We start from the raw sequence: 54290 nt of genomic DNA on the forward strand, positions 1-54290 counted from the left end.
GGACGTCCGGCTCGCCACCACCACGGACGAGCTGTTCGACCGCGCCGACGAACTGGACCTGATCGTCATCGCGTCCACGAACAGGACGCACGTCCCGCTCGCGACCACCGCCCTGAAGGCGGGCCTTCCGGTCGTGGTCGACAAGCCGATCGCGGGCGCGGCCGCCGAGGCCCGCGACCTCGCCGCGCTCGCCGAGGAGCGCGGCCTGCTGCTGTCGGTCTTCCAGAACCGCCGCTGGGACAACGACTTCCTGACCCTCCGCAAGCTGATCAGCCACGGCGAGCTGGGCGACGTATGGCGGTTCGAGTCCCGCTTCGAGCGGTGGCGGCCGCAGCCCAAGGGCGGCTGGCGCGAGTCCGGCGACCCCGCAGAGATCGGAGGTCTGCTGTACGACCTCGGCAGCCACGTCGTCGACCAGGCCCTGGTCCTCTTCGGCCCCGCCACCCAGGTGTACGCCGAGACCGACATCCGCCGCCCCGGCGCGGAGACCGATGACGACACCTTCATCGCCGTCACCCACGCGAGCGGCGTCCGCTCCCACCTCTACGTCTCCGCGACGACCGCCCAGCTCGGCCCCCGCTTCCGGGTGCTCGGTTCGCGCGCGGGCTATGTGAAGCACGGCCTGGACCCGCAGGAGGCCGCCCTGAAGGAGGGCCTGCGGCCCGGCCCGCAGTGGGGCGCGGAGCCCGAGTCCCTGTGGGGCCGCCTCGGCTCCGGCGAGTCCCCGCTGACCGGCGGCGGCGACCCCGTACCGACCCTGCCCGGCGACTACCCCGCCTACTACGCGGCCGTGGCCGAGGCCCTCACCGGCGCCGGCCCCAACCCGGTGACCGCGCTGGAGGCGGCCGCCGCCCTCGACGTACTGGAGGCGGCCCGTCGTTCCGCCCGCGACGGAGTGGCGGTGACGCTCTGATGCACCACCCGAAGATCACCCCGAAGTTCGCCCCCGAGATCACCCCGTCCGTCGAGGAGCTGGAGGCGCAGGAACGAAGCCTGACCTTCCGGCAGTTCACCCACGACGACGCCTGGGCACTCGGCTCCCTGCTCGTGGAACTGGCCAGGGAGCGCCAGGCCCCCGTGGCCATCGACATCCACCGTGCCGGCCAGCAGCTCTTCCACGCCGCGCTGCCCGGTTCCACCCCCGACAACGACGCCTGGATCGCCCGCAAGCGCCGCGTGGTGGAGCGCTACGGCGCCTCCTCCTACCTCGTCGGCGCCCGCTTCCGGGCCAAGGGCACGACATTCGAGGAAGCCGCCCGGCTCGACCCCGACGTGTACGCGGCCCACGGCGGGTCATTCCCCGTCAACGTGGAGAACGTGGGCATCATCGGTGCGGTCACCGTCTCCGGTCTGCCCCAACTCCAGGACCACCGCTTCGTGGTGGAGGCGCTGGAGCAGTTCCTGGGCCGGCAGCCGCAGTAGCCACCGGCGGGATTAACCCGAGGTTCCCTCCGGTTGGCTCTGTCAACACGCCCGACACCGGAGGGAACGGAAACCGATGAGCAGCGCCCTGAAGGAAACGGTCGGCCGGTACGGCATCTGGAGCGTCGGACTCCGCGCGGAGGACCCGGCCCGCCGTACCGAGATCGGCGAGGCCGCCGCCGAGCTGGAGGAACTCGGCTACGGCACAGCCTGGTTGGGCGGCAGCAGCGCCGCCCACCACGCCGTACCCCTCCTGGAGACCACCTCTCGACTCGCGGTCGGCACCAGCATCCAGAGCATCTGGCAGTACGAGGCCGACGCGAGCGCGGCCGCCTTCGCCGAGGTGGAGGCGGCCCACCCCGGCCGCTTCGTGCTCGGCCTCGGGGTGAGCCACGCCAAGCTCGCGGACCAGTACCGCCGCCCGTACTCGGCCCTGGTCGCCTACCTCGACGCCCTGGACGAGGCCGGGGTCCCCGCCGGGCGCCGGGTGCTGGCGGCCCTCGGCCCGAAGACCCTGGAGCTGTCCCGGGACCGGGCCGCGGGCGCCGTCCCCTACCTGGTGACCCCCGAGCACACCGCCCGGGCCCGCGAGATCCTCGGCGAAGCCCCGTTGCTGGCACCCGAGTTCAAGGTCGTCCTGGAGACCGACCCGGCCCGCGCCCGCGCGCTCGCCCGCGACAGCCTCGCCATGTACCTCGCCCTCCCCAACTACACCAACAGCTTCCTCCGCCTCGGCTTCACCGAGGACGACCTGGCCTCCGGCGGCAGCGACCGTCTGGTCGACGCGCTGTACGCGTGGGGTGACGAGGACGGGATCCGCGCCCGGATCGACACCTTCTTCGAAGCGGGCGCGGACCATGTGGCGATCCAGGTGGTGGACGGCGGGACACGGGACGCGCAGCCGCGGGAGGCGTGGCGCAGGCTGGCGACTCTGCTGGCGTGAGCGGAGACACCCAAGGGGCGGGGCTGTTTCGATTTGCGGCTCCGCCGCGTGGGCACGACCAGCCACACCGGACCCGCAGACGAAGAACCCCGCGCGCTTCCCCGGCCCTCCCAGCGGAGCGCCTACGCGTCCTTGAACTCCTGGCGCTGACGCCCGAGCCCCTCGATCTCCAGCTCGACGACATCCCCGGCCCTCAGGAACGGCTTCGGCTCCGGCCGCCCGAGCGCAACCCCGGCCGGCGTACCGGTGTTGATGACGTCCCCCGGGTACAGGGTCATGAACTGGCTCACGTACCGCACGATTTCGGCGACCGGGAAGATCTGCTCGGCGGTCGTCCCGTCCTGCTTCAGCTCCCCGTTGACCCACAGCTTCAGCGCGAGATCCTGCGGATCCAGCACCTCGTCGGCCGTCACCAGCCACGGCCCCAGCGGGTTGAACGTCTCGCAGTTCTTGCCCTTGTCCCAGGTCCCGCCCCGCTCGATCTGGAACTCCCGCTCGGAGACGTCGTGCGCCACCGCGTATCCGGCGACATGCGCGAGCGCCTCCTCCGCCGACTCCAGGTAGCGGGCCGTACGTCCGATGACGACGGCCAGCTCCACCTCCCAGTCGGTCTTGGCGGACCCGCGGGGCACGAGCACGGTGTCGTTCGGCCCGACGACCGTGTCCGCGGCCTTGAAGAAGATGATGGGCTCGGCGGGCGGCTCGGCCCCCGTCTCGCGGGCGTGGTCGTGGTAGTTGAGCCCGATGCACACGATCTTGCCGATCCGGCCCAGCGGCGGCCCGACCCGCAGCCCGGCCGCGTCCAGCGCGGGCAGCTCCCCGGTCTCGGCGGCGGCCCGGACCCGGCCGAGCGCGCCGGCGTCGGCGAGCAGCGCCCCGTCGATGTCGTCCACGACCCCCGACAGGTCCCGCAGGGTCCCCTCGGCGTCGAGCAGCGCGGGCCGCTCCGATCCCGCCGTACCGACTCGCAGCAGCTTCATGATCACAGTCTCCCTCGATCGCGGGCGCCCGGCGATGTGTGCAGCCATCGGAGGACTGGTCGATCCTCCAAGGTCGACGTCCAGTCCGCAAGACCCGGTTCACGTACTGGGCCGTAACCACCCGCCCGGTGCTCAGCGATAGAGCACGGCACGCTCCACCGCGCTCCAGGTCGTGCTGGTCACCACGTACAGCGCGGCGGCCAGCGGCACGAAGGCGACGGTGAGGAGGGTGAGGTACGGCATGAAGGGCATGACCTTGCCAGCCGCGGCGAGCCCGGGTACCTGCTCGCCCCCGTCCGCCACCGGCAGCAGGGTGTTGGTGGCCGTCATCCGCTTCGTACGGAGGTAGTTGAAGGTGGCGACGGCGGCGACGACGGCGAAGAGCCCGAGGTAGACGAGCCCGGCGCCCCCGAAGACCCCGCCGTCGCCGAGGGCGTCCGCCCACCGCCCGCCGAGCGGCGCGGCGAACAGCTCATGCGTCAGCAGCCCGTTGCGCTCGCCGCCGATCGTCGAGTTGGAGAACAGGTGGTAGAGGAGGAAGAAGGCGGGCATCTGAAGGAGGCTCGGCAGGCACCCGGACAGCGGCGAGACCTTCTCCTCTGCGTGCAGTTCCAGCACCGCCTTCTGGAGCTTCCCGGGATCCTTCCCGTGCTTCTTCCGCAGCTCGGCGACCTTGGGCTGGAGCGCGGCCCGCGCGCGCTGGCCTCGGGCGGCCGCCCGGGACAGCGGATGCACGAGGAGTCGTACGAGCGCGGTGAACAGGATGATCGCGGCGGCGGCCGCGGACGCGTGGAAGAGCGGCTGGAGCAGGTCGGCGAGCCGCTCGACAAGGTCGGCGAAAACGGACATGGGTGAGCCCTCCGTGGGTCTCGTCGTGCCGGAGTGATGCGTGATGGCGGCATGACGACCCGCGCGGGGTCACGTGTGTCTGTGGGTGATCGCCCTACGCGGTGGTCGCCGGGAGGGCGTGTCCGGGTGCCCTGGGGCGCTGCCGCCCCGAGGCGTCGGGATCGCGTTGCGGAAGGAAGGCCGTACGGCGGGCCCGGTCGCGTATGGCCGTACGCACCCGGGTGGGCGGCACGGAAGGTGCACAGCGGGCGGCGACGAGGGAGCAGGCGAGGAGCGCGGACCCGGCCGCGGCGGTCGCGGCGAGCGCGACGGTGGTGGAGAGAGTGCCGGTGTCGAGCAGCGCGACCTGGAGCAGCAGGATCAGGAGGACGGCGGCGGGGCGCATGGCGACCCAGCGGCTGATCATCGACCGCCCCTCCCCTCTTTCACCTATGTGTGCCCCACTGTTGGTTATACATGACCGGTCTCGAGAGGCTCCAAGAGCCGCTTGGGCTTGAGGAGCGCCCGGCTGACCGGATCGACCGGGTCCGGATCGGCTCCGGGGCCCGGCTCAGTGATGACGTCCTCGACCGGTACAACGGTTCCGCAGGCGCGGCATTCGCCGTACGAGCCGAGTTCGGCGCCGCACTCCGCGTGCCGGAAGTAGCGCAGCTGGGCCTCGTTGAAGTGTTCGCGTCCCCACAGGCCGAGCGCGCGCAGGGTCGGCCACAGAGCGATGCCGCGGTCGGTCACGACGTACTCGTCCCTCGGCGGCGACTCCTGGTACCGGCGCTTCTCCAGGATTCCCTCCTCGGTGAGCGTCTTCAGGCGGCCCGAGAGCACGGCACGCGGGATGCCGAGGTGGACGAGGAAGTCGTTGTAGCGACGGACGCCATAGAGGGCGTCACGGACGACGAGGAGCGTCCAGCGTTCGCCGACGATCTCCAGCGCGCGTGCGATCGAGCACTCCTGAGTCGCGTAGTCCTTGCCCAGTGCCATGGCAGCCACCTTAGCCATTTTTCGCTTAGCTGGTTCAATGAACGAACCTACGATGCTACGGTACACCCCATGACTAGGTTCAGTGAACGAACTTTGGACGAAGCGGCCGCACCGAGCGCCCCGCGCACGACACCCGACCCCCCGCAGGCGCCCCCGCACCCACGGCTCACACTCGCCCTGACCAGTGCGGCCACGGCGGTGGCCCTGATGACGTACACGGCCCCCGCGGTCACGCTGCCCGACACGGCGGCGGCCCTGCACACCCCCATCTCCGCCCAGGCCTGGCTCCTGAACGGCACGCCGCTCGGCCTGGCCGCCCTGCTCCTGGTGGCCGGCAGCCTCGCCGACGACTACGGCCGCCGCCGTATCTTCCTGTCCGGCACGGTGGCGCTGGGCCTCACCACCGCACTCGGCGGCCTGGCCACCTCGACCTGGGCCTTCACCCTGGCCCGCATCACCCAGGGCGCGGCGAGCGCGGCGATCCTGGCGAGCAGCCTGGGCCTCCTGGTGACGGCCTTCCCGACGCCACGCGGCCGGCTGCACGCGACGGGCGTGTGGGGCGCGTTCGTGAGCGGCGGCATCGCGGTAGGCCCGCTGGTCGCCGCGTCGCTGCCCGACTGGCGGATGGCGTACGTCGTCCTCGGCGCGGCGGCGCTGGTGGTGGCCGGGCTGGGCGTGGGCCGGCTGTCGGAGTCGCGGGCCCCGCGGGGCGGACGTCCTGATGTCGCCGGTGCTCTGACGTTCGGGCTGGCGCTGGTGGCGCTGGTCGCCGCGCTGACGCTGGGCCGGGACGGGTGGCTGCGGGCGCCGGTGGGTCTGTTGCTGGCGGCGTCGGTGGTACTGCTCGCGGCCTTCGCCGTGGTGGAGCGGCGCGTACGGACTCCGATGATCGACCTGAGCCTGCTGCGCAGCCGCCGCTTCCTGGCGTCCTCCGCCGGCGGCCTGTTCACCGGGCTGACCGTGATCGGCCTGTTCAGCTTCCTCCCGGCGCTGATGCAGCGGACGCTGGGACTGTCGGCGATCGAAACGGCCTGGCTGGTCCTGCTCTGGTCCGGCCTCTCCTTCGCCGTCGCCCTGCAGGCGAAGCGGCTGGCGGGCCGGGTGGCCCCGCGCTGGCAGCTGGCCGCGGGCTTCCTGCTGCACGCGGCGGGCGCCCTGACGATGCTGGGCGCGCTCGACGCGGGGTCGTGGGTCCGTCTGCTGCCGGGCTTCGTGCTCGGCGGCATCGGCAGCGGCCTGCTGAACGCGGCACTTCCGCTGCTGGCGGTGGAGTCGGTACCGGCCGAGCGAGCGGCGATGGGTTCGGGCGCCCAGCAGACGCTCCGCTACATCGGCTCCTGCGCGGGCGTGGCCCTGACGATCGCCCTCGCGACATCAGCCTCCGGCGGCCTGGCGCAGGGCACGGACGTGGCCATCGTGGTGTCGGCGGCGCTGGCTGTGGTGGGGGCGGTGAGTGTGGTGGCGTTGCGGGAGCGCAGCTGAACGACGACATCAGGAACGCCTTCCAGGACGGGCAAAGACGGCTACGACCGCGGTCGCATCGAAGTCAGCTCCCCCCACACCACCATCCGGTACTTGGACGTGAACTCCGGGGTGCAGGTGGTCAGGGTGATGTAGTAGCCGGGGTCGTCGTAGCCGTAGGCGGGCCTCACGACGGAGCGCGGTACGGGCCGTATCACGCCGGAGTCATGGGACGAGGTCCGCGGAAGGATCTTGTCGACGGTGTACGTGTACGTCGCCGACTCGGTCTCCACCTCGACGGTGTCCTTGGGGCGAAGCCGCGGCAGGTACCGAAAAGGCTCGCCGTGGGTGTTCCGGTGCCCCGCGACCGCGAAGTTGCCTGCCTGGCCCGGCTGTTGGGTGCCGGGATAGTGACCGACGTATCCCTTGTTGAGGACGTTCTGCTTGCTGACGCCCTCGGCGACCGGCACTCGCAGGTGGAGTCTGGGGATGGTCAGGATGGCGTACGCCTGGGAGCTTCGCGGTCGCGACGCGCCGACGGTGACGTACGACCGCTGCCGCCCGACTGCCCCCGTACCCGGCGACGAAGAGGAGGACGCCACGGAGGGCGCCTCCGCGCCGCCGGATGCCCCGCCGGACGCACCGGAGGAACCGCCTCCACCCCCCGTCCCCCACTCCCGCTCCAACGCCTCCACCTTCCGCTCGGCCCCCCGCCTGGCCTCCCGGTTGGTCCACCACAACTGATGCACAACGAGCAGCATGAGTACGACCCCGACGGTCACGAGGACCTCACCCCCGGCCCACACCACCCGCCGGCGCCGGGCACGCCTCCGTCGACTGCTGTGCTGCACCACACGAACGACGGAAGCCCGCATACGAACGCCTCCCTCACCGGCCCCGGGACGCCGCCCGCACGATAAGGCGCACGCCTCCAAGTCACCAGAGCCGCAGACCTTCCTGCCGGACACCGGCCGCACACCTGCTTCGTACACGGGTTTTAGAAAGGGATGTCACATCCCTCGACAACCTCACGCGTCACACCCGATGCTTCCTGTTGGCATGCGGGGGGACGAGTCAACGCCGGTCCAGGAACCGGCGTTTGAGCCGCACGGAGAGGCAGAGAAGAAGCCATGATCCGACGCAGAACACTCCTGGCCGCCGCGGGAGGCGGCCTGCTGGGCAGCGCCCTGGCCACGGGCACGGCCCGCGCCGACGCGACCATCGCCGTCAGCCCGTCCACCTCGTACGGCACCTGGGAGGGCTGGGGTACCTCCCTGGCCTGGTGGGGCAACGTCTTCGGCACCCGGGACGACTTCGCCGACATCTTCTTCACCACCAAGTCGACGACATACAACAGCACGTCGCTCCCCGGCCTCGGTCTGAACATCGCCCGCTACAACCTGGGCGCGTCCAGCTGGAACAGCGTGAACGGCGAGAGCATGGTCGCCTCGGCCAACATCCCCGCCTTCAAGCAGATCGAGGGCTACTGGCAGGACTGGAACAACGAGGACCCCACCTCCTCGGCCTGGGACTGGACGGCGGACGCGACACAGCGCGCGATGCTGGTGAAGGCGGTGAACCGAGGCGCGACCGCCGAGCTCTTCGCCAACTCCCCCATGTGGTGGATGTGTTACAACCACAACCCGTCCGGCGCCTCCGACGGCGGCAACAACCTCCAGTCCTGGAACTACCGTCAGCACGCCTCCCACCTGGCGTCCGTCGCGTTGTACGCCAAGAACAACTGGGGCGTGAACTTCGCGACGGTCGAGGCATTCAACGAGCCCTCGTCCTCCTGGTGGACGGCCACCGGCACCCAGGAGGGCTGCCACATCGACTCGACGGTCCAGGCGGCCGTACTCCCGTACCTCCGAAGCGAGTTGAACAGCCGTGGCCTGACCAGCACGAAGATCTCGGCGTCCGACGAGACGAGCTACGACCTGGCCCGCACGACGTGGAACTCCTTCTCGTCGACCGTGAAGGGCTACGTGGACCGCGTGAACGTACACGGCTACCAGGGCTCGGGCGGCCGCCGCGACCTGCTCTACACGGACGTCGTGACGACGGCCGGCAAGACCCTCTGGAACTCCGAGACCGGCGACAACGACGGCACCGGCTACACCATGGCCTTCAACCTCCTCTACGACTTCCGCTGGCTGCACCCCACCGCCTGGGTCTACTGGCAGGTCATGGACCCGTCCTCGAACTGGGCGATGATCGCGTACGACGCGGACACGCTGGCGGCGGGCGCGGTCACCACGAAGTACTACGTAATGGCACAGTTCAGCCGCCACATCCGCCCCGGCATGAAGATCCTCGACACCGGCGTGAGCTACGCGACGGCGGCCTATGACTCCTCGGCGAAGCGCCTGGTGATCGTGGCCCTCAACACCGCCACCTCCGCCCAGACCCTCACCTTCAACCTCTCGAACTTCACGACGGTGACGGGCGGCACGAACGGCCTGGTCCCGCGCTGGAGCACGGTGACGACGGGCGGGGACACGTACAAGTCGTACTCGGACACGTACCTGTCGGGAAAGACCGTGGCGGTCTCCTTCCCCGCGAAGTCCGTCCAGACGCTCCAGATCGACGGCGTGACGATCTGAGCCGGTCGTTCGACTGTCCGCGGGCGACCGTGCCTGGTACACGTTCGCCCCGATAGGTAATCGCCGCACGTCGGAACGGCCTTCGCCTGATCCCGTGTTCCGGATCAGGAAACACGCGGGACCAGTACGAAGGCCGTGGACATGAGTGTGCTGCAACCGGACGGCCGACGGGACGCTGTCGCCTGGGCATCACACTTCGGGACATCCCCTACAGCCCCGGCAGGTCACCACCGCAGCCGGAGTCGCCGAGGTCGATGTGCCACGGGTGCGCGACAAGCAGCCGCTGAGGGGGCTGAGGGCGCTGAACGGGATCTTCAGCTTCTTCAGCGGTACCTCAGCCGCCAGGCGCAAGGGTTGCCCCGTACTCGATCCCGGTGGGACCGGGGGCCGGAACAAGGCCGGATACCCCTGTGCCCCATCACGAAGGAGCCGATCCCATGAACATGCAGTGGCGCAGCGTCTCACGCCGACGGGGCATGGTGATGGCCGGCGCAGTAGCCGCACTCCTCGCCGCGGGCGGAGCCGCTTCGGCGGCGACCTCGGGCCACGCCACCACGGCCAAGCACGACGGCGTGACCCTCACTCCGGCGTCCGGGACGCACTCGCACCCGCACAAGGTCCCGCAGTCCCTGGAGGAGGTGCCCTGCGTGGAGCTCCCGTCCGTCGACAAGCTGCCGAAGGGCGAGGGCAAGGTGCTGCACTACCCCATCAAGATCACCGGCAAGAAGGGCAAGACGACGCTGCCCCCCGCCACGGACTGCCCGGTCCTCGAGGAGGTGCCCGGCGCGACGCCGCAGAACGTCAAGGACATGCCGGCGGGCAAGGCCAAGGAGCTGCACGTCCCGATCAAGGTCATCGGTGGAACGGGCAAGACGGAGCTGCGCCCGACGCGGTGACGTCTCCGGGGCACAGGCGGCCGTAGCAGGGGCGGACGCGCGGAGACCCACAGGGCTGCCGCGCGTGCGCCGAGCCGCTTCCGCGAAGCGCTCGGCCGGGAACTCCCGGCCGAGCGCTTCGCGGCGGGTGCGGCCAACTCCGGATCAGACAAAGGCCGTCTGACCGAGTCCCCTCTCATCCAGTCGCCCGGCGCCCCCCATATTGCGCCGGTCTCCCTTATCCTCCTCTCTCCTTATGTCACCAGCGGGCAGTACGGTGTCGTCCATGCGCCCCGACACGCCTGCCGAGAACGTCGACCACACCGCCGAAGCGGCACGCCTGGAGCGGTCCGCCGGCCTGTATCCCGAGGACGCCGAGGCCCTGCTGCTGCAGTCCGCGGCCCACCTGGAACTGGCCGGCGACCGCCCCGCGGCGACCGCGCTCTACGACCGTCTGATCTCCTCTCCCGACGGCCTGGAGAACCCCCACCTGGTTCGAGCCCTGAAGGCCTCGAACCTCTGGGAGTACGGCCATGAGGCCGAGGCCCGCGCGATCATCGACGGAGTCCGCGCCTCCGCCCCGCGGGACCCGGCCCCCTGGGTGATCGTGGCCGAGGCCCTGGAGTCCCACGACGAGCTGGAGGCGGCGCAGGAGACGTTCACCGAGGGGACGACCCTGCTCCTGACCGACGCGACGGAGCCCCCGTACTCGACCCACCCCCTGCTCTTCGGCCGCCACAGGGTCCGCCGCATGCTGGGCCTCCCCCACGACGAGTGGGACACCCTGGCGGACACCCTGCACTCCTCGTCCGTATCCCTGGACGAGCTGCACGACCCGAAGCGGGTGTGGTCCCTGGGCTCGGACAACCCGGCGGAGCTGGAGGCGGAGATCTCGCGACTGCGGGCGGAACTGGGGGCGTACCGCGAGGCGTTGTCCCGCCCGTTCCCGGTCGCCGTCCTCCACTGGGCGGAGGGCGAGCTGGAGGAACTGGTCGGGTCCTATCCGTCGCTGGCGACCGAATACCCCTCCCGCGAGGAGCACCTCACGACGATAGAGGCCTCGCTGCGGGAGCTGGCGTCTTCGGGCACGCCGAACCTGGGGATCGTGACGGGAACGGTGCCTTCTTATGAGGCGTTCGCCGCGTCGGAGGGGTCCTCACCGGGGGACGTGACACTGCTGCCGCAGTATGCGACGACGCTGGCGGCGCGGGGGCGGGCTGTGGCTTGGCCGCCTCAGCGGAGCTCGGATTGCTGGTGCGGCCAGGCACAGCCGTACGACGCGTGCCACGGGGCATGAAGGCGTAGCCCGAGGCAAAAGCCACCACGAGTTGTCAGTCCCTCCTGATAGAACCAACTCAGCGATCACATTGGTGAGAGGGACCTTGATGAACCCGGAGTTGGTTGGCAGCTCAACGCCTGTCGTCGGTCTGTACGAGACGCTGATCACCCGGCGGCTGCAGCAACGCCTGCAGGACTTGGAAGCGGCCGGGTGGAAGGCCATCGAAGGGGCGGTCAGCAAGGAGTCCGCGCCACATGTGCTGGCACGGCACGTTGCGGAGATCGTCCGGCGCGTCCTCCACGACCTGCCTATTGATGAGCAGGTCGTGGCCGCCAACAAAATCTTGGATTCTCTTGCCACAGTTGACGGCGCCCGTGAGTGGATCGATGCGGTGGTGGACGGCCCCCGACAGTTGCTCGCAATAGCTGAACAGGAAGCACCGGGCGTCTACGCCATCCGTCCTGCCACACCGCTCTCCGAGAGCTCACTCATCACCAACGCGCCTGAAGACCCCAACCTTGGCTTCGAACTGCGCGCGGAACTCGCCACCGCTGACCGCGTCGACCTGCTGTGCGCGTTCGTGAAGTGGTACGGCATTCGCGTTCTGGAGAGCTCCCTCCGCGAAGCCGCCCAGCGTGGCGTGCCCATTCGTGTCATCACCACAACGTACATGGGCGCCACTGACCGGCATGCCCTCGACCGTCTCGTCCGAGACTTCGGCGCTGAAGTGAAGGTCAACTATGAGACCCGCTCGACTCGCCTGCACGCCAAGGCCTGGTTGTTCCGCCGCAATAGCGGCTTCGACACCGCGTATGTAGGCAGCTCCAACCTCTCCAAGGCCGCACTTCTAGACGGCTTGGAGTGGAACGTCCGCCTGTCCTCTGTCGCAACGCCCGCCGTGCTAACCAAGTTCGAGGCTAGTTTCGAGTCGTACTGGAATGACATCGCCTTCGAGCCCTACGACCCGGATCGCGACGCCCAAAAATTGGACGAAGCACTGGGTGTGGCTGGTGGTTCGACATCCAGCCAGGACTCCAAGATCAGCCTCTCGGGCCTTGAGGTTCGGCCGTACCCGCACCAGGCCGACATGTTGGAACGGCTACGAGTCGAGCGTGAGGTCCGTGGTCACCACCACAACCTGCTGGTCGCCGCAACCGGGACAGGCAAGACCGTCATGGCTGCCCTTGACTACCGCAATCTGCGCAAGCAGTGGGGCGGCAGAGAGTATCCCCGGCTGCTCTTCGTCGCACACCGCAAAGAGATCCTGAAGCAGTCCCTGCGCAAGTACCGTGAAGTGCTCGATGACGCATCCTTCGGCGAGCAGCTTTTCAGCGGCGAGCTGCCACGCGACTGGCAGCACGTCTTCGCTAGCGTCCAGTCGCTTACCGACCAGCGACTTGAGCAGTTCGACCCGGAACATTTCGACATCATCGTCGTCGATGAGTTCCATCACGCCACAGCTACGACATATCGCCGCATCCTCAACCACTTCAAGCCGAAACAACTCCTCGGCCTGACTGCCACACCTGAGCGTGCCGACGGGCTGAACGTGCAGGATGAGTTCTTCGAAGGCAGGATCGCCGCCGAAATGCGGCTCTGGGAAGCACTCGACAACGACCTCCTCTGCCCGTTCCACTACTTCGGCGTGCCCGACGACACAGACCTCACCCGGCTCAACTGGCGTTCGGGGACTTACGACCAGAGTCAACTCGGCGACTTGTTCTCTGCCGACAATTTCCGGGCCCGCATCGTGATCAAGCAGGTGCGGGACAAGGTGTCCGACCCGATGAGCATGCGGGCGCTGGGCTTTTGCGTGACTAGGAAGCACGCTCACTTCATGGCGAAGTGCTTCCAGGACGCAGGGTTCAAGGCTGCGGCCTTGGACAGCGAGTCGAAGCCCGAAACGCGTGACCGGATCCTGTCCGAGCTCAAGGCCGGAGAGATCCAGGTCATCTTCTCCGTAGACCTATTCAACGAGGGCTTGGACATACCCGACGTCGATACGCTGCTGCTCCTACGTCCGACGAACAGTGCCACGGTTTTCCTTCAGCAGCTCGGCCGCGGTCTGCGCCGCACGCCGGACAAACCCGTTCTTACCGTGCTCGACTTCATCGGCCAGCATCGCGCCGAGTTCCGGTTTGAGGAGCAGTTCCGCGCAATGACGAACCTGTCGCGCAACCGACTCCTTGAGCACGCCGAGCACGACTTCCCTCTCCTGCCGTCTGGCTGCCAGATCATCCTTGAGGGCAAAGCCAAGGATCTCGTGTTGGCCAACATCCGCACGCAGATCAAGGCAACCGTCCAGACCCTGGCCAAGGAGGTCAAGGCCTTCAATACGCCACTCCTCGCCGACTTCCTCAGGGAGAGCCGCCGCGAAATCAAGGAGTTGTACAAGTCGAACAACTCGTGGACGTCCGTCCTGCGCCGCGCCGGCCTGGCCGATCTACCTGAGCAGTCAGGAGAGGAAGACCTGTTGAAGCGCGTGCACGCGTTCCTACACGTCGATGACCTCGAGCGCGCTGAGGCGTATACCCGCCTGTTGAGAGATGACACCCCAACATACGAGGATCTGAACCCGAGGGACAAAACGTACGCACGAATGCTCTTCTTTAACCTCTGGGACAAGGCTGGCAGTTTCAGCTCCTACGCACAGGGCCTTGAATCACTCCGCGAGCAGCGAGCCCTCCGTAGCGAACTGCGACAGGCGATCGACCATGTGATGGGCCAGGCCGACCACTTCCCCATCCCCCTGGAGGCCCCGCATGCGCATATCCCTCTGAAGATCCACAGCGCGTACAACCGTTCGGAGATTCTGGCCGCACTTGGCGTTGCTCGCCTCGGCGGGCAGATGCCAGGGTCCTTTGCGCAGGGCGTTCTATGGGACGAACCGAACCAGACGGACGCTCTGCTGATCACTCTCGAGAAGAACGAGAAGGATTTCTCCCCGACAGTCCGGTACAAGGACTATGCACTGAGCCCCACGCTCTTCCACTGGGAGTCCCAGAGCACGACCGCAGATACCTCGCCCACCGGTCTGCGTTATCAACAGCACACTCAACGCGGCAGTCATGTACTGCTGTTCATGCGGCGCTACAAGGACACGGACATCGGCAAGGCCCAACCATGGATGCTGCTCGGCCCTGCGACGTATTTCAGGCATGAGGGCAGCAAGCCCATGGCCATCACCTGGCAACTGCACCATGAACTGCCCGCGGACGTGTGGTCGTACTCGGCCATCGCCGTGGGTTAGCAGACTCGACGACCTTCACACGCTCCCGCCGATCTCAGCCTCAAAGTGAGTCTGGGCCCGGTCGAGTACGCCATCGGGGTCATGACCGTGCGCACGCAACCAGTGGAGCACGTCGGCCATGACCTTGATGGCGGCCTCCTCTGCCGCTGCTGCGCTTAGCAAGCTGGCACTTTCGGCCATGGCTCTACCGCGCGGGAGTGGCGCGCATCCGTACAACTCGAGGATCGCCTCGCCCCGCGTGACACGGGAACCGCTTGTCCGACTGCAGGCGGAGCCATCAACGGCAAACTCACACCACACCACCTTGGAGTCGCCGCGAAGGACCACACCCCACCGGTGGTCCGTTACGGCATCGACAAGTGCCATCCCCCGCCCCGATTCCAGGGCACTGCTGGCAGCGAGCAAGGTGGGCAACGCCCGTGGATCGGGATCCTCAACTTCGACACGTAGATACGGCTCGGTGAGCGCCATGCGCAGTGTCGCGGGTGTTCCCTCGCCGACATGCTGGATGACGTTGGTCACCAACTCCGAGACACAGATCTGCGCTGCGTCCACGTGGTCGGGCAGTCCCCACAGGATGAGCCGGACCTTCAACATCCTCCTCAACTGGGCGACTTCTTTTGGGCAGGCAGTGAACTCGTGCAGCCAGGGCTCCCGTCCGGCACGACCACTTACGTAGATCATCTCCACTCACCTTTCGCACGCACCGTTGCGCACTGACACTCGACGGTGACTCCCGGTGACAGATTCGCAGCGACTATCCCTTCCTGCAACATGCATGAAGGGATTCCCCCCTTAGGGTGATTGGCCTTTCGCAACCCTTCCGATGGGATGGACCTTCCGCTAACCCACGAGGAGTTGACATGGCCGGATCCCCCACCGCTCGCCGTCGCCGACTTGCGATCGAGCTCAAGCGACTACGCGACGAGAGCGGCCTCACCTGTAGCCAAGTAGGCAAGGAGCTGGACTGGAGCAGCTCCAAGGTCAGCCGCATGGAAACGGGACAGGGGCGCGTCCAAGCCTCAGACGTCGATGCCCTATGCCGGCTCTACGGGATTCCTGAAGAGCTACGCGATCTCCTGAAGTCGCTGGCCAAGGAGTCCAAGACGAAGGGATGGTGGCACGCACACAGCGATGCGATCCCTGCCTGGTTCTCTGTGTATGTCGGCCTCGAACAGGCAGTCTCCAACTTGCGCAGCTACCAAGCAGAGTTCATCCCCGGCCTGCTGCAAACCGATGAGTACGCAGCCGAGCAGTGTCGCGCTTGGGTCGACCACACCCCGGAGGGAATTCAGCGCATGGTCGACGTCCGGATGCGTCGCCAAGAGTTGCTCACCGGGGAGGGCGCACCGGACCTGTGGGTTGTTGTTCACCAGAGTGCGCTGCAGCACATGGTCGGCAGTCACCAGGTCATGACCCACCAACTCGAACGTATGCTGGAAATCGGCAAGTTGAAGAATGTGACCATTCAGATCTTGCCGTTCGACGCGGGCGCCTACCCCACCACGGGCTCGTACACGATCCTCGGCTTCCCAGAGCAGGAGGACCCGGACCTGGTCTACCGAGAGGGGCTGACCGATTCGGTCTACCTCGAAGAGCCCAAAGATGTGGCCCTCTACGCGAAGGCGTTCGACCACCTCAGGGCCTTGGCGCTGAGCCCCCAGCGCTCGACCTTGCTGATCACGAGACTCTTGGAGGAGCATTCACGATGATGCCATCGTCAAGCATGCAGTGGCGCAAGAGCAGCTACAGCAACGGCATGGGTGGCGAGTGCTTGGAAGTAGCAGCGCTCGCTGGAGCAATCGCCGTGCGCGACTCCAAGGTTGCCTCGGGGCCACAAGTCACGTTGAGCAGCGCTGCATGGCAGGGCTTCATAGGGGCCCTGGCCCCACACAACCAGGAACCCGCTAGCTGACTGGCTGCAGCGGATCACGGACGATCTCACCGGCTCGCTGAAGGAAGATGGCGTGCGCCTCCACCATCTCGTTTCTAACCCGACTAAGTATGGACCAATCCACGCCCGAGCCTGCTGAACGCACGTTCTCCGCATGCAGCAAGGAACGCATCGCCTCTACCGACTTTCTCGTGAGGGCATAGGCCAACGCATTTGCCTCATTTGGCCCCCATAGTGCCAATTGGCTGGTTTTTGCTTGAAGTTCGAGCGTACGCTCTCGCACCTCGCGCGCTGTCGATCCATCAAGCCCGCGCCCATTTAGCACCTCGGGCGTAATGCGGGCAAACACCTCATCCAGAGCCGCGTAAGCCGCAATGAGGGCAGCGAAGCACTGATGCCGCTGGCTACGCACCCACTGCCAGTGCTCGGCTGCCGCCTGGCCGTGCACCTGCGCTAGCGCTGCTTCAACTGCTTTACGTCCGCCGACTTCCGCTCCATGTTTGGCATACCTACCAGCGATCACAGCCCCGATGACGGCCGCCGCGAAAGCGACAAAACCCGATATGATGGCGCTCATTGCATCACTCATCGCACCATCCTCGCTTGGGCCCAGCGCTACCACAACGCACCTCCAGGCGACCTCTGCCACTCTCCGCACGCGATGAGCACTGAAACCACTAACCTCGACTCATGAAAACACCCGCCCCCAGGTTTCAGCCCGGCGACGTCCTCACACGTGACGAAATACATCCCGTACTCGGCGGTAGCAGCTACGCCGGAATCTGTCCGGCGGTCGAGAAACGGAACGTTCTTCTGTTCTCAGACAGCAAGATTGGCGAACGTTACGGATATCGCGACGGATGGCTCGCCGAGGATGACAGCTTAGGCCCCATATTCACCTACACCGGAGTCGGGAAGCAGGGCGATCAGACCCTCAGCGGCGGAAATGCCTCGATCCTGGACCACGCCAACAAGGGGCGCACCCTGCATCTTTTCATCGCTGTGGGCAAGGTCCCAGGAAGCGACACGCGAACGCATAGATATATAGGCAAATTCAAGGTTGACGAACGCAAGCCGTTTGAGATACGGGAGGCTAAAGATGAATTAGGCCAAGACCGCAATGTCATCGTCTTCCGACTGCGCCCCATCGGCCCTTATATCCGAGAGACCGCCGACACTCTTCAACCGGCACCTAATTCCAGGTTTCGATTCCATCGGACTGCAGGCCGCATCGCCCGGACATACCGACGCCAGAGGCGTCAAAACCAGCAGCCAACTGACGTCGACCAGGTAGGTGCGGCCCGCGACGATCTGGCAGACGCCTTCGAAGAGCGCAGAGTCGCAGTTGGAGAGAATCTGGTTCAACTCGAGTTGTCGATGCGAAACTCGACGTCTCAGCTTGTATTCGACCTTTACAACCAAACAAATAACACGCTGTACGAGCCAACGGGTAGCGTAGCTAGCGAGTCGATCACCGGGGCGCTTGCTCAACTCCTGCAAGCGCGGCGCTACTTGAGTAGCCTCATCCACGATCAGCCCCTCCACCTCATGGTGCTCACGCCGACGCTACCCGGCGAAGATCTCCGTGATCTGCTCGCTGAACACGGGATTGGCATCGTGTATCGAAACGACAGCGGCGGCTTCTCTGAGTTCGAGGGAAACTCCACTGCATCGAGCGGTGCTCCTCCCGGTGTCCGCTGCGTGGATTGCCCCGTGGCCGTCTAGCGGCAATCAGGTTCGGCGATCGAGTGAAGCGATCTGGCAAAGAGCGCGACGAGCGGGGTCAGCGCTTCCGGAAGCCATCCAACCAGCCTGCCGCAGTGCCAGGATGAGGACATGACGATGATCCACGGGGAAGTGGCCGACGGGTTCGAGGGTGTGCGGGAGGCGTTCCGCGCCAACTTTGAGCAGCGCGGGGATGTCGGGGGCGCCGTGTGCGTGTACCAGGACGGGCGGCCGGTGGTGGATCTGTGGGGAGGAGTCGCCGATCCCGACACCGGGCGGCCCTGGGAGCGGGACACCCTGCAGCTCGTGTACTCCGCGACCAAGGGAGCCACCGCCACCATGGCTCATCTACTCGCCCAGCGTGGGGAGTTGGACCTGGACGCCCCGGTGTCCGCCTACTGGCCCGAGTTCGGGGTGGAGGGGAAGGCGGAGATCCCGGTGCGGTGGCTGTTGTCGCATCGGGCGGGGCTGGTCACGGTCGAGCCGCCTGTGCCGTTGGGTGAGGCGTTGCGCTGGCAGCCGATGGTTGAGGCGCTGGCGGCGCAGCGGCCGGTGTGGGAGCCGGGGACCGCGCACGGGTATCACGGGCGAACCTTCGGGTGGTTGGTGGGGGAGGTCATTCGGCGGGTCTCCGGGCGTACGCCTGGGCGGTTCTTCGCCGAGGAGATCGCCGGGCCGCTGGGCCTCGACTTCTTCATCGGGCTGCCGACGTCCGAGCGTGGGCGGGTCAGCCGGATGGTGTATCCGAAACCGCCGTTCGACCTGACCACCGTGCCGCTGGATGTTGTGCCTCCTGAGGTTCGGGAGTTCGTCGCCACGCTCCAGGATCCGGACTCGTTGACCAACAGGGCCTTCGCCGTCACCGATCCCGCCGAGATCGACTTCAACTCGGCGGAGGTGCAGGCCGCGGAGGTGCCCGCCTCCAACGGGATCGGCACCGCGCGCGGTCTGGCGCGGATGTACGCCGCGTTGATCGGGGAAGTGGACGGGGTACGGCTGTTCAGTCCCGAGACCCTCGCGTCGGCGACCGAGGAGCAGGCCGACGGGGTGGACAGGGTCATCATGCTCCCGATCCGCTTCGCCTCCGGGTACATGCTGCCGGTCGGGACGAACCCCTTGACCGGTCCCCACGCCTTCGGCCACCCCGGCCGCGGCGGATCGCTTGGCTTCGCCGACCCCGAGCACGGCATCGCCTTCGGTTACGTCATGAACAGCATCGTCGAAGGTGCCGAGGACACGCGCGCGTCCACGCTCGTCGACGCGGTGCGGGAGGCGCTGGCCTAGACGCCATTCCGGAGGATCCCCGCGCCTGATCGCCGGCCCTAGCCGCCTGAGCTGCGGAACGCCTGGCGGTACGCCTGTGGGCTCGTGCCGACCATTCTTCGGAAGCGTTCCCGGAAGGCGGTCGGGGAGCCGAAGCCCGACTGGGTTGCGATGCGCTCGACGGGGTGGCCGGTGGTCTCCAGCAGGTGGTGCGCCCTGCGCACCCGCGCCCGGTGCAGCCACTGCACCGGCGTCGTACCGGTCCACGTCCGGGTCCGGTCCAGATCGGGGTCCGGGGTGCGGTCGTTCGCAGGGCTTCACCGCCGGTTTGTTCGGGGACGGTCCTGATCGGTCCTGACGAAGGATGCCATGGGGCGGCGACGGTTTTTCGGGTGGTCGGTGGTCTTGATGTGTGACGCAAGCGAGCGTCACCGACCATCCAGCGTCACCAGGGAGAACCTGATGTCCGAGAACTTCCAGACCGCCGTCGTCACCGGTGCCAGTCGCGGCTTCGGGCGGGCCATCGCCGCCGCGCTCGTCGCCGGGGGCACCCGCGTCGTCGGCATCGCCCGTGATGAGGGCGAGCTGCGTGCCGTGCGTGAGGCGCTCGGGGCGGGCTTTGTGCCGCTCGCCGGCGATGCCACCGATGAGGCGCTCGCGCGGGACGTTGTCCGTGAGTACCGGCCCGGGCTGCTCGTGCTCAACGCCGGGGCCACCCCGCACATGGCGCCCTTGCAGGAGCAGAGCTGGGAGACCTTCGGCCGGAACTGGGAAGTGGACGCACGACACGTGTTCGCCTGGAGCCGGGCGGCGCTGCTGGAGCCGCTGGCGCCGGGGAGTGTCGTCGTCTCGATGTCGAGCGGGGCCGCGCTGGCCGGGTCCCCGCTGAGTGGTGGATACGCCAGTGCCAAGCAGGCCATCCGGTATATGCGGGGGTATGCGGCGGAGGAGTCCGAGCGCGGCGGGCTCGGTATTCGGTTCGTCGCGCTGCTTCCGCAGTTGACCCCGGCCACCGGCCTCGGCTCGGTCGGGGTCGCCGGGTATGCCGCCCGGCAGGGTGTCGAGCCGGAAGCCTTCGTCGAAGGGCTGCAGCCGGTCCTCAGCCCGGAGCAGGTCGCCAAGGCCGTCCTCGAAGTCGCCGGGGATTCCGGCAGCGCTCCGGAGTACCCGGAGTACCGGGTCAGCGGCGCCGGACTGCGGCCGGTGAAGTGAGTCGGCCGACAATGGAAGTTGCCGCACCCCAGGGAGTAGCCGCCGCCATGCCGTCCGACGCCGAGTTCACCACCCTGGCCGAGCCCTACCGGCCCGAACTGCTCGCGCACTGCTATCGGATCCTCGGGTCGATCCATGACGCCGAGGATCTGGTGCAGGAGACCTACCTGCGGGCCTGGCGCGGGTACGGGCGGTTCGAGGGACGCTCCTCGGTGCGGCGGTGGCTGTACAAGATCGCGACGATGGCCTGTCTCACGGCTCTGGAAACACGCTCCCGGCGGCCGCTTCCGTCCGGTCTGGGCGCGCCCTCGGACGATCACCGGGTGGCCGTGGCCGACCGCGATCCGTCGGTGGCGTGGCTCCAGCCGGCGCCCGACTCGCTGTTCGGGGGCGCGGACCCGGCGGCGCTCGTGGCCGGCCGGACCGGAGTGCGGCTCGCCTTCGTCGCCGCGCTGCAGCTCCTGTCGGCACGGCAGCGGGCCGTGCTGACCCTGCGCGACGTGCTGGCGTTCCGGACGGCCGAGGTCGCCGAGATGCTCGACACGACGACCGCGGCCGTCGACAGCGCCCTGCGCCGGGCGCGGGCCCGCCTGGCCGAGGCCGGGCCGGTCGAGGACGATCTGGGCGAGCCTGATGAGGGGGCAATCCAGGAACTGCTCGACCGTTACGTCGAGGCGTTCACCCGGGCCGACGCCGACGCGCTCGTGGACCTGCTGCGGGCGGACGTCGAGATGGAGATGCCTCCCATCCCTACCTGGTTCACCGGGCGGCGGGCCGTCGTCGGGTTCCTGGCCGGGCGGGTGCTGCGCCGGGATCTGTGGCGGATGGTGCCCACCCGTGCCAACGGCCAGCCCGCCCTCGTCGTCCACCGGCACGCGGGCGGCGGCCTCTACGAGGCCTACGGCGTCCAGGTCCTGACTCCGATCGGGGCACGGATCGCCCGTATCACGGCCTTCAACGACCCAACTCTGGTGCCGTTGTTCGGTCTTGAGCCCACGCTCACTGTCTGAGGGACACGCCGGTCCTCGTGGGGCGATCCTTGTGCGCAGGGCCTCTGGGCGGTCCGTTAGCCTCGGCCTCGGAACGCAGACAAAAGGAGGCAGGCATGGCCAAGGTTCCCAGCTCGGTGATCGCCGCGGGCGGGCTCGTCGGCGGGTACGGCGTCGCCCGCTGGACCAAGAAGCGGCCGCTGGGCGGGGCCGTACTGGCCGTCGCGGGCGCGGCCGCCGCGCAGCAGTGGCGCAAGGAGGCCGGTGGGAAAGCCGCGGGGGCGCTGACCGCCGCCTACGTCGCCGCCTTCGCCGGGTCCCACCCGCTGGCCAAGAAGATCGGCGCCTGGCCGTCCGTCTTCGGGGTCGCTGGCGCCGTGGCCCTGGCCTCCTGGGCCGTCGCGGACCGGCGGGCCTAGGGCTGGCATAGGGCTGGAATGGGGCCGGCATAGGACCTGTCCGGTGCTGGACCGGCCTAGGCGCCGTTTGTGCTCTTGAACGCCCGCCGGTACGCCTGCGGGCTCGTCCCCACCACCCGTCGGAACCGTTCCCGGAACGCCGTCGGCGAGCCGAAGCCGACCTGTTCGGCGATCCGCTCCACCGGGTACGGCGTCGTCTCCAGCAGGTACTGCGCACGCCGTACCCGCGCCCGGTGCAGCCACTGGAGCGGGGTCGTGCCGGTCTGTTCGCGGAACCGGCGGTTCAGTGTGCGCGTGCTCATGCCCGCCCGCGCCGCGATCTCGTCCAGGGTGAGGTCCCGGGCGCAACTCTCCTCCAGCCAGTCCAGGAGCGGCTCCAGGGTCGCGCCGGCCGGGGCCGGGGGCTGGTCGTGGACGATGAACTGGGCCTGTCCGCCCTCCCGTTCGAGGGGCATGACGCAGTGGCGGGCCGTGTGCGCGGCGACCGCCGAGCCGTGGTCCAGGCGGATCATGTGCAGGCACATGTCCATGGCGGCGGCCGCGCCCGCCGAGGTGAGGAACTGTCCGTTGTCGACGTACAGGACGTTCGGGTCGACGGTCACCTTCGGGTACATCGCGGCCAGGTCCTGGGCCGCGACCCAGTGCGTCGTGGCGCGCAGACCGTCCAGCAGGCCGGTCGCCGCGAAGACGAACGCGCCGACACAGATCGAGGCGATGCGCGTGCCGTTCGCCGCCGCGGTGCGCACCGCCTCCGCGACCTCCGGCGGCAGCGGGGCCGTGGGGTCGGCGACGCCGGGCAGGATGATCGTGTCGGCCTCCGCCAGCGCGTCGAGGCCGTACGGCGCGCGCACCGTGAACGCCCCGGCGGCCGCGGTCACCTCCTGCGCCGACGAGCACACCCGTACCCGGTAGGCCGCGCGGCCGTCCGGCAGCCGGGCCCAGCCGAAGGTGTCGATCGCGACGGTGAGGTCGAACGGGATGACCTGGTCCAGTGCCAGTACGGCCACGGTGTGCATGGCAAGAAGGTAGTCGTACGACGGATTGTCGCCAACCGGTGCGGTCCACAGCACCGTATGTGGCGCTGAATATGGCCAGAATCTGTTGACTCCTGGCACTATTGCCACTTCTGCGAGATCCGTCGCCCGCCTAGCGTCGGCCCGTGACCAAGTTCCTCCTCGCCGTCCACGTACTGGCCGCCATCGTCGCCGTCGGGCCCGTCTCCGTCGCCGCCAGCATGTTCCCGCCCGCCGCCCGCCGGGCCCTGACCTCGCCCGACGACACCCGGGCGGCGGAGACCGTGCAGCTGCTGTACCGGATCTGCCGGGTGTACGCCGTCGTGGGCGTCGTCGTTCCCGTCTTCGGGTTCGCCACCGCGAGCAACATGGGTGTGCTCGGCAGCGCCTGGCTGATCGTGTCGATAGCGCTGACCGCGCTCGCCGCGTTGGTGCTGATCGCGCTGGTGCTGCCCGGGCAGAGCGCCCTCGTCGAGGGCGGTGGCACGCGGGAGGCGACCGTTCGGCTCGCCATGTTCACCGGGCTGTTCAACCTGCTGTGGGCCGCGGTGACCATCCTGATGATCGTGCGACCGGGGTCGACCACGGGCGCGTGAGTCGTCGGCCACGGGCGACCGCGAGTTTCTGTCGGCGACCGTGAGTTTCTGTTATCGGTGTCCGTCCCGGTCCGTCTCCGCAGCATGCACGTGACTCGACAGATCAGCCGCCGGAGCATGCTGAAGGCCGCGGGCGCCGCGACCGCCGCCGTGGGTGTCACCGGTGTCACCGCGGGTGTCACCACCGTCCCCGCGGCGGCCGCCGGGAGCGGCTTCGCGCACCCCGGCCTGCTGCACACCCGTACCGACCTGGAACGCATGGCCGCCAAGGTGAAGGCCGGAGCCGCGCCCTATACGACGGGCTTCGCGAAGCTGACCGCCAACCGGCACGCGCAGAACGGCTGGCGGGCCAACCCGCAGGCGACCGTGTACCGGGGAGCGGGCAGCCCGCAGAACTACACGATCCTCTACAACGACATCCACGCCGCCTACCAGAACGCCCTGCGGTACCACGTCGACGGCGACAGCGCGCACGCCGACACCGCCGTCGCGATCCTCAACGCCTGGTCGGCGCAGCTGACGTCGATCGAAGGGTCCGCCGACCGGTTCCTGGCGGCCGGGCTGTACGGCTACCAGTTCGCCAACGCCGCCGAGCTCGTCCGCGACCGCCCCGGCTTCGACCTGGCCGGCGCGAAGAAGGTGCTGCTGGACGTCTTCCACCCGCTCAGCGAGTCCTTCCTCGCCAAGCACAACGGCGCCTATGACACCAACTACTGGCCCAACTGGGACCTGACCGCCCTCGCCTGCGTCCTGGCCGTCGGCATCTTCTGCGACGACCGGGCCAAGGTCGACCGGGCCGTCGAGTACTTCAAGCACGGCGTCGGCATGGGCTCGGTCAAGAACGCCATTCCGGTCGTGTACGACGACGGGCTCGCCGAGTGGGTGGAGGCGGGCCGCGACCAGGGGCACGCGCTGCTCGGCGTCGGCCTGATGGGCACCGTCTGCGAGATGGCCTGGAACCAGGGCATCGACCTGTACGGCTACGACGACAACCGCTTCCTCAAGGGCGCCCAGTACGTCGCCAAGTGGAGCATGGGCGGCACCGTGCCGTACACCGCCAACACCCGCCGGAAGGGCGCGCCCGGTGTCTGGTCCGGGTCGGAGACCGCGAGCGCGGCGGCGGCCGTGGATCCGGCGATGACCCGGCCGATCTGGGCCATGATCGCCAACCACTACACCAAGCGGCGGGGGCTGTCCGCCTCGTATGTCACCCGGATCGCGGCGAAGGCCGCGCCCGAGGGCGGGGGTGGGGATTACGGTCCGAACAGCGGGGGGTTCGACCAGCTCGGGTTCGGGACGCTGGCGTTCACCCGGGATCGGGTGAGGGCGGCTTCGGCGAGGCCGTCGGAATCGGCCGCCGATGCCGGGGCCGGCGCGCGGCCGCAGTCGGCCGCCACCCCGTCGGCCGCGACCCCGTCGGCTGTCGCCTCCGCCGGGTCCGGCGACGACCTCGCCGCGACCGGTTCCACCGGGCTCGTGGGCTGGACCGCCGCCGCGGGGGTCACCGCCGTTGCCGGGGGGCTGCTGTTGCTGCGGCGCCGGGGGCGGGAGCGGCGCGAGGCCGAGTAGGCACCGTTCCCTGGTGCCGGCCGGGGGTAGGTCGCGCAGCCCGGCGCTTACGGGGTGCCGCTGCGCCCACCCGTGCCGCCTGGGGGTCCCCCCTTTGGGGGAGGCACGACTGCCCGCAGTTACGCAGGCACGGTGACTGCCCGCAGCTACGCAGGCGCGGCGGCTGCCCGCAGCTATGCGCGGAGCTACGCCCCCAGCCCCCGCGAAACCGCGTAGATCGCCAACCCCGCCAGTGAGCCCACCACCGTGCCGTTGATCCTGATGAACTGCAGGTCGCGGCCGATGTGGGCCTCGATCTTGCGGGTCGTGTGCTCGGCGTCCCAGCCGGCCACCGTCTCGGTGATCAGGGAGGTGATCTCCTTGCGGTAGGTCGTCACGACGTGGACCGCCGCGCCCTCGACCCAGCTGTCGACCTTGTTCTGGATCTTCGGCTCGGTGGCCATGCGGGCGCCGAGGGACAGGAGGGAGGCGCGGACGCGCAGGCGCAGCTCGCTGCGCTCGTCCTCGGCCGCTGAGACGATCATGGATCGTACGGCCGTCCAGGCGGACGCGATCAGGTCCTGGACCTCGCCGCGGCCCAGCACCTCGCCCTTCAGCCGCTCGACACGCGCGCGTGTGTCCGTGTCGGACTGGAGGTCGAAGGCGAAGTCGGTGAGGAAGCGGTCGAGGGCGCCGCGGGCGGGGTGGGAGGGCATGTCGCGCATCTCGGCGCAGAAGCGGAGCAGCTCCTTGTAGACGCGTTCGCCGACCTTCTTGTCGACGAAGCGCGGGGTCCAGCCGGGGGCGCCGCCCTCGATGGCGTCCATGACCTGCTCGTCGTGCAGGACGAGCCAGTCGTGGGCACGGGTGACGATGAGGTCGACGGCCCGTCTGTGGCCGCCGTCGGCGACGATCTTCTCCAGCATCTTCCCTATGCCGGGCGCGATCTCCCGGGCGTCGGCCCGGCGGGTGATCGCCTCGCCGACCACCGCCTGGACGTCGGAGTCGCGCATGACCGTGAGGGCGCCGCGCAGGGCCGTGGCCAGCTCCGCCGTCACCCGGTCCGCGTGCTCGGGTTCCGCCAGCCAGGCGCCCAGGCGGCTGCCGATGCCGACGGCGCGCAGCCGCTGCCGTACGACGTCCTCGGAGAGGAAGTTCTCGCCGACGAATTCGCCGAGGGAGACGCCCAGCTGGTCCTTCTTGGTGGGGATGATCGCGGTGTGCGGAATGGGCACGCCGAGGGGGTGGCGGAAGAGAGCGGTGACCGCGAACCAGTCGGCCAGGGCGCCGACCATGCCGGCCTCGGCGGCCGCGGCCACGTAGTCCGCCCAGGGGCCCGCGCCCTGGCCGGAAGCCAGTTTGGCGACGGCGTACACCACCGCCACGAGGAGCAGCAGCCCCGTCGCCGTGAGTTTCATGCGCCGCACCCCGCGCTGCCGCTCCTCGTCGGCGGCGGTGAAGGCGGTCATGGTCCGGTGGGTCGGGGCGCTGCCACGGGTCGCCGTCGCTGTTGCCGCGGCCGTTGCTGTTTCCGCTTCCGTACGTTCCATTTGCTCCACCCGTTCGGTGATCCCGCACACATTGTCCCTTCCTGACCGACTCCTGGAACGGAACAGGAGTTCCCGGCGTCTGCCGAAAAGGGGGTTTGGGCAGGGCCCTGTCAGTTCTCCCGGACCCATGTCGCATCATGGACACAACAGACAGGAGCCTCGGGCTCCCACCGCCCGAGGAGAACGACACAAGCATGACCAGGCGTCATGGCTATGCCCTGCTCAGTGCAGTCGTCGCGCTGGTCGCGGCGCTGTCCGCCGCCATCTATGTCACGGTGGCGGCCGACGACGGCACACCGCGCGGCACCGTCGCCCAGGACCGACGCCCGCACCACGACTCCTCGGCCGCTCCCGCCTCCGCCGGCACCTGGGTCGGCTCCTGGTCCTCCTCCCCGGTCGGCGCCGAGCCGGGAACCGAGACGGAGGGCCTGGCGGGCCGCTCGGTGCGCAACGTGGTGCACGCCGGCGTGGGGGGCAAGAGCGCCCGGATCACCCTGTCCAACCTCTACGGCCAAGCGCCGCTGACCATCACGCACGCCTCGATCGCGGTCGCGGCCGGCGACGACACCGCGGCGGCCGCGGCGGACACGATGCGCCGGCTCACCTTCGGCGGCAACACCGGCGTGGTCATACCGGCGGGCGGCCAGGTACTGAGCGACGCCGTCCGCGTCACCGTCCCGCACGACACGGACGTCCTGGTCACCACGTACTCCCCCACCGCCGACGCGTCCGGCCCGGTCACCTACCACCCGCACGCACGGCAGGTGTCGTACGTCGCGCAGGGCGACCACACGGAGGACGCGGCGGCCGACCCGTACACCGAACAGACGCCGTACTGGCGCTATCTGACGGCCCTCGACGTGCTGAGCAACGAGTCCGACGGCACGGTCGTCGTGCTCGGAGACTCCATAACCGACGGGATCACCTCCACCGAGGGCGCCAACCGCCGCTGGACGGACGTCCTTTCGGAGCGGCTGCGCACCGCGCTCGCGAGCGGTCAGGACCTGCCCCGCTACAGCGTCGTCAACCAGGGCATCAGCGGCAACCAGGTCCTCGCGGACGGGCTGGGCCGGCCCGCCGAGAACCAGAGCGGGCTCGGCCGCTTCGGCCGGGACGTGCTCTCCCGTACGAACGTCAAGGTCGTCGTCATCGACCTCGGCATCAACGACATCATCCGCAACCCGCGGCTCGCCGACCCCGCCCGGATCACCGACGGACTGCGCACCCTCGTCCGCCAGGCCCACGCCCGCGGCCTCAAGGTCATCGGCGCCACCCTGATGCCCTTCCAGGGCCACCCCGGCTGGACGGCGGCCCGGGAGGCGGTACGGCAGCAGGTCAACGCCCAGATCCGGGCCGGGCGGGTCTACGACTCGGTGGTCGACTTCGACCAGGCCCTCCGGGACCCGTACGACCCGCGCAGGCTCCGCCCCGACTACGACTCGGGCGACCATCTCCACCCCAGCGACCAGGGCTACCGGAAGATGGCGGAGGTCTTCGACCTGCGTCAGCTGAAGGGGGCGGGGCAGGCGGAACTGTAGCCGCCGACGCGGACGCGCTCAGTACTCCCGGCGGCCGCGGCCGCGCCGCTCCCGGCGCTCCTCCCGCCGCTCCCGGTGCCGCTCGATCCGCTCCTCGTGCCGCTCCCGATGCCGCTCGATCATCTCCTCGTGCCGCTCCAGGTGCCGCTCGATCATCTCCTCGTGCATCTCCCGCCGCCGCTCCAGGTGCCCCTCCAGCATCCCGCGGTGGTCCCCGAACGGCCCCTCGTCCAGCGAGCGCGACGCCTTGCGGTCCAGCTTCTCCTGGCGGCGCTCCTCCTTCAGCCGCTGCCGCTCGGCCCGCGTGAGCTTGCGCTCCACCGCGACCCCGCCCCAGAAGGCGAAGCCGGTCACGACCACCCGCGGACCGCCCGGCTCACCCGGCACGCCCTCCTCGCGGTGGTCGAAGCCGCCCATGATGCCGATGCCGCGCACGACGACCTCGACCCCCGGCGGCACGATCACATGCACCCCGCCCATGATCGCGACACAGTTGATCTCGACCTCGCGGTCCGCGAAGTCCGCCTCCCGCAGGTCGATCTCGCCGCCGCCCCAGAAGGCGAAGCAGCTGAACCGCTTCGGCACGGTCCAGCGCCCCTTGCGCTGGAAGCCGGACATGACGGCGACCGCCCCGGTGGACGAGCCCTCGCCGCCGACGATCCGGCCCGCCCAACTCCCGCTCTCCACGGGCTCCTTGCGCAAGGACACCGCGGGAGGGGCGGCCGCGGCCGGTCCCGGCAGGTCTCTTGTGACGGGCGTCAGCTCGCCGTACGTCCGTGCCTTGTACGTCGCCTCCAGCCGCTCCTCGAACTCCTCCATGTCGAGCCGCCCTTCGGCTAGGGCGTCCCGCAGGACCTCGGCGACTCGTTCACGGTCGGCGTCGGAAGCGCGCAGCTCCGCGGCATCGTCGGTCATACAGAGCAGCCTACGAGTTCCCCGCGCGGGGCACTATGCGGTGGCCTTGTCCGCGTACATCTTGGCGATCACCGCCTCGATGTCCGGCTCCCGCACCGACAGGTCCACCAGCGGATACTCGGCCGCGATCCGCGCCACCAACGGCGCCGCCGACTCGGAGGCCGGGAAGGCCAGATACTGCCGGGGACCCTCCACCTTCACCACCCTGGCCCCGGGCACCTCGATCGGTGGCAGTTCCCGCTCCAGGTCCACCACCAGGGTGCGCTCGCTCTCGCCCACCTCGTGCAGTCCGGCGAGCGGGCCGTCGTACATCAGCCGGCCGTGGTCGATGACCATCACCCGGGAGCACAGTTGCTCGATGTCCTGGAGGTCGTGCGTGGTGAGCAGGACCGTGGCGCCGCGCTCGGCGTTCAGGTCACGCAGGAACGTGCGCACCTTCGCCTTGGAGATCACGTCCAGGCCGATGGTCGGTTCGTCGAGGTAGAGGATCTCCGGATCGTGCAGCAGGGCGGCCGCGATATCGCCCCGCATGCGCTGACCGAGGGAGAGCTGGCGGACGGGGACGTCCAACAGGTCGGCCAGTTCGAGGAGTTCGACGCAGCGGTCGAGGTTCTCGCGGTAACGCCGGTCGGGGATCCGGTACATGCGGTGCACCAGGCGGTACGAGTCGATCAGCGGCAGGTCCCACCACAGGGTCGTACGCTGCCCGAACACCACTCCGATGCGGTGCGCCAGGCGCGTGCGCTCACGGGACGGGTCGATGCCGGCCACGCGCAGGCGTCCGCCGCTCGGGGTCAGGATCCCCGTGAGCATTTTGATCGTCGTCGACTTGCCGGCGCCGTTCGGCCCGATGTAGCCGACCATCTCGCCGCGCGCCACCCGGAAGGAGAGTTCGTCGACGGCCCGCACCTGCCGCCGCTCCCGCTTCAGGAACCCGGTCTTCCTGCGCACGTCGAAGACCTTCTCTACGCGGTCGAGTTCGATGAAGTCACTGTCGGGTCCGATGAAGTCGCTGTCGCCGTCCATGAGTTCCTCAGCTCCCCGTACTCCGATACGACCGAAGCCCCACCCGCCAGGCCGCCCCGGCCAGGGCACAGCACCCCACCGCCACCAGCGGCGGCGTGAACGCGGTCCACGTCGGCAGGCCGAGCGGATACGGCCGCCCCAGGACGTAGGTCGCGGGCAGCCAGTTGACGAAGGCCAGGGGCAGCACGAACGTCACCCCGCGCACCAGTTCCTTCCCGAACACGGTGGGCGGGTACTGCAACATCGTCGTGCCGCCGTAGGTGAACGCGTTCTGCACCTCGGACGCGTCCTGCGCCACGAACTGGAAGGCCGCGCCCGCCACGAACACCGCGCTGAAGATCCCGGCGCCGCTGACCACCATCACCGGCATCAGCAGCAGCTTCAGCGGAGTCCACTCGATGTCGAGGGAGGTCAGCGCGTACCCGAGCACCAGCACGCCCTGTGTCACCCGGCCCAGGCGGCGCAGCGCGAACCGGTCGGCCGCCAGCTGCGCCAGCACCGGCGCGGGACGGACGAGGAGGGTGTCGAGGGTGCCGTCGCGCACCCGGCGCCCCAGCCGGTCCATCGAGCCGATCATCAGGTCGGCCAGTCCGAAGGCCATACCGGACAGCCCGTAGAGGAAGGCGACTTCGGGCAGCGTGTAGCCGCCGAGCGCGTCCACGCGGGAGAACATCATCAGGATCGCCACGAAGTCGAGGGCGGTCGCGGTGAAGTTGGCGACCGTCGTCATCACGAAGGAGGCCCGGTACGCCATCGTGGAGCGGATCCACATCGCGGCGATCATCCGGTAGGCGCGCAGTCCGTCCACGACCCGGCCCGTCTCAGCCACCCTGCACCACCACCCGTCGCGTCGCCACGGACTGGACCAGCCGGCCCAGCGCCAGCAGTGCCGCCGCCCACGCCGCCTGGAAGGCGAAGACCCCCCAGGGGTCGACGCGCCCCAGCAGTACGTCCGCGGGTGCCTGGAGCAGCGACGACCAGGGCAGGGCCCGTACGACCTCGCCGATCACGCCCGGGAAGACGTTCAGCGGCAGCACCATCCCGGAGCAGAAGAAGCCCGTGATCCACGCCGCCTGCGCCACCCCGGTGCCGTCCAGCAGCCAGAACGCGCTCAGCGCCACCAGGAAGCGGATCCCGAAGCCGACCACCATCGCCAGCAGGACGGCGGCGAGGAAGGCGGCCCAGGTCCCCGTGTCCGAGGGCAGCGCCACCGGGAAGAGCAGCGCGCCGAAGACGAAGGGGACCACGCCCCGGCCGAGCAGTTGGAACAGGGCCCGGCCCAAGTCGGCCGACATCCACCACAGTTGCAGGTCGGCGGGCCGGTAGAGGTCGATCGCGATGTCACCCGTACGGATACGATCCATCAGCTCGTCCTCGAAGCCGCCGCCCCCGATGGCGAGCGTCGAGAACAGGGCCTGCCCGAGCCATACATAGGTGACTGCCTGCGCCTGGTCGTAGCCGCCCAGGTGCGGTCTCTCGTCCCACAGGGCGAGGTACGTGTACACCAGGATCAGCCCGAAGACAGTGTTCGTGAACACCCCTGCCGCAGTGGCGACCCGATACGTCGCGTAACGTCTGAAACCCCCCGCAGCGACGGCCCCGTACAACCGTCCAGTGCCCACGCCAGTCAACCTCCCGGACCGCCCGACACCGAAGCGCAGGAGCTTAGTCCGGAGGCGATGTGGCGGGCCAAGCATTTTCCGCGCCGGACGCGCGCCGGAATCCGGGAACGGAACGCTTGGTGCGAGAGTCTTCACCAGGGGGGCCCAGATGGCGTACGAGGGCGTACGGGTACGTACGAGGCGAAACAGGAGTCCGTGCACGACATGAGCGACGAGCCGCAGCCGCAGCCGCAGCAGCCGAATGAGGGCGGCGCGACGACAGAGCCGCCGGCGGCTGGAGAGCCCGCCGAACAGGGGAGCACGGCGGCCGGGAACGCCGGCACCGTCCCGAACGCGCGGAACGCCGAGCCGGCGGGGCCTGCCGAGAGGGCGGGGACCGCGGAGAGGGCGGGGGGCACGGAGACCTCGGCCCGCACGGAGACCTCGGCCCGCACGGGGAGCCCGAGCAACCCGGGACGCCCGGCGAACGGATCCGGGCCGGCTGAGGCCGCCGAGAAGGCGGGCGGTGCGGAGACCTCGGCGAACACGGGAGGCCTGGGCAGCACGGGCCGCCCGGTGAACGCGCGGAGCACCGACACCACGGCGACCGCCGAGAGGGCGGGGGGTGCGGAGGCCGCGGCAACCGCCGGGAGCCCGAGGAACCCCGGACGCCCGACAGACACCGGAAGCCCGCGGAACGCAGGAAACCCCCGGAGCCCAGGGAACCCGCGGAACGCCGCCGACCCCGGCGAGACCGCCACGAGGGCGGGAAGCGCAGAAGCCGCGGCAACCGCCGGGAGCCCGAGGAACCCCGGACGCCCGACAGACACCGGAAGCCCGCGGAACGCAGGAAACCCCCGGAGCCCAGGGAACCCGCGGAACGCCGCCGACCCCGGCGAGACCGCCACGAGGGCGGGGAACACCGGCACCGCGGCAGACGCAGGCACCGCGCGCAACGCACAGACTGCGGCAAACCCGCGAACCCCAGCCAACGCGGGCACCGCGGGGACCCAGGCGAACGCGGGCACCGGGGAGACCCGGACGAACGCGGGCACCACCGGGGGGACCCGGGCGAACGCGGGCACCACCGGGAACACACGGACGCCCGGCACCGCGGGAACCCCGGCGGACGCCGGCACCCCCAGGGCCGACGACACCACCAGGCTCACCCCCGTCAAGGCGGACGTGCCCGGCCCGAGAGCCGACGACACCACCCGGCTCACCCCGGTCAAGGAAACCCCGCGGGCCGACGACACCACGCGCCTCACCCCGGTCAAGGAGACCCCGCGAGCCGATGACACCACCCGGCTGACCAGGGTCAAGGCGGACGTGCCGAGCCCCAGGGCCGCCGAGACCGCGAGGATCCCCCGGACCGCCGGCAGCACGGGCACCGCGGGCACCGCCGTGAACGCAGGGGTCGCGGCGAATCAGCGGACCGCCGCGAACCCGGTGAACCCGGCGTCCACGGCGTCCACGGCGTCCACGTCAAACGCGCGGAGCGCCACGCGCCCGGCCACCGCCGAGAGCGCCGCGAACGCTGCCGCCGCAGGCAACGGCAACGGCAAGAAGCGGAAGCGGCCCAAGCGCACCGGCTGGCGTCGGCTGTTCCCGACCTGGCGAATGGTGCTCGGCACCTTCCTCGTCGGCGTCCTGCTGCTCATCGGCCTGTTCTTCGTCGGCTACTCGTTGGTGAAGATCCCGCCGGCCAACGCGCTCGCCATGAAGCAGAGCAACGTCTTCCTGTACGCGGACGGCTCCCAGCTGGCCCGCGACGGCGAGATCAACCGGGAGAACGTCACCCTCGCCCAGATCTCCAAGCAAGCCCAGCACGCCGTACTGGCCGCCGAGGACCGCGACTTCTACACCGAGTCGGCCATCGACCCGAAGGCGATGATCCGCGCCGCGTGGAACACCGCCACCGGCAAGGGCACGCAGTCCGGCTCGACGATCACCCAGCAGTACGTGAAGAACTACTACCTGGCCCAGGAGCAGACCGTCACCCGCAAGGCCAGGGAGTTCTTCATCTCGATCAAGCTGGACCGCAACGAGTCCAAGGACAGGATCCTCGAGGGCTACCTCAACACAAGCTACTTCGGCCGCAACGCCTACGGCATCCAGGCCGCCGCCCAGGCCTACTACGGAGTGGACGCCATCGACCTGGACCCGGCCCGCGCCGCGTACCTCGCCGCGCTGGTCAACGCGCCCAGCGAGTACGACGTCGTCGCGCACCCGGAGAACAAGTCCGCGGCCGTGGCCCGCTGGAACTACGTCCTGGACGGCATGGTCACGAAGGGCTGGCTCAGCGAGTCCAAGCGGAACGGCATGAAGTTCCCGATGCCGAAGGAGCAGACCGTCTCCACCGGACTGTCCGGGCAGCGCGGCTACATCGTCGACTCGATCAAGCACTACCTCATCACGAACAAGATCATCGACGCGGACAAACTGGAGGGCGGCGGCTACCGCATCACCACCACCCTGCAGAAGAGCAGGCAGGACGCCTTCGTCAAGGCGGTCAACGACCAGCTGATGCACAAGCTGGACAAGAAGAACCGCAAGGTCGACAACTACGTCCGCGCGGGCGGCGCCTCCGTCGACCCCAAGACCGGCAAGGTCGTCGCGATGTACGGCGGCGTCGACTACGTGAAGCAGTACACGAACGGCGCGACCCGGGGAGACTTCCAGGTCGGCTCCACCTTCAAGCCGTTCGTGTTCACCTCGGCCGTGCAGAACGCGTCCACCACGCAGGACGGCCAGACCATCACGCCGAACACGTACTACGACGGCACCAACCAGCGTCCCGTGCAGGGCTGGAGCGGCGGCGCCTACGCCCCCGAGAACGAGGACTCGCGGTCGTACGGCAACATCACCGTGCGCAAGGCCACCGACCTGTCGGTGAACTCGGTGTACGCGCAGATGGCCGTCGACGTGGGCCCGGCGAAGGTCAAGAAGACCGCGGTCGACCTCGGCATCCCGTCCGACACCAAGGACCTGAACCCCTACCCGTCCATCGCCCTCGGTACCTCCACCGCCAGCGTGCTGGAGATGGCCGAGGCGTACGCCACCCTCGCCAACCACGGCAAGCACGGCACGTACACGATGATCGAGAAGATCACCAAGGACGGCACGGAGGAGGTCAAGCTGCCGGAGGAGGAGACGAAGCAGGCCGTCAGCCGCGAGGCCGCCGACACCACGACGTCGATCCTGCAGAGTGTCGTCCAGACCGGCACCGCGACCGCGGCCCAGGGCGCCGGGCGCCCCGCGGCGGGCAAGACCGGCACGGCGGAGGAGGACACGGCGGCCTGGTTCGCGGGCTACACGCCCGACCTGGCCACGGTCGTCTCCGTGATGGGCCAGGACCCGGTGACCGCCGCCCACAAGTCGCTGTACGGCGTGATGGGCCTGGACCGCATCAACGGCGGCGGGGCGCCCACCGAGATCTGGGCCCAGTACACGAAGGCCGCCCTGAAGGGGAAGCCGGCCAACGAGTTCGACCTGGAACTGCAGCAGGGCGCCGAGGTCCAGGCCCCCGGCACACAGGCCCCGACCGAGCCCGGCACCACCGGCGGGGAGAACGACGGCGGCACGACCGACGGCGGCCAGGACCAGGGGCAGACCCAGGGCCAGACGGACGGCCAGGACAACGGCGGTACTACCGCGGGCACGACCGACGGAACCACCGCCGGCAACACGACCGCGGGCAACACCGCCGGGACCACCGACGGCAACACGACGACGGGCAACACCGCCGGTACGGCCGACGGCGGCACGACGGCGGGCACGACCGACGGAACCAGCGCCGGAACCACCGACGGAACCACCGCCGGCACGAGCACGGGCACCACCGACGGCACCTCGACCGGGACGACGGCGGGCGCCGGAGGCCAGCTGCTCAGGTCGAGAGAAGAGTGACCGGTCAGTGACCGGTCAGTGACCGGAGGTCGCCTTGATTCCCACCACGGCGACCAGCAGCAGACACACGAAGAAGATCCGGGCGGCGGTCGCCGGCTCCCCCAGCACCACCATGCCGAGCACCGCCGCACCGGCGGCCCCGATGCCCACCCACACGCCGTAGGCGGTGCCGATGGGCAGGGACCTGGCTGCGTACGACAGCAGCAGCATGCTGGCGACGATGCCGGCGCCGGTGAGCAGGCTGGGGACGGGGCGGGTGAAACCGTCGGTGTACTTCATGCCGACGGACCAGGCGACTTCGAGCAGACCGGCGACGACGAGCAGGACCCAGGCCATGGGGAGCACCTCTGTAAGACGTACTGACGGGTGGTGCGTCGTCTTTGCGTACGTCCCGGTACGGCGCGTCTCGTCGGGCTGACTGCTTTCGAACATAGCAAAGCAATGACAAAAAGGGCTGGTGACGGTGGTCACCAGCCCTTTTCGACCGTTGATTCAGGCGCAGTCTCGTCAGAGGTACAGGCCGGTCGAGTCCTCCGACCCCTCGAACCGGTCCGCCGCCACGGCGTGCAGATCACGCTCGCGCATGAGCACGTACGCGGTGCCGCGCACCTCGACCTCGGCCCGGTCCTCCGGGTCGTACAGGACGCGGTCACCCGGCTCGACGGTCCGCACGTTCTGCCCGACCGCGACCACCTCCGCCCAGGCCAGCCGCCGCCCGACCGCCGCCGTGGCGGGAATCAGGATGCCGCCGCCCGACCGACGCTCACCCTCACTGGCGTCCTGCCGCACGAGCACACGGTCGTGCAGCATGCGGATGGGCAGCTTGTCGTGATGGGTGCTGTGCTCATTTCTGTTGGCGCTCACGCCTTCGAACCTACCTGCCTTTTACCCGTCCGTACGCGACCGGGTCAGCCCTTGCGGCGACGGGAGCCCAGCGCGAGCAGCCCGACGACCCCGACGGCGAGGAGCGCGACCGGCACGATGCGCTCGATCCGGGGCGCGCCCTCCGCGTCCACGAACTGGGCCCGCACATCGGTGACCACCCGGTTGACCTGCACGTATGCCCGCCCGAGGGTGTGGTCCACGTTGGCGGCAACCCTCGCCTTGGCGTCGCCGACGATGGTCTTCGGATGCACCCGCACCCCGATCTCGTCCAGCATCTCGGCCAGCACCTCGCGGCGGCGCTTGATGTCCGCCTCGATCTGCGCCGGGGTTCTCGTGTCCGACGTCTCCGCCACCGTACGGCCTCCGAAGTCTGCTGATGCTGTTCCGGACAGTCTGTCAGCTTCACGCGCCGCCGCACTCCCAGGACCCCCCGTTACTCTGGTCCGATGAGCGAGCGACTCCAGCCCGGGGACGTGGCCCCCGACTTCACCCTGCCCGATGCCGACGGCAACGAGGTGTCCCTGGCCGACCACAAGGGCCGCAAGGTCATCGTCTACTTCTACCCCGCCGCCCTCACGCCCGGCTGCACCAAGCAGGCCTGTGACTTCACGGACAACCTCGACGTCCTGGCCGGCGCGGGCTACGACGTGATCGGCATCTCCCCCGACAAGCCGGAGAAGCTGGCGAAGTTCCGCGAGAAGGAGTCCCTGAAGGTGACCCTCCTCGCCGACCCCGACAAGACGGTCCTGGACGCGTACGGGGCGTACGGCGAGAAGATGAACTACGGCAAGAAGTACCTGGGCGTCATCCGCTCGACGGTGATCATCGACGAGGAGGGCAAGGTGGAACGCGCCCTCTACAACGTCCGCGCCACCGGCCACGTAGCCAAGATCATCAAGGATCTGGCCATCTGACGGCTGCCTGCTCCGCCACTGACGGCTCGCACCGGGGAGACCTGGCGCGAGCCGTCTTCGCTTTTCCGGGCGTGACTGTCCGATAACCGGTTCGTTACTTCGTACGGGCTGCGAACGCGCGGCCGGAACGGAGGGGACTCGATGGGGGCCAGTGCGTACACCAAGGAGCGGCTGGAGGCGGCGGCTCGGGGAGCGCGGACGTTGTCGGAGGCGTTGGGGAGGTTGGGGGTGGATCCGCGGAGTTCGACGCGACGGTACGTCTTCGATCGGATGAAGAAACTGGGTGTGGATGTGTCGCACTTCGAGCGGGAGGGGGTGAAGTGGACGCGGGAGGTGCTGGAGGGGGCGGTGGCGGCGTCGACGAACATGTGCGAGGTGCTGCGGCGGCTCGGGCTTGAGGTCGTTGGCGGGCATCACACGCACATCAGCCGGAGGATCAAGTCATACGGGATCGACACCTCGCACTTCACATCGGTTGTCCGAACGGAGCGCATGAAGGACAACCAGCGGCGCCGGACTCCCGGGGAGATCCTCGTCGAGGACACATCACCACACGCTCGGCGGGTTCCGGGCTATCGCCTGAAGCATGCAATGAGCGAGGTGGGCGTTGAAGAGCGCTGCGCGCTCTGCGGGATCGAAGCGGTCTGGCTCGGCGAACCCCTCCCACTGGAGGTCGACCATATCGACGGCAACTGGCGAAACAACCGCATCGATAATCTGCGCTTGCTTTGCCCCAACTGCCACGCGATCACCAGCACCTGGTGCCGAGGGGGACGCCGACGTACCCCTCATGCAAGCAGCACATGACCGGTACCATGGCCGTGCATGCGGCCGTGTCGTAATTGGCAGCCGAGCAGCGCTTAGAACGCTGTGGGAGAAATCCCGTGTGGGTTCGAGTCCCACCGGCCGCACCCGAGGGGAGGGGCCGTCCGTCCGGGCGGCCCCTCCCCCATTCCTCAGCCCAACAGCTCCCGAACCACCGGCACCAGCGCCCGGAACGCCTTCCCCCGGTGGCTGATCGCGTTCTTCTCCTCGGGACTCAGCTCGGCGCACGTCCGTGTCTCCCCCTCCGGCTGGAGGATCGGGTCGTAGCCGAAGCCGTTCGCGCCCGTCGGCGCATGCCGAAGAACACCCCTCAGCCGGCCCTCGACCACCCGCTCCCGACCGTCCGGCAACGCCAGGGCCGCCGCGCACGCGAAGTGGGCGCCGCGGTGCTCGTCGGCGATGTCCGCGAGCTGGGCCAGGAGCAGGTCCAGGTTGGCCTTGTCGTCGCCGTGCTTGCCTGCCCAGCGGGCGGAGAAGATGCCGGGGGCGCCGCCCAGGACGTCTACGCAGAGGCCCGAGTCGTCGGCCACCGCCGGGAGGCCCGTGGCCTGGGCGAGGGCGTGGGCCTTGAGGAGGGCGTTCTCGGCGAAGGTGACGCCCGTTTCCTTGACGTCGGGGATGTCGGGGTACGCGTCGGCGCCCACCAGCTCGTGGGGCAGGCCCGCGTCGGCGAGGATCGCGCGGAGCTCGGTGATCTTTCCGGCGTTGCGGGTGGCGAGGATCAGGCGGGTCATGGGGGCCAGTATCCCCTGCGCCCGTGCGGGATCCGCCTGCCGGGACCTACGGGGTGCAGACCTTGGTCAGCTCGCCCGCCGCGTCGGTGACCGGGCCGACGTCCGGGGTCTTGTCGCCGTTCTTGATCGCGGTGCGGACGTTGTCGACGGCCTTTCGGAGGTCGTCGACCGCCTTGTTGACGTCGGCGTTGTCCGTCTTGTCGCCGATCTTGTCGAGGTTCTTCTGGATCGAGGCGAGGGACTCGTCGGTCTGCGTGGGGTCGTTGGCCGCGTTCTCCACCGCCTGCTGGAGGTCGGTCACGCTGTCGGCGATGGAGTCGGCGGTCTGGACGCAGTCCAGGGCCTTGTTGACGGCATCGCAGCCGCTGGCGAGGCCGGCGGTGAGCACGACGGCCGCCACGGTGGTGGCGACGGCGGTGATTCGGGCTCGACGTCGGTGTCGGCTCGCGGCCATGGCGATGGTCCCTCTCCCTCGTTGGACGGGCGCACGGCGGTATGCCGTGCGCCCGTACCCATAGGGACGCCGGGGAGGCCGGTCAGGTTGCCGCCTGGCGGCCTCGCCCTTTGAGGATCCCTTTACTTCTGCGGGGTCACTTCTGCGAGGTCACTTCTGCGAGGTCACTTCTGCAGGGTCGCTTCCAGTGCCGCCTGCTGGATGGCGGTGAGTTCCGCGCAGCCGGTCACGGCCAGGTCGAGCAGGGCGTTGAGCTCGTCGCGGGCGAAGGGCTCGGCCTCGGCGGTGCCCTGGACCTCGACGAAGCGGCCGTCGCCGGTGCAGACGACGTTCATGTCGGTCTCGGCCTTCACGTCCTCCTCGTAGCAGAGGTCGAGGAGCGGGACTCCGCCGACGATGCCGACCGAGACCGCGGAGACCGTGCCGGTCAGCGGCTGGCGGCCGGCCTTGATCAGCTTCTTGCCCCGGGCCCAGGAGACCGCGTCGGCCAGGGCCACGTACGCGCCGGTGATGGCGGCCGTGCGGGTGCCGCCGTCGGCCTGGAGGACGTCGCAGTCCAGGACGATGGTGTTCTCGCCGAGGGCCTTGTAGTCGATGACGGCGCGCAGGGAGCGGCCGATGAGGCGGGAGATCTCGTGCGTACGGCCGCCGATCCTGCCCTTGACGGACTCGCGGTCGCCGCGGGTGTTGGTGGCGCGGGGCAGCATGGAGTACTCCGCGGTGACCCAGCCCTCGCCGCTGCCCTTGCGCCAGCGGGGGACGCCTTCGGTGACCGAGGCCGTGCAGAAGACCTTGGTGTCGCCGAAGGAGATGAGGACGGAGCCCTCGGCATGCTTGCTCCAGCCGCGTTCGATGGAGACCGGGCGGAGCTGTTCGGGCGTGCGGCCGTCGATTCGAGACATGGCGACGAGCCTAGCCGCACATGGGGAAGGGGCCCGTCCCGCGTCGGGAAGAGCCCCTTCCGGGTGAGCGGCGGGGCTCACATCATGTCTTCGATCTCCGCGGCGATCGGGTCGGCGTCGGTGCCGATGACGACCTGGATGGCGGTGCCCATCTTCACGACGCCGTGGGCGCCGGCGGCCTTCAGGGCGGCGTCGTCGACCAGTGAGGGGTCGGAGACCTCGGTGCGCAGGCGGGTGATGCAGCCCTCGATCTCCTCGATGTTGTCGATGCCGCCGAGTCCGGCAACGATCTTCTCAGCCTTGGTGGCCATGATCCTTCTCCCTGATCCGAACCGCTTTGTCGCAGTAACCCACAGTTGGCCCAACTTCGCGAGCGGTCTTGCCGTGGATACCGAATGATGGCGTTCACGACAGCGGAACCGTCCGCCGACTGGTCTACACCACAGGGTGGACGGCCGCCAAACCCGCCTCGCAAGCCGAGCGGCCCGGAGGACGCGATGAGCGCCGAGAGCAGCGCCGGAGGTGCGGTCAGCCCCGCCCGCGCCCGCTGGAACGCCCTGTTCCAGGGGCTGCAGAAGATGGGCCGCAGTCTGCAGCTGCCCATCGCGGTCCTGCCGGCCGCGGGCATCCTCAACCGGCTCGGGCAGCCGGACGTGTTCGGTGAGGACGGCCTCGGCTGGACGGACGTCTCGAAGGTGATGAAGGGCGCGGGCGGTGCGCTGCTCGACGGCTCGCTGGGGCTTCCGCTGCTGTTCTGCGTGGGTGTGGCCATCGGCATGGCGAAGAAGGCGGACGGCTCGACCGCGCTGGCGGCGGTGGCGGGCTTCCTCGTCTATTACGGGGTGCTGCACCAGTTCCCCGAGGACTGTGCCGAGGGAGCGAAGGCGGTGGCGACCGGCTGTCAGGTGAAGGTGGGGACGGTGACCGCCTACACGTACCAGAATCCGGGGGTCTTCGGCGGAATCGTCCTGGGTCTGATGGCGGCCTACTTCTGGGCCCGCTTTCATCGCACGCGGCTCGTGGACTGGCTCGGCTTCTTCAACGGCCGTCGGCTCGTCCCGATCATCATGGCGTTCGCCGCGATCGTCTTCGCGGCGGTGTGCCTGTGGGTCTGGCCGCCGATCGGCAGTGGGCTGCAGAGCTTCAGCGACTGGCTGAGCGGGCTGGGCGCCTGGGGCGCGGGCGTCTTCGGTGTCGCCAACCGCGCTCTGCTGGTGGTCGGGCTGCACCAGTTCCTGAACGTGCCCATCTGGTTCCAGTTCGGCAGCTACACCAAGCCCGACGGCACGGTGGTGCACGGCGACATCAACATGTTCCTGGCGGGCGACCCGAACGCGGGCCAGTTCACGTCGGGCTTCTTCCCCATCATGATGTTCGCGCTGCCCGCCGCCGCGCTGGCCATCACGCACTGCGCCCTGCCGCACCGCCGCAAGGAGATCGGTGGCCTGATGCTCTCGGTGGCACTGACGTCGTTCGTCACCGGCATCACCGAGCCCCTCGAATACTCCTTCCTCTTCGTCGCCCCCCTCCTGTACGTGATGCACGCGCTGCTCACCGGTGCCTCGATGGCGGTGACGTGGGGGCTCGGGGTGCACGACGGCTTCAGCTTCTCCGCGGGCCTCATCGACTACGTCATCAACTGGAACCTCGCGACCAAGCCGTGGGCGATCATCCCGATCGGCCTGTGCTTCGCCGCCGTCTACTACGCCGTCTTCCGCTTCGCGATCACGAAGTTCGACCTGAAGACGCCGGGACGGGAGCGCGAGGAGGAGGTCGAGGACACCACGAAGGCCTAGGGCCGACCTGGGCCGACCTGGGCCGACCTGGGCCGGGCGGCGCGCAGGGCTGCCCGAATCGTTACGCGAATCGTGGGTTCCTTACGCCACCTTCATCGTGCTACAACAGGTCTACACCACTCAGTGGTTTAGACCATCGACGCCGCCGTCCCCTTCTTCTGTGCCGGGCGGCGCCATGCCCTCCCCCGGACTCCGGCCGGGGGTACCCCCAGGAGGAAGTTGTGACGACGGCCAGTGCCGCTCCCGCGGCCGAGAAGAAGAAGGGCGCCGGCGCGATGGCTGTTCTGCAGCGCATCGGCCGCAGCCTCATGTTGCCGGTGGCGGTCCTGCCCGCCGCCGCCCTCCTGGTCCGCCTCGGCAACACCGACATGCTGGGACGCCCCTCGTTCCCGACGTTCTTCACGAAGATCGCGGGCTTCATGGCGGCCGGCGGCAACGCGATCCTCGACAACATGGCGCTGCTGTTCGCCGTGGGCATCGCGATCGGCTTCGCCAAGAAGTCGGACGGTTCGACCGCGCTCGCCGCGGTCGTCGGCTACCTGGTCTTCAAGAACGTCCTCGGCACGTTCACCGACAAGAACCTGCCGAAGGTGGCGACGGCCGTCGATGGCAAGGTCGTCATGGTGGACGCCCCGGTGGACGCCAAAGTCCTCGGCGGTGTGGTGATGGGCATCGTCGTCGCCCTGCTCTACCAGCGCTTCTACCGCACCAAGCTGCCGGACTGGGCGGGCTTCTTCGGCGGCCGCCGTCTCGTCCCGATCCTGTCCGCCCTCGCGGGCCTGGTCATCGGCATCGTCTTCGGTTACATCTGGCCGGTCCTGGGCACGGGTCTGCACAGCTTCGGTGAGAAGCTCGTCGGTTCGGGCGCCGTCGGCGCCGGCATCTTCGGTGTCGCCAACCGCGCGCTGATCCCGATCGGCATGCACCACCTGCTGAACTCGTTCCCCTGGTTCCAGGCGGGCGACTACCACGGCAAGAGCGGCGACATCGCCCGCTTCCTGGCCGGCGACCCCACCGCGGGCCAGTTCATGACCGGCTTCTTCCCGATCATGATGTTCGGTCTCCCGGCGGCCTGCCTGGCCATGGTCCACTGCGCCCGCCCGGAGCGCCGCAAGGTGGTCGGCGGCATGATGCTCTCGATCGCGCTGACCTCGTTCGTCACCGGCGTCACCGAGCCGATCGAGTTCACCTTCATGTTCATCGCCCCGGTCCTGTACGCGATCCACGCGGTCCTCACCGGCATCTCGCTGGCGCTGACCTGGGCGCTCGGCATGAAGGACGGTTTCGGCTTCTCGGCCGGCGCGGTCGACTTCGGACTGAACCTCGGCATCGCGACCAACCCATGGGGACTGGCCGCGGTCGGCCTGTGCTTCGCGGTGGTCTACTACACGGTCTTCCGCTTCGCGATCATAAGGTTCAACCTGCCGACGCCGGGCCGCGAGTCCGACGAGGAACTGGCCGAACTGCAGAAGGCCGAGGCCAAGTAGGCCGGCCACCACGTGATGAAGGGCCCCGGAGCCGAGCGATCGCTCGGCTCCGGGGCCCTTCGTCACGCGCGCGCCCTCAGCGGAGCACGCTGCCGCCGTCCACGGTCAGAACCTGGCCGGTCAGCGCGTCCGCGGCATCGGTGGAAAGGAAACCCACGGTTGCCGCGACGTCCTCCGGGACGAGCGGACGGGGCAGTGCCTGTGTCGCCTGGAAGGCGGCGAACGCCTCGTCGGGCTGATACGCGGTCGCCGGGGTGCGGGTGAGCCCCGGAGCCACGGACGTCACGGCGATACCGTCCTTGCCCAGCGCGGCGGCCAGGGTACGCCCGAACGCGGTGAGAGCCCCCTTGCTGGTGATGTAGCCGAGCAGGTCGGGGCTCGGCGGCTTCCAGACGGTGTCGGAGGTGACGAGCACGATCCGGCCGAACTTGCGCTCCCGCATACCGGGGACGAAGGCCTGGGCCAACAGCAGAACCGACTCGACGTTGACGGCCTGGATCCGCCGCCAGGTGGCGAGGTCGGCCGTTTCGAGCTCCACCAGGTCGGTCGCGGCGGCCGAGTGGACGAGAACGTCGACCCGGCCGTACGTATCGAGCACTTCGGCAGCAGCCCTCCGCACGTCCTGTTCCGAGCCGAGATCGCACGCGACGTCTCCGGCCCGGTCCAGCACCACGACGCGGTGGCCCAGCCGGGCGAGTTCACGGACGATCGCCCCGCCGATCGCGCCGGCTCCGCCGGTCACCACCGCGACCCGTGAGGTCGAGACATCGGCCATGGTTCATCTCCTCCAGGGGTATCCACGCACCTTGCTCAAGCAAGCAAATTGTGCATGGCCGGCGGCCGGACGACAAGGGGAACCGTCACTACGGCATAGTGGGAGGTGTAACCGCCCCCCTTACACGCTTCGGGACCGCAATGCCTACCAGCAGCCGCTTCGTCGTCGCCGTCCACGCCCTGGTCGCCCTCGCGGTCAGCGGCGGCAAGCCCCTGCGCTCCGAAGACCTCGCCTACTCGGCCAACACGAGTCCCGTCGTGATCCGGAGCCTGCTCTCCCGGCTGAGCAGCGCGGGCCTCACCAAGTCGCAGCTCGGGGCGGGCGGTGGCGCGCTCCTGGCCAAGCCGGCCGAGGAGATGCGACTACTGGAGGTGTACCGGGCGATGGAGGACACCCGGCTGTTCACCATGCACCGCACGCCGCCGCCGGCCGACTGCGCGGTCGGCAGCAACATCGTGGACGCCCTCCAGCCTGCGCTGACCCGCGCCCGCGAGGCGTTCGAGGCGGAGCTGGACCACACCACGATCGCGGAACTCGCCGACGAGGTCGCCCGCATCGGAAAGTTCACGATGCCGCTCGAATGGTGAGAAACGGGGAGCGCCCGACAGGGTGCCCATGGCTTCACTTTCCCGGAAGTGTCGCTGTGTCGCTTACACAGTGCTAGTGTCATGGCATCGCCGGGGCAGCCACCGCTCCCGGCGGACGCCACCCATGATTGGAGCGCAAGATGAGCTACACCCCCTCGGCCGTGGACCTGCTCCGGCGCAGCCTCGACACCTTCCTCGCCAAGGACATGAAGGCCTGGACGGACCTGTGCGCCGACGACGTCGTCGCCGAATTCCCGTTCGCCCCGGAGGGATCGCCGGCGCGTATCGAGGGGCGCGAGGCCCTCTTCGACTACCTCCGCGGCTACCCCGACGTCATCGACGTACGGGAGATTCCGGCGGTGCGCGTCTATCCGACCGACGACGAGAACGTGGCGATCGCGGAGTGGAGCGTCAAGGGCAGCGTGGTGTCCAACGGCAATCCCTACGACATGAGTTACGCGACCTTCGCGACCTTCCGCGACGGCCTCATCGTGAACTACCGGGAGTACTGGAACCCGCAGGTCTTCCTGAACGCGCTCGCCGGGGCGAGCTTCTGACCCAGCAGTCACCCTTGCACAATTTCTTGCCTGAGCAATCAAGTACCTCTATGGTTGCTCAGGCAAGCAAGTCGTACAGTCGTAGGCCTTGTTGTAGAGAAGAGGTCCGGAACATGGACGCGAACACCACCCGTCGAAGCATCCTGGCGCGCGCCGCCGCCCTCGCCGCGGTGCCGGCGATCGGCTCCGTCATCGCCGACACGGCACTGAGCTCGCCGGCCGCCGCCGCCACCAGCGCCGACGCCACCGACCTGCCCGACTACGCCCCGGTCCCCCAGGCGTCGCTCGGCCCGGCGATCAACAGCCAGGGCTACTACGTCGGGCGGATCAAACGGAACCTGTACTGGGTCACCGACGGAACCTACGTCTCGGCCTTCCTGACCACCCGCGACGGTGTGGTGCTCCTCGACGCGCCGCCGTCGCTCGGCCACAACATCCAGCGCGCGATCGACGACGTGACCAAGCCCAGCGGGCTGACCAACAAGGTCACGCACCTGATCTATTCGCATCACCACTCCGACCACGCGGGCGGATCGGGCATCTTCGGACGGCAGGTGACCCGGATCGGGCACTCCGAGACCCGCAGGCTGCTCATACGGGACAACGACCCGAACAAGCCGGCGCCGGAGGAGACCTTCGACGACCACCGTGTGCTGCACATCGGCGGGGAGCGCATCGAACTCGCGTGGCACGGCGCCAACCACACCCCGGACAACATCTACATCCACCTGCCCCACCACGACACACTGATGCTCGTGGACATCGCCCTGCCCGGCTGGGTGCCGTTCGCGAACCTCAACATCAACGAGGACATCCCCGGCTCGCTGCAGGCGCCGGCCAAGGCCCTGAAGTACCCGTGGACCACCTTCATCGGCGGCCACCTCGGCAGGCTGGGGACGCGGCACGACCTCAAGATCCACCAGGACTACATGGACGACCTGGAGACGGAGATCCGCCACGCGCTGAGCACGGTCGACGGCACGCCGTACTTCGTCAAGTACGGCAACAACACCTGGGCCGCGGTGAAGACCTACCTCGACGAGGTGATCGCGGTCGCCGCCCGCCCGGTGGTGGCGAAGTACACCGGCGTCCTCGCGGCCGCCGACGTCTTCACCGAGAGCAACGCCTTCATGCTGATGGAGTCGATGCGCCTCGACGGCGGCTTCGGAATGACGGTCCACGACTAGGGCCGACCAGGGCCTGTCCGAGCCTGGCCCGCGCGAGTACGACCGAAGGCCCCCGCAACCGTTGTCAGGGACGGTTCCGGGGGCCTTCGGTCGTGTACGGGCCTGAACCCCGTACGGGCCGGATCCCTCACGATCCAGATCTCGTAGTAGATCTCGCTCCAGATCTCGCTCTAGATCTCGTACGTCGCCCTCGGCGCCGCCAGCTCCACCGGGCCGTCGAAGACCTCGCGTGCGTCGGCGAGGTTGATCTCGGGGTCGGTCCACGGCGGGATGTGGGTGAGGAGAAGGCGGCGGGCGCCCGCGCGGGCCGCCGTCTCGCCGGCCTCGCGGCCGTTGAGGTGCAGGTCGGGGATGTTCTCCTTGCCGTACGTGAACGCGGCCTCGCACAGGAACAGGTCCGCGTCCCGGGCCAGCGTGTCGAGCGCCTCGGTGACACCCGTGTCACCGGAGTACGTCAGGGACTTCCCGCCGTGCTCGATCCGGATGGCGTACGCCTCCACGGGGTGGCGGACCTTCTCGGTGTGCACCGTGAACGGGCCGATCTCGAACGTGGACGGCTTGACCGTGTGGAACTCGAAGACCTCGCTCATCGACGAGGCGGCGGGAGAGTCGGCGTAGGCGGTGGCCAGGCGGTGTTCCGTGCCCTCGGGGCCGTAGACGGGGATCGGCCCGGCCGGGCCGCCCTCGTGCCGGTAGTAGCGCGCGACGAAGTAGGCCAGCATGTCGATGCAGTGATCGGCGTGCAGATGACTGAGGAAGATCGCGTCGAGGTCGTAGAGACCGCAGTGGCGCTGCAGCTCGCCCAGGGCGCCGTTGCCCATGTCGAGGAGCAGCCGGAAGCCGTCGGCCTCGACGAGGTAGCTCGAACAGGCCGATTCCGCGGACGGGAACGACCCCGAGCAGCCGACGACGGTGAGCTTCATGAAGCGGAAACCTCCGTAGGCAGGAAAGCCGGAAGTCCGGTGGGAGCGGAAGGGGGGACGAAAGGAAAACGGGAAAGGTGCAGGGGGGTCGTGCGGTCCGTCGAGCGTAAGGCGCAAAAGGGCCGGTCGCTCCTCCGCCAGGGGCCGTTGTGGGCGAACTCACCTGCGCTGTCACCGGTTCGGCTGGACCCGGGGCGCAAGAGGCCAGAGAGAGGGCGCGCGATGAGGATCGCACGCCGGTAACGTCGTGCGTATGGACACGTCCTGGTGGCTGGCGCTCGCGGCGGTGGTACTGCTCGCGCTCGTCGCCACGCTGGTCGACGGCTGGGGGCGCGGGCCCCGCCCGGATCGGCGCAGGACGTGGCCGCCGGGTCGCCGGGAAGGCCCCGCGGGCCGGGCGGCGCGGCCGCACCCCGGGGACATCTGGTGGGCGAACGTGCCCAACGCCGACGGGCACGACAATGCCGGGTACGACGCTGCCGGGCAGGACGCCGCGGGGCACGACAGCACCGGGCCCGGCGGCAAGGACCGGCCCTGTCTGGTGCTGGCCGTGCGCGGCAACCGGGTCACGGTCGCGAAGATCACCAGCAAGTACCACGACGAACGGGCCGGGGTCATCCCGCTCCCGCCGGGCTCCGTCGGCGATGCCCACGGCCGCCCGAGCTTCCTGGAGACCGACGAGCTGCGCCAGGTCCCGGTGTGGGACTTCCGGCGCCGGGTGGGCGTGGTCGACCCGGTCCTGTGGGACCAGGTGCGGCATCTGGCCGGCTGAGCCGGGCAGGCCTCAGCGCACCCGGACGGTGACCGTCCACGCCTCGATGCCCTGGCAGGACACCTGGCCGGGGCTGGGGCTCTCGGGGCAGAGCGGGCGGGACGAGGTGAGCTTCGCGGTGCCGGGGGCCACGGCGTCGTAGGCGGCGACGGCATCGCCCGGAAGGATGACGATGCCCGGGTTGGCGGCCTTCAGCGCGTGGCCGGTCACCGTGACCGGCTTCCAGGGGCGCTCCTTGGTGCCGTCCAGGGTCAGGCGGACCTGGCCACCCCTCGTCAGGCAGATGATGCGGCCGTTGTCGGCGACGGTGAGCTCGGCGTTGCTCGTGCAGTCCGCGGCGGACGGTGACGTGGCCGGTGTCGAGGACGGTGACGTACTCGCCGACGCCGACGCGCTCGCGGACGGGCCCCGGGACGTCGACGCCGGGCCGCCGCTGCCCGTGCCCGTCCCCCCGCTCTGCGAGCCGCAGCCCACGAGGAGGAGCGTCGTCGCCGCGACGGCGGTGACCGTCGTGCGGTGGAGCGTCGTACGACGCATGAGGTGACCGCCTTTCCGCCGGAACCAGATGCTGCTGCAGATGTGACGTTCCCCCCGCGCATCCGGATCCCGGAAGGACCCCGGCCGACTCACACGTCCGGGGTCCCCCGCTCAGCGGAACGGAATCAGCTGGTCGTGACGGCGGTGTCGTCCACGACGAAGCTGGTCTGCAGCGAGGAGTCCTCCACGCCGCTGAACTTCAGGGTGACCGTCGAGCCCGCGTACGAGGACAGGTCGAAGGTCTTCTGGGTGTAGCCGGTGGCGGCGTTGAGGTTCGAGTACGTCGCCAGGGTCGTCGAACCGGCGGTCACCGTCAGCTTGTCGTACTGGGTGCTGGTGGTGGTCTCCGCGGTGTCGACGTGCAGGTAGAAGGTGAACGAGGCCTTGCAGCCGCTCGGGATGGTCACCGACTGGGACAGCGTGTCGGTGTGGGAGGAGCCGTAGCCGTCGAGCCAGGCGTAGTAGGAGCCCGCGTGCGCCGACTCGCTGCTGGAGTTGGTGATGACACCGCTGGACGCCGTCCAGGTGGTGTTGCCCGACTCGAAGCCCTGGTTGCCGAGCAGCTGCGAGGAGGTGCAGGTGCCGCCGCCGGAGGAGCCGACCGTCCAGGTGAAGGAGGCCGAGCCGGAGGCACCGGTGGAGTCGGTCGCGGTGACCGTGGTGCTGTAGGTGCCCGCGGTGGACGCCGTACCGGAGATCAGGCCGGTCGAGCTGCTGATGGACAGGCCGGTCGGCAGCCCGGAGGCGCTGTAGGTGAGGGTCGCGCCCGCGCTGTCGCTCGCCGATATCTGCAGGCTGACCGAGCTGCCGGTGGTGGTGGACTGGCTGCCCGGGTTGGTGACGGTCACCGTGTTGCCGGTGCTGCTGCCGGAGGCGAAGGCGGTGGTGCCGTTGGGGGTGCCCCAGCCGGTCGGGCCGTCGTAGCCGGTGGCCGCGGTGCAGAAGTACGAGGTCGAGCAGGAGCCGTTGTTGCCGCTGGTCACGTCGTACAGGTTGGAGGTGTGGGAGTAGGGGTACTTCGCCGGGTAGTCGCTGGAGCCCGGGGTGCCCGCGAGGGCGTAGACGCCGGCGATGATCGGGGCGGAGGCGCTGGTGCCGCCGTAGACCGCCCAGCCGGAGCCGCCGTAGGTGTCGTAGACCGCGACGCCGGTGGCCGGGTCGGCGACCGCGGAGACGTCGGCCTCCATGCGCTTGGAGCAGCCGGTGTCGGTCTGCCAGCTGGGCTTGGAGTCGTAGGAGGAGCAGCCGGAGCCGGTGCCCTCGGTGCTGCTGGTCTTCCAGACGGACTCGGTCCAGCCGCGGGTGGTGGAGGACGTGGACAGTGCGGTGCCGCCGACGGCGGTCACGTACTGGGAGGTCGCCGGGTACTCGGCGCCGTAGCCGGAGTCGCCCGCGGAGACGGTGATCGCGACGCCGGGGTGCTTGAAGTAGGAGGTGTCCTCGCTGGTCTGGGAGGAGGACTCGGAGCCGCCCCAGCTGTTGGAGACGAACTTGGCGCCGAGCGCGACGGCCTCGTTCTCGGCGGTGCCGAGGTCGGAGTCGGTCGCGGAGCTGGCCTCGACCAGGATGATGTTGCAGTTCGGGCAGACGGCGCTGACCATGTCGATGTCCAGCGCCTCTTCACCGGCCCAGCCGGTGTCGTTCGACGGCAGCGAGGTCGTCGAGCCGGTCTGGCTGACCTGCTTGAAGCAGCCGTTGGCGACCGTGCACGCCGACAGGCCGTACGTCGAGCGGTAAGTGGCCAGGTCGGAGGCCGCGTTGGGGTCGTTGTAGGCGTCGACGACGGCGACGGTCAGGCCGGAGCCGCCGGTCGAGGGCAGGTTGTAGGCGCTGTGCAGGTTGGCCGGGCTGAGGCCGGACGGCGCGGCGGCGGCGAGTGCGGCGGCCAGGCGCTGCCTGATGTCGGTGCGGCGCTGGGCGAAGCAGGACGCCTGCCCCGGTTCGGCGGTGGCGCACAGGTGCTTGGTCGGCACCTTCTGGCCGGCCTTGCCGGTGGCGTGGAAGGTCTGGCGCTTCGGGTCGGTCAGGGCCTTCGCGTTCTGGGTGGACCGGCTGGTGTGGGTGGCGGGGGTGGGGGTCTGTGCCCCGGCCGTCGGTGCCGCCACGAGTCCGGCGACGGTGAGGGCGAGGGCGGGAACGGCGACGGCCAAGAGTCTTCGCAGACTCCGCCGGCGCTTGCTCGGGCGTGACTCACGCATGGGGTGCTGCCTCCGTGGGTGGGGTTCCAGGCAGGCCCGTGACGCGCGTAGCGGCGGCGACCGCGCAGCCATGAGCATGACACTCTGGGGAGTGCGCGGAGGAACGTAGTCCCCGCCCGAGGAGACCGGCAGTACCGAAGAGAGATCTTTGCCGCTCCATAGTCAGCGTTTAGCCCCCTCATGAGAGGGGGCTGGCAGCTGCTTGATGAGTCCTATGCCCAGAGCTGACCCTGGAGCGTCTCGATGGCCTCCTCCGTCGTGGCGGCCGTGTAGACGCCCGTCGAGAGGTACTTCCATCCACCGTCGGCCACGACGAAGACGATGTCGGCGCTTTCGCCCGCCTTCACCGCCTTGTTGCCGACGCCGATCGCGGCGTGCAGCGCGGCGCCCGTCGAGACGCCCGCGAAGATGCCCTCCTGCTGGAGGAGTTCACGGGTGCGGGTGACCGCGTCGGCCGAGCCGACCGAGAAGCGGGTGGTGAGGACGGAGGCGTCGTACAGCTCCGGTACGAAGCCCTCGTCGAGGTTGCGCAGGCCGTAGACCAGGTCGTCGTAGCGCGGTTCGGCGGCGACGATCCTGACGTCGGGCTTGTGCTCGCGCAGGTAGCGGCCGACGCCCATCAGGGTGCCGGTGGTGCCGAGACCCGCGACGAAGTGGGTGATGGACGGCAGGTCGGCGAGGATCTCCGGGCCGGTCGTCGCGTAGTGGGCGCCCGCGTTGTCCGGGTTGCCGTACTGGTAGAGCATCACCCAGTCGGGGTGCTCGGCGGCCAGCTCCTTGGCGACGCGCACGGCGGTGTTGGAGCCGCCCGCGGCCGGGCTGGGGATGATCTCGGCGCCCCACATGCCGAGCAGCTCCCGGCGCTCCTGCGAGGTGTTCTCGGGCATCACGCACACCATGCGGTAGCCCTTGAGTTTGGCCGCCATGGCCAGCGAGATGCCGGTGTTGCCGGACGTCGGCTCCAGGATCGTGCAGCCCGGGGTCAGCCTGCCGTCCTTCTCCGCCTGCTCGATCATGTGCAGCGCCGGACGGTCCTTGACCGAGCCGGTCGGGTTGCGGTCCTCCAGCTTGGCCCAGATACGGACCTCGGGGGACGGCGACAGCCGCGGCAGGCGCACCAGAGGGGTGTTGCCCACCGCGGCCAGCGGGGAGTCGTAACGCATCGGTGATCAGCGGCCGATCAGTTCATGCCGCCGGCGACGGCGGGCAGGATCGTCACGTTGTCGCCGTCGGACAGCTTGGTGTTGATGCCGTCGAGGAAGCGGACGTCCTCGTCGTTCAGGTAGACGTTGACGAAGCGGCGCAGCTGGCCGTCGTCCACGATGCGGGCCTGGACGCCCGCGTGCCGGGTCTCGAGGTCGGCGAACAGCTCGGCGAGGGTCTCACCGCTGCCCTCCACCGCCTTCTGACCGTCGGTGTACTGGCGGAGGATGGTGGGGATGCGGACCTCGATGGCCATGGTGGCGGGCTCCTGTCGGGAAGGTTCGAGTCGGTGTGGGCGCGCGATGGGGGTCCCCGGGCTTTCGCACCGGGGAAGCGCCGCGGCTACGGTCGTACGGCGGCAGGGAACGTCAACAGATGGCGCTGTTCAGCCTGCACAGGTCGACGTGCAGCCGCGCCACGAGCAGCGTGCCCGGCGTCTTCTCGCTCACGTCGTTCAGAACCATGGGCTCATCGTATCGATTCCCGGTCCGGGTCCCGGAGTGTGATCTCGCATTGTGGATGGGTTCTGACCGAATCGCGGGATCAGTAGGCCTCCACGACCTTGACCTCTTCTTCGGTGACCTCGCCCTCGACGATCCGGAACGAGCGGAACTGGAAGTCACCGGCCCCGTCCGTGTCCGCCGTCGACACCAGGACGTAGTGCGCGCCGGGTTCGTTCGCGTAGGAGATGTCCGTGCGGGACGGGTACGCCTCGGTCGCCGTGTGGGAGTGGTAGATCACCACCGGCTCCTCGTCACGGTCGTCCATCTCGCGGTAGAGCTTGAGGAGGTCCTGCGAGTCGAACTCGTAGAACGTGGGCGAGCGGGCCGCGTTGAGCATCGGAATGAAGCGCTCGGGGCGGCCGGAGCCCACCGGGCCCGCGACCACGCCGCACGCCTCGTCGGGGTGGTCCTCGCGCGCGTGGGCGACGATCTTGTCGTGCAGGGCCTGGGTGATGGTCAGCATGCCCGAAAGGATAGACAGAGGGGCCGCCCCGTACCGAGGGATGGTACGGGGCGGCCCGTATGCCGGACGTCCTGAGCGGCTGCCGCAGGGGGTACCACGAGTACTCCCCGCGGCCGGACGTCCTTCGGTGAGGTCAGACCTTCTCCAGCACCGGCTGTTCGCGGCGCTCGGCGACCTGCGGGTTGCGGGTCTTGAGGACCGCCCAGCCGATGCCGAGGGCGACGGCCCAGCCGGCCATGACGTAGAGGCAGACGCGGGAGTCGGCGTCGTACGCGATCAGGCCGGTGACGAAGAGCAGGAACACGATGGCGATCCAGCTGCACACCGCGCCGCCCGGCGCCGGGAAGGCGGAGGCGGGCAGCCGTCCGGCCCGCACCGCGCGGCGGTAGAGGACGTGGCTGACCAGGATCATCAGCCAGGTCCAGATGCCGGCCGCGGTGGCGACGGAGGTGACGTAGCCGAAGGCCTTCTCCGGGACGATGTAGTTCAGGACGACGCCGATGCCCATGAAGAGGACCGAGACCGTGATGCCGAGCGCCGGCGTCTTGGTGGCGGACAGCTTCCGGAAGCCCTTGGGCGCCTCGCCGCTTTCGGCCAGGGTGCGCAGCATGCGGCCCGTGGAGTACATGCCGGAGTTGCAGGAGGACAGGGCGGCGGTCAGCACCACGAAGTTGACGATTCCGGCGCCGGCCGGGATGCCGATCTTGGCGAAGGCCTCGACGAAGGGCGAGACACCCGGCGCGAACTCGG

57 protein-coding genes, 1 tRNA gene, 1 pseudogene and 1 riboswitch (2 of these 60 cut by a window edge) are annotated in these 54290 nt (G+C 69.2%); of the genes and pseudogenes, 28 read left to right on the plus strand and 31 right to left on the minus strand.

Annotation, left to right across the window (positions count from 1 at the left end):
- From ACIPSA_RS05770 to ACIPSA_RS05780, 3 genes are all read left to right on the plus strand, one after another.
- On the plus strand, window positions 1-913 hold the 3' portion of the coding sequence (locus ACIPSA_RS05770; protein WP_402628996.1) for a Gfo/Idh/MocA family oxidoreductase. It extends 158 nt beyond the left edge of the window; only the last 913 of its 1071 coding nucleotides appear in the window; the start codon falls outside the window, past its left edge; it ends in the stop codon at window positions 911-913.
- Window positions 913-1422, plus strand: a complete 510-nt coding sequence (locus tag ACIPSA_RS05775; RefSeq protein ID WP_402628998.1) for a heme-degrading domain-containing protein — start codon at window positions 913-915, stop codon at window positions 1420-1422. Before ACIPSA_RS05770 ends, ACIPSA_RS05775 begins: the two co-directional genes overlap by 1 nt.
- A gap of 76 nt (window positions 1423-1498) precedes the next feature.
- Window positions 1499-2365 (plus strand): LLM class F420-dependent oxidoreductase, encoded by an 867-nt coding sequence (locus tag ACIPSA_RS05780; RefSeq protein ID WP_402629000.1) that lies wholly within the window; start codon window positions 1499-1501, stop codon window positions 2363-2365.
- Between the two features lie 122 nt (window positions 2366-2487).
- Here ACIPSA_RS05780 and ACIPSA_RS05785 read toward each other — a convergent pair whose 3' ends face one another.
- The 4 genes from ACIPSA_RS05785 to ACIPSA_RS05800 all read right to left on the minus strand — a co-directional run bounded on the left by ACIPSA_RS05785 (window position 2488) and on the right by ACIPSA_RS05800 (window position 5172).
- Complete coding sequence (locus ACIPSA_RS05785; RefSeq protein ID WP_402629002.1) at window positions 2488-3345, minus strand: fumarylacetoacetate hydrolase family protein; 858 nt, start codon at window positions 3343-3345, stop codon at window positions 2488-2490.
- Window positions 3346-3477: 132 nt separating this feature from the next.
- Window positions 3478-4194: a YidC/Oxa1 family membrane protein insertase gene (locus ACIPSA_RS05790; RefSeq protein ID WP_402629004.1), complete on the minus strand. Its 717-nt coding sequence runs from the start codon at window positions 4192-4194 to the stop codon at window positions 3478-3480.
- Window positions 4195-4288: 94 nt separating this feature from the next.
- Window positions 4289-4600, minus strand: a complete 312-nt coding sequence (locus ACIPSA_RS05795) for a DUF6412 domain-containing protein (RefSeq protein ID WP_402629005.1) — start codon at window positions 4598-4600, stop codon at window positions 4289-4291.
- Window positions 4601-4644: 44 nt separating this feature from the next.
- Window positions 4645-5172 (minus strand): winged helix-turn-helix transcriptional regulator, encoded by a 528-nt coding sequence (locus ACIPSA_RS05800; protein ID WP_402629007.1) that lies wholly within the window; start codon window positions 5170-5172, stop codon window positions 4645-4647.
- Between the two features lie 69 nt (window positions 5173-5241).
- On the opposite strand from ACIPSA_RS05800, the gene ACIPSA_RS05805 reads away from it, so the two are divergent.
- A complete protein-coding gene (locus ACIPSA_RS05805) occupies window positions 5242-6654 on the plus strand; it encodes an MFS transporter (RefSeq protein WP_402629009.1) in 1413 nt (470 codons plus the stop codon).
- A gap of 41 nt (window positions 6655-6695) precedes the next feature.
- Here the strand turns inward: ACIPSA_RS05805 and ACIPSA_RS05810 are convergent, their stop codons facing one another.
- The gene (locus ACIPSA_RS05810) at window positions 6696-7508 is read right to left on the minus strand and encodes a class E sortase (protein WP_402629010.1); all 813 of its coding nucleotides are present in this window, start codon (window positions 7506-7508) and stop codon (window positions 6696-6698) included.
- A gap of 255 nt (window positions 7509-7763) precedes the next feature.
- Here ACIPSA_RS05810 and ACIPSA_RS05815 point away from each other — a divergent pair, with 255 nt between their 5' ends.
- The 4 genes from ACIPSA_RS05815 to ACIPSA_RS05830 all read left to right on the plus strand — a co-directional run bounded on the left by ACIPSA_RS05815 (window position 7764) and on the right by ACIPSA_RS05830 (window position 14640).
- The gene (locus ACIPSA_RS05815; RefSeq protein ID WP_402629012.1) at window positions 7764-9236 is read left to right on the plus strand and encodes a beta-1,6-galactanase; all 1473 of its coding nucleotides are present in this window, start codon (window positions 7764-7766) and stop codon (window positions 9234-9236) included.
- Between the two features lie 437 nt (window positions 9237-9673).
- Entirely contained in the window at window positions 9674-10132 is a 459-nt protein-coding gene (locus ACIPSA_RS05820) for a hypothetical protein (protein WP_402629014.1), read from the plus strand.
- Window positions 10133-10397: 265 nt separating this feature from the next.
- Window positions 10398-11408, plus strand: coding sequence for a hypothetical protein (locus ACIPSA_RS05825; RefSeq protein WP_402629016.1), 1011 nt, complete (start codon window positions 10398-10400; stop codon window positions 11406-11408).
- Between the two features lie 88 nt (window positions 11409-11496).
- Window positions 11497-14640 carry a DUF3427 domain-containing protein gene (locus ACIPSA_RS05830; RefSeq protein WP_402629017.1) on the plus strand — a complete coding sequence of 1048 codons (3144 nt, stop codon included), beginning with the start codon at window positions 11497-11499 and terminating at the stop codon, window positions 14638-14640.
- Window positions 14641-14655: 15 nt separating this feature from the next.
- On the opposite strand, the gene ACIPSA_RS05835 is transcribed toward ACIPSA_RS05830, so the two are convergent.
- Window positions 14656-15324 carry an ATP-binding protein gene (locus ACIPSA_RS05835; protein WP_402629019.1) on the minus strand — a complete coding sequence of 223 codons (669 nt, stop codon included), beginning with the start codon at window positions 15322-15324 and terminating at the stop codon, window positions 14656-14658.
- Between the two features lie 179 nt (window positions 15325-15503).
- Here ACIPSA_RS05835 and ACIPSA_RS05840 point away from each other — a divergent pair, with 179 nt between their 5' ends.
- Entirely contained in the window at window positions 15504-16352 is an 849-nt protein-coding gene (locus ACIPSA_RS05840; protein ID WP_402629020.1) for a helix-turn-helix domain-containing protein, read from the plus strand.
- A 14-nt stretch (window positions 16353-16366) separates the two neighbouring features.
- Complete coding sequence (locus ACIPSA_RS05845; protein WP_402629022.1) at window positions 16367-16555, plus strand: DUF397 domain-containing protein; 189 nt, start codon at window positions 16367-16369, stop codon at window positions 16553-16555.
- On the opposite strand, the gene ACIPSA_RS05850 is transcribed toward ACIPSA_RS05845, so the two are convergent.
- A complete protein-coding gene (locus tag ACIPSA_RS05850) occupies window positions 16548-17123 on the minus strand; it encodes a hypothetical protein (RefSeq protein WP_402629024.1) in 576 nt (191 codons plus the stop codon). The genes ACIPSA_RS05845 and ACIPSA_RS05850 overlap by 8 nt on opposite strands.
- Window positions 17124-17224: 101 nt before the next feature.
- On the opposite strand from ACIPSA_RS05850, the gene ACIPSA_RS05855 reads away from it, so the two are divergent.
- Together ACIPSA_RS05855 and ACIPSA_RS05860 are read left to right on the plus strand one after the other, a co-directional pair.
- Window positions 17225-18259 carry a hypothetical protein gene (locus ACIPSA_RS05855; protein ID WP_402629025.1) on the plus strand — a complete coding sequence of 345 codons (1035 nt, stop codon included), beginning with the start codon at window positions 17225-17227 and terminating at the stop codon, window positions 18257-18259.
- A gap of 111 nt (window positions 18260-18370) precedes the next feature.
- On the plus strand, window positions 18371-19543 hold the full coding sequence (locus tag ACIPSA_RS05860) for a serine hydrolase domain-containing protein (protein WP_402629027.1): 1173 nt from the start codon (window positions 18371-18373) through the stop codon (window positions 19541-19543).
- A 38-nt stretch (window positions 19544-19581) separates the two neighbouring features.
- Here ACIPSA_RS05860 and ACIPSA_RS05865 read toward each other — a convergent pair.
- A pseudogene (locus ACIPSA_RS05865) lies at window positions 19582-19800 on the minus strand (helix-turn-helix domain-containing protein); the annotation flags it as partial.
- A 184-nt stretch (window positions 19801-19984) separates the two neighbouring features.
- Between ACIPSA_RS05865 and ACIPSA_RS05870 the strand changes: the two are divergent.
- From ACIPSA_RS05870 to ACIPSA_RS05880, 3 genes are all read left to right on the plus strand, one after another.
- Complete coding sequence (locus tag ACIPSA_RS05870; protein WP_402629029.1) at window positions 19985-20734, plus strand: SDR family oxidoreductase; 750 nt, start codon at window positions 19985-19987, stop codon at window positions 20732-20734.
- 11 nt (window positions 20735-20745) lie between these two features.
- On the plus strand, window positions 20746-21744 hold the full coding sequence (locus tag ACIPSA_RS05875; RefSeq protein WP_402629031.1) for a sigma-70 family RNA polymerase sigma factor: 999 nt from the start codon (window positions 20746-20748) through the stop codon (window positions 21742-21744).
- Between the two features lie 95 nt (window positions 21745-21839).
- Window positions 21840-22142 carry a hypothetical protein gene (locus ACIPSA_RS05880; RefSeq protein ID WP_402629032.1) on the plus strand — a complete coding sequence of 101 codons (303 nt, stop codon included), beginning with the start codon at window positions 21840-21842 and terminating at the stop codon, window positions 22140-22142.
- A gap of 56 nt (window positions 22143-22198) precedes the next feature.
- Here the strand turns inward: ACIPSA_RS05880 and ACIPSA_RS05885 are convergent, their stop codons facing one another.
- Window positions 22199-23158 carry a GlxA family transcriptional regulator gene (locus tag ACIPSA_RS05885; protein WP_402629034.1) on the minus strand — a complete coding sequence of 320 codons (960 nt, stop codon included), beginning with the start codon at window positions 23156-23158 and terminating at the stop codon, window positions 22199-22201.
- Window positions 23159-23301: 143 nt separating this feature from the next.
- Here ACIPSA_RS05885 and ACIPSA_RS05890 point away from each other — a divergent pair, with 143 nt between their 5' ends.
- Window positions 23302-23751 (plus strand): hypothetical protein, encoded by a 450-nt coding sequence (locus ACIPSA_RS05890; protein ID WP_402629036.1) that lies wholly within the window; start codon window positions 23302-23304, stop codon window positions 23749-23751.
- Window positions 23752-23835: 84 nt separating this feature from the next.
- Window positions 23836-25320, plus strand: coding sequence for an alginate lyase family protein (locus ACIPSA_RS05895; protein WP_402629038.1), 1485 nt, complete (start codon window positions 23836-23838; stop codon window positions 25318-25320).
- Window positions 25321-25505: 185 nt separating this feature from the next.
- Here ACIPSA_RS05895 and ACIPSA_RS05900 read toward each other — a convergent pair whose 3' ends face one another.
- The gene (locus tag ACIPSA_RS05900) at window positions 25506-26879 is read right to left on the minus strand and encodes a DUF445 domain-containing protein (RefSeq protein WP_402629040.1); all 1374 of its coding nucleotides are present in this window, start codon (window positions 26877-26879) and stop codon (window positions 25506-25508) included.
- A 164-nt stretch (window positions 26880-27043) separates the two neighbouring features.
- On the opposite strand from ACIPSA_RS05900, the gene ACIPSA_RS05905 reads away from it, so the two are divergent.
- Complete coding sequence (locus ACIPSA_RS05905; RefSeq protein WP_402629041.1) at window positions 27044-28387, plus strand: SGNH/GDSL hydrolase family protein; 1344 nt, start codon at window positions 27044-27046, stop codon at window positions 28385-28387.
- An 18-nt stretch (window positions 28388-28405) separates the two neighbouring features.
- Here ACIPSA_RS05905 and ACIPSA_RS05910 read toward each other — a convergent pair whose 3' ends face one another.
- The 5 genes from ACIPSA_RS05910 to ACIPSA_RS05930 form a co-directional block, all read right to left on the minus strand.
- A complete protein-coding gene (locus ACIPSA_RS05910; RefSeq protein WP_402629043.1) occupies window positions 28406-29302 on the minus strand; it encodes a DUF1707 domain-containing protein in 897 nt (298 codons plus the stop codon).
- A 33-nt stretch (window positions 29303-29335) separates the two neighbouring features.
- Window positions 29336-30328, minus strand: coding sequence for an ATP-binding cassette domain-containing protein (locus ACIPSA_RS05915; protein WP_402629044.1), 993 nt, complete (start codon window positions 30326-30328; stop codon window positions 29336-29338).
- 7 nt (window positions 30329-30335) lie between these two features.
- Window positions 30336-31112, minus strand: a complete 777-nt coding sequence (locus ACIPSA_RS05920) for an ABC transporter permease (protein ID WP_402629528.1) — start codon at window positions 31110-31112, stop codon at window positions 30336-30338.
- A 37-nt stretch (window positions 31113-31149) separates the two neighbouring features.
- Window positions 31150-31950, minus strand: a complete 801-nt coding sequence (locus ACIPSA_RS05925; RefSeq protein WP_402629046.1) for an ABC transporter permease — start codon at window positions 31948-31950, stop codon at window positions 31150-31152.
- A 131-nt stretch (window positions 31951-32081) separates the two neighbouring features.
- Entirely contained in the window at window positions 32082-32612 is a 531-nt protein-coding gene (locus tag ACIPSA_RS05930) for a hypothetical protein (RefSeq protein ID WP_402629048.1), read from the minus strand.
- 937 nt (window positions 32613-33549) lie between these two features.
- Between ACIPSA_RS05930 and ACIPSA_RS05935 the strand changes: the two genes are divergently transcribed.
- Window positions 33550-35838 carry a transglycosylase domain-containing protein gene (locus ACIPSA_RS05935; RefSeq protein WP_402629531.1) on the plus strand — a complete coding sequence of 763 codons (2289 nt, stop codon included), beginning with the start codon at window positions 33550-33552 and terminating at the stop codon, window positions 35836-35838.
- A gap of 15 nt (window positions 35839-35853) precedes the next feature.
- On the opposite strand, the gene ACIPSA_RS05940 is transcribed toward ACIPSA_RS05935, so the two are convergent.
- The 3 genes from ACIPSA_RS05940 to ACIPSA_RS05950 form a co-directional block, all read right to left on the minus strand.
- On the minus strand, window positions 35854-36174 hold the full coding sequence (locus tag ACIPSA_RS05940; protein WP_402629050.1) for a DMT family transporter: 321 nt from the start codon (window positions 36172-36174) through the stop codon (window positions 35854-35856).
- Window positions 36175-36206: 32 nt separating this feature from the next.
- A riboswitch (guanidine-III (ykkC-III) riboswitch) is annotated at window positions 36207-36278 on the minus strand.
- Between the two features lie 67 nt (window positions 36279-36345).
- Window positions 36346-36702 carry a GroES family chaperonin gene (locus tag ACIPSA_RS05945; RefSeq protein WP_402629052.1) on the minus strand — a complete coding sequence of 119 codons (357 nt, stop codon included), beginning with the start codon at window positions 36700-36702 and terminating at the stop codon, window positions 36346-36348.
- A gap of 44 nt (window positions 36703-36746) precedes the next feature.
- On the minus strand, window positions 36747-37076 hold the full coding sequence (locus ACIPSA_RS05950; protein ID WP_402629054.1) for a DUF3618 domain-containing protein: 330 nt from the start codon (window positions 37074-37076) through the stop codon (window positions 36747-36749).
- A 93-nt stretch (window positions 37077-37169) separates the two neighbouring features.
- Here ACIPSA_RS05950 and bcp point away from each other — a divergent pair, with 93 nt between their 5' ends.
- The 3 genes from bcp to ACIPSA_RS05965 all read left to right on the plus strand — a co-directional run bounded on the left by bcp (window position 37170) and on the right by ACIPSA_RS05965 (window position 38548).
- Window positions 37170-37637 carry a thioredoxin-dependent thiol peroxidase gene (gene bcp, locus ACIPSA_RS05955; protein ID WP_402629055.1) on the plus strand — a complete coding sequence of 156 codons (468 nt, stop codon included), beginning with the start codon at window positions 37170-37172 and terminating at the stop codon, window positions 37635-37637.
- A 141-nt stretch (window positions 37638-37778) separates the two neighbouring features.
- Entirely contained in the window at window positions 37779-38444 is a 666-nt protein-coding gene (locus ACIPSA_RS05960; protein ID WP_402629057.1) for an HNH endonuclease signature motif containing protein, read from the plus strand.
- Between the two features lie 20 nt (window positions 38445-38464).
- Window positions 38465-38548: transfer RNA gene (locus ACIPSA_RS05965), tRNA-Leu, on the plus strand.
- Window positions 38549-38593: 45 nt separating this feature from the next.
- Here ACIPSA_RS05965 and rdgB read toward each other — a convergent pair.
- The 4 genes from rdgB to ACIPSA_RS05985 form a co-directional block, all read right to left on the minus strand.
- A complete protein-coding gene (gene rdgB / locus ACIPSA_RS05970; RefSeq protein WP_402629059.1) occupies window positions 38594-39196 on the minus strand; it encodes an RdgB/HAM1 family non-canonical purine NTP pyrophosphatase in 603 nt (200 codons plus the stop codon).
- 46 nt (window positions 39197-39242) lie between these two features.
- Window positions 39243-39650 carry a hypothetical protein gene (locus ACIPSA_RS05975; protein WP_402629061.1) on the minus strand — a complete coding sequence of 136 codons (408 nt, stop codon included), beginning with the start codon at window positions 39648-39650 and terminating at the stop codon, window positions 39243-39245.
- A 164-nt stretch (window positions 39651-39814) separates the two neighbouring features.
- Complete coding sequence (rph, locus tag ACIPSA_RS05980) at window positions 39815-40552, minus strand: ribonuclease PH (protein ID WP_402629062.1); 738 nt, start codon at window positions 40550-40552, stop codon at window positions 39815-39817.
- A 77-nt stretch (window positions 40553-40629) separates the two neighbouring features.
- Window positions 40630-40863 (minus strand): glucose PTS transporter subunit EIIB, encoded by a 234-nt coding sequence (locus ACIPSA_RS05985; RefSeq protein WP_067243776.1) that lies wholly within the window; start codon window positions 40861-40863, stop codon window positions 40630-40632.
- Between the two features lie 186 nt (window positions 40864-41049).
- Between ACIPSA_RS05985 and ACIPSA_RS05990 the strand changes: the two genes are divergently transcribed.
- Together ACIPSA_RS05990 and ACIPSA_RS05995 are read left to right on the plus strand one after the other, a co-directional pair.
- A complete protein-coding gene (locus ACIPSA_RS05990) occupies window positions 41050-42348 on the plus strand; it encodes a PTS transporter subunit EIIC (RefSeq protein ID WP_402629064.1) in 1299 nt (432 codons plus the stop codon).
- A 221-nt stretch (window positions 42349-42569) separates the two neighbouring features.
- Window positions 42570-43835 (plus strand): PTS transporter subunit EIIC, encoded by a 1266-nt coding sequence (locus ACIPSA_RS05995; protein WP_402629066.1) that lies wholly within the window; start codon window positions 42570-42572, stop codon window positions 43833-43835.
- Window positions 43836-43911: 76 nt separating this feature from the next.
- On the opposite strand, the gene ACIPSA_RS06000 is transcribed toward ACIPSA_RS05995, so the two are convergent.
- The gene (locus tag ACIPSA_RS06000; RefSeq protein ID WP_402629068.1) at window positions 43912-44610 is read right to left on the minus strand and encodes an SDR family NAD(P)-dependent oxidoreductase; all 699 of its coding nucleotides are present in this window, start codon (window positions 44608-44610) and stop codon (window positions 43912-43914) included.
- Window positions 44611-44750: 140 nt separating this feature from the next.
- Here ACIPSA_RS06000 and ACIPSA_RS06005 point away from each other — a divergent pair, with 140 nt between their 5' ends.
- From ACIPSA_RS06005 to ACIPSA_RS06015, 3 genes are all read left to right on the plus strand, one after another.
- Window positions 44751-45197 carry an Rrf2 family transcriptional regulator gene (locus tag ACIPSA_RS06005; RefSeq protein WP_402629070.1) on the plus strand — a complete coding sequence of 149 codons (447 nt, stop codon included), beginning with the start codon at window positions 44751-44753 and terminating at the stop codon, window positions 45195-45197.
- Between the two features lie 140 nt (window positions 45198-45337).
- A complete protein-coding gene (locus ACIPSA_RS06010) occupies window positions 45338-45754 on the plus strand; it encodes a nuclear transport factor 2 family protein (RefSeq protein ID WP_402629071.1) in 417 nt (138 codons plus the stop codon).
- A 113-nt stretch (window positions 45755-45867) separates the two neighbouring features.
- Entirely contained in the window at window positions 45868-46941 is a 1074-nt protein-coding gene (locus tag ACIPSA_RS06015; protein WP_402629072.1) for an MBL fold metallo-hydrolase, read from the plus strand.
- A gap of 170 nt (window positions 46942-47111) precedes the next feature.
- On the opposite strand, the gene ACIPSA_RS06020 is transcribed toward ACIPSA_RS06015, so the two are convergent.
- Window positions 47112-47864 carry an MBL fold metallo-hydrolase gene (locus tag ACIPSA_RS06020; protein ID WP_402629073.1) on the minus strand — a complete coding sequence of 251 codons (753 nt, stop codon included), beginning with the start codon at window positions 47862-47864 and terminating at the stop codon, window positions 47112-47114.
- A gap of 253 nt (window positions 47865-48117) precedes the next feature.
- Here ACIPSA_RS06020 and ACIPSA_RS06025 point away from each other — a divergent pair, with 253 nt between their 5' ends.
- Window positions 48118-48636 (plus strand): type II toxin-antitoxin system PemK/MazF family toxin, encoded by a 519-nt coding sequence (locus ACIPSA_RS06025; protein WP_402629075.1) that lies wholly within the window; start codon window positions 48118-48120, stop codon window positions 48634-48636.
- 12 nt (window positions 48637-48648) lie between these two features.
- On the opposite strand, the gene ACIPSA_RS06030 is transcribed toward ACIPSA_RS06025, so the two are convergent.
- From ACIPSA_RS06030 to ACIPSA_RS06060, 7 genes are all read right to left on the minus strand, one after another.
- Window positions 48649-49173 (minus strand): hypothetical protein, encoded by a 525-nt coding sequence (locus ACIPSA_RS06030; protein WP_402629077.1) that lies wholly within the window; start codon window positions 49171-49173, stop codon window positions 48649-48651.
- 125 nt (window positions 49174-49298) lie between these two features.
- Window positions 49299-51371: a putative Ig domain-containing protein gene (locus ACIPSA_RS06035; RefSeq protein WP_402629079.1), complete on the minus strand. Its 2073-nt coding sequence runs from the start codon at window positions 51369-51371 to the stop codon at window positions 49299-49301.
- 212 nt (window positions 51372-51583) lie between these two features.
- On the minus strand, window positions 51584-52534 hold the full coding sequence (locus ACIPSA_RS06040) for a PLP-dependent cysteine synthase family protein (RefSeq protein ID WP_402629081.1): 951 nt from the start codon (window positions 52532-52534) through the stop codon (window positions 51584-51586).
- Window positions 52535-52551: 17 nt separating this feature from the next.
- Window positions 52552-52830, minus strand: coding sequence for a MoaD/ThiS family protein (locus ACIPSA_RS06045; protein WP_402629083.1), 279 nt, complete (start codon window positions 52828-52830; stop codon window positions 52552-52554).
- A gap of 112 nt (window positions 52831-52942) precedes the next feature.
- The gene (locus tag ACIPSA_RS06050) at window positions 52943-53038 is read right to left on the minus strand and encodes a putative leader peptide (RefSeq protein ID WP_323187518.1); all 96 of its coding nucleotides are present in this window, start codon (window positions 53036-53038) and stop codon (window positions 52943-52945) included.
- 79 nt (window positions 53039-53117) lie between these two features.
- Complete coding sequence (locus ACIPSA_RS06055) at window positions 53118-53540, minus strand: Mov34/MPN/PAD-1 family protein (protein ID WP_402629085.1); 423 nt, start codon at window positions 53538-53540, stop codon at window positions 53118-53120.
- 133 nt (window positions 53541-53673) lie between these two features.
- On the minus strand, window positions 53674-54290 hold the 3' end of the coding sequence (locus tag ACIPSA_RS06060; RefSeq protein ID WP_402629087.1) for an amino acid permease. The gene runs 817 nt beyond the window's last position; the window shows 617 of its 1434 coding nt (coding positions 818-1434); its start codon lies beyond the right edge, outside the window; it ends in the stop codon at window positions 53674-53676.

Source organism: Streptomyces sp. NPDC086549, assembly GCF_044746205.1.
In the GTDB taxonomy this organism is placed as follows: domain Bacteria; phylum Actinomycetota; class Actinomycetes; order Streptomycetales; family Streptomycetaceae; genus Streptomyces.

Coding starts and splice junctions, on each gene's coding strand:
- ACIPSA_RS05775 (WP_402628998.1), top strand. CDS start 913: ATGCACCACCCGAAGATCACCCCGAAGTTCGCCCCCGAGATCACCCCG.
- ACIPSA_RS05780 (WP_402629000.1), top strand. CDS start 1,499: ATGAGCAGCGCCCTGAAGGAAACGGTCGGCCGGTACGGCATCTGGAGC.
- ACIPSA_RS05785 (WP_402629002.1), bottom strand. CDS start 3,345: ATGAAGCTGCTGCGAGTCGGTACGGCGGGATCGGAGCGGCCCGCGCTG.
- ACIPSA_RS05790 (WP_402629004.1), bottom strand. CDS start 4,194: ATGTCCGTTTTCGCCGACCTTGTCGAGCGGCTCGCCGACCTGCTCCAG.
- ACIPSA_RS05795 (WP_402629005.1), bottom strand. CDS start 4,600: ATGATCAGCCGCTGGGTCGCCATGCGCCCCGCCGCCGTCCTCCTGATC.
- ACIPSA_RS05800 (WP_402629007.1), bottom strand. CDS start 5,172: ATGGCACTGGGCAAGGACTACGCGACTCAGGAGTGCTCGATCGCACGC.
- ACIPSA_RS05805 (WP_402629009.1), top strand. CDS start 5,242: ATGACTAGGTTCAGTGAACGAACTTTGGACGAAGCGGCCGCACCGAGC.
- ACIPSA_RS05810 (WP_402629010.1), bottom strand. CDS start 7,508: ATGCGGGCTTCCGTCGTTCGTGTGGTGCAGCACAGCAGTCGACGGAGG.
- ACIPSA_RS05815 (WP_402629012.1), top strand. CDS start 7,764: ATGATCCGACGCAGAACACTCCTGGCCGCCGCGGGAGGCGGCCTGCTG.
- ACIPSA_RS05820 (WP_402629014.1), top strand. CDS start 9,674: ATGAACATGCAGTGGCGCAGCGTCTCACGCCGACGGGGCATGGTGATG.
- ACIPSA_RS05825 (WP_402629016.1), top strand. CDS start 10,398: ATGCGCCCCGACACGCCTGCCGAGAACGTCGACCACACCGCCGAAGCG.
- ACIPSA_RS05830 (WP_402629017.1), top strand. CDS start 11,497: ATGAACCCGGAGTTGGTTGGCAGCTCAACGCCTGTCGTCGGTCTGTAC.
- ACIPSA_RS05835 (WP_402629019.1), bottom strand. CDS start 15,324: ATGATCTACGTAAGTGGTCGTGCCGGACGGGAGCCCTGGCTGCACGAG.
- ACIPSA_RS05840 (WP_402629020.1), top strand. CDS start 15,504: ATGGCCGGATCCCCCACCGCTCGCCGTCGCCGACTTGCGATCGAGCTC.
- ACIPSA_RS05845 (WP_402629022.1), top strand. CDS start 16,367: ATGCAGTGGCGCAAGAGCAGCTACAGCAACGGCATGGGTGGCGAGTGC.
- ACIPSA_RS05850 (WP_402629024.1), bottom strand. CDS start 17,123: ATGAGTGATGCAATGAGCGCCATCATATCGGGTTTTGTCGCTTTCGCG.
- ACIPSA_RS05855 (WP_402629025.1), top strand. CDS start 17,225: ATGAAAACACCCGCCCCCAGGTTTCAGCCCGGCGACGTCCTCACACGT.
- ACIPSA_RS05860 (WP_402629027.1), top strand. CDS start 18,371: ATGACGATGATCCACGGGGAAGTGGCCGACGGGTTCGAGGGTGTGCGG.
- ACIPSA_RS05870 (WP_402629029.1), top strand. CDS start 19,985: ATGTCCGAGAACTTCCAGACCGCCGTCGTCACCGGTGCCAGTCGCGGC.
- ACIPSA_RS05875 (WP_402629031.1), top strand. CDS start 20,746: ATGGAAGTTGCCGCACCCCAGGGAGTAGCCGCCGCCATGCCGTCCGAC.
- ACIPSA_RS05880 (WP_402629032.1), top strand. CDS start 21,840: ATGGCCAAGGTTCCCAGCTCGGTGATCGCCGCGGGCGGGCTCGTCGGC.
- ACIPSA_RS05885 (WP_402629034.1), bottom strand. CDS start 23,158: ATGCACACCGTGGCCGTACTGGCACTGGACCAGGTCATCCCGTTCGAC.
- ACIPSA_RS05895 (WP_402629038.1), top strand. CDS start 23,836: ATGCACGTGACTCGACAGATCAGCCGCCGGAGCATGCTGAAGGCCGCG.
- ACIPSA_RS05905 (WP_402629041.1), top strand. CDS start 27,044: ATGACCAGGCGTCATGGCTATGCCCTGCTCAGTGCAGTCGTCGCGCTG.
- ACIPSA_RS05910 (WP_402629043.1), bottom strand. CDS start 29,302: ATGACCGACGATGCCGCGGAGCTGCGCGCTTCCGACGCCGACCGTGAA.
- ACIPSA_RS05915 (WP_402629044.1), bottom strand. CDS start 30,328: ATGGACGGCGACAGCGACTTCATCGGACCCGACAGTGACTTCATCGAA.
- ACIPSA_RS05920 (WP_402629528.1), bottom strand. CDS start 31,112: ATGATCGCCGCGATGTGGATCCGCTCCACGATGGCGTACCGGGCCTCC.
- ACIPSA_RS05935 (WP_402629531.1), top strand. CDS start 33,550: ATGGTGCTCGGCACCTTCCTCGTCGGCGTCCTGCTGCTCATCGGCCTG.
- ACIPSA_RS05940 (WP_402629050.1), bottom strand. CDS start 36,174: ATGGCCTGGGTCCTGCTCGTCGTCGCCGGTCTGCTCGAAGTCGCCTGG.
- bcp (WP_402629055.1), top strand. CDS start 37,170: ATGAGCGAGCGACTCCAGCCCGGGGACGTGGCCCCCGACTTCACCCTG.
- ACIPSA_RS05960 (WP_402629057.1), top strand. CDS start 37,779: ATGGGGGCCAGTGCGTACACCAAGGAGCGGCTGGAGGCGGCGGCTCGG.
- rdgB (WP_402629059.1), bottom strand. CDS start 39,196: ATGACCCGCCTGATCCTCGCCACCCGCAACGCCGGAAAGATCACCGAG.
- ACIPSA_RS05975 (WP_402629061.1), bottom strand. CDS start 39,650: ATGGCCGCGAGCCGACACCGACGTCGAGCCCGAATCACCGCCGTCGCC.
- rph (WP_402629062.1), bottom strand. CDS start 40,552: ATGTCTCGAATCGACGGCCGCACGCCCGAACAGCTCCGCCCGGTCTCC.
- ACIPSA_RS05985 (WP_067243776.1), bottom strand. CDS start 40,863: ATGGCCACCAAGGCTGAGAAGATCGTTGCCGGACTCGGCGGCATCGAC.
- ACIPSA_RS05990 (WP_402629064.1), top strand. CDS start 41,050: ATGAGCGCCGAGAGCAGCGCCGGAGGTGCGGTCAGCCCCGCCCGCGCC.
- ACIPSA_RS06000 (WP_402629068.1), bottom strand. CDS start 44,610: ATGGCCGATGTCTCGACCTCACGGGTCGCGGTGGTGACCGGCGGAGCC.
- ACIPSA_RS06005 (WP_402629070.1), top strand. CDS start 44,751: ATGCCTACCAGCAGCCGCTTCGTCGTCGCCGTCCACGCCCTGGTCGCC.
- ACIPSA_RS06010 (WP_402629071.1), top strand. CDS start 45,338: ATGAGCTACACCCCCTCGGCCGTGGACCTGCTCCGGCGCAGCCTCGAC.
- ACIPSA_RS06015 (WP_402629072.1), top strand. CDS start 45,868: ATGGACGCGAACACCACCCGTCGAAGCATCCTGGCGCGCGCCGCCGCC.
- ACIPSA_RS06020 (WP_402629073.1), bottom strand. CDS start 47,864: ATGAAGCTCACCGTCGTCGGCTGCTCGGGGTCGTTCCCGTCCGCGGAA.
- ACIPSA_RS06025 (WP_402629075.1), top strand. CDS start 48,118: ATGGACACGTCCTGGTGGCTGGCGCTCGCGGCGGTGGTACTGCTCGCG.
- ACIPSA_RS06030 (WP_402629077.1), bottom strand. CDS start 49,173: ATGCGTCGTACGACGCTCCACCGCACGACGGTCACCGCCGTCGCGGCG.
- ACIPSA_RS06035 (WP_402629079.1), bottom strand. CDS start 51,371: ATGCGTGAGTCACGCCCGAGCAAGCGCCGGCGGAGTCTGCGAAGACTC.
- ACIPSA_RS06040 (WP_402629081.1), bottom strand. CDS start 52,534: ATGCGTTACGACTCCCCGCTGGCCGCGGTGGGCAACACCCCTCTGGTG.
- ACIPSA_RS06045 (WP_402629083.1), bottom strand. CDS start 52,830: ATGGCCATCGAGGTCCGCATCCCCACCATCCTCCGCCAGTACACCGAC.
- ACIPSA_RS06050 (WP_323187518.1), bottom strand. CDS start 53,038: ATGGTTCTGAACGACGTGAGCGAGAAGACGCCGGGCACGCTGCTCGTG.
- ACIPSA_RS06055 (WP_402629085.1), bottom strand. CDS start 53,540: ATGCTGACCATCACCCAGGCCCTGCACGACAAGATCGTCGCCCACGCG.